Source organism: Streptomyces sp. NPDC004266 (assembly GCF_042874095.1).
Taxonomy (GTDB): domain Bacteria; phylum Actinomycetota; class Actinomycetes; order Streptomycetales; family Streptomycetaceae; genus Streptomyces.
In genome coordinates, this window is sequence record NZ_JBIAMM010000001.1 from 733,600 (window position 1) to 789,897 (window position 56,298).

The 56,298-nt window shown below is 73.4% G+C and carries 52 protein-coding genes and 1 pseudogene (1 of these 53 only partly in view); 37 read left to right on the top strand and 16 right to left on the bottom strand.

What is annotated here, in order from left to right; all coding sequences use genetic code 11:
- Positions 1-193: 193 nt before the first annotated feature.
- Complete coding sequence (dnaE, locus tag ACFYUZ_RS03275) at positions 194-3,733, top strand: DNA polymerase III subunit alpha (RefSeq protein WP_389305825.1); 3,540 nt, start codon at positions 194-196, stop codon at positions 3,731-3,733.
- Positions 3,734-3,801: 68 nt separating this feature from the next.
- Here dnaE and ACFYUZ_RS03280 read toward each other — a convergent pair whose 3' ends face one another.
- Positions 3,802-3,975, bottom strand: a complete 174-nt coding sequence (locus tag ACFYUZ_RS03280) for a hypothetical protein (protein ID WP_389305827.1) — start codon at positions 3,973-3,975, stop codon at positions 3,802-3,804.
- Between the two features lie 240 nt (positions 3,976-4,215).
- On the opposite strand from ACFYUZ_RS03280, the gene ACFYUZ_RS03285 reads away from it, so the two are divergent.
- The 4 genes from ACFYUZ_RS03285 to ACFYUZ_RS03300 are packed head-to-tail and all read left to right on the top strand — an operon-like array spanning position 4,216 to position 8,071.
- Positions 4,216-5,538 carry an NYN domain-containing protein gene (locus tag ACFYUZ_RS03285; protein ID WP_389305829.1) on the top strand — a complete coding sequence of 441 codons (1,323 nt, stop codon included), beginning with the start codon at positions 4,216-4,218 and terminating at the stop codon, positions 5,536-5,538.
- Between the two features lie 20 nt (positions 5,539-5,558).
- On the top strand, positions 5,559-6,530 hold the full coding sequence (locus tag ACFYUZ_RS03290; protein ID WP_389306261.1) for an ABC transporter ATP-binding protein: 972 nt from the start codon (positions 5,559-5,561) through the stop codon (positions 6,528-6,530).
- A 40-nt stretch (positions 6,531-6,570) separates the two neighbouring features.
- Positions 6,571-7,398 carry an ABC transporter permease gene (locus ACFYUZ_RS03295; RefSeq protein WP_389305831.1) on the top strand — a complete coding sequence of 276 codons (828 nt, stop codon included), beginning with the start codon at positions 6,571-6,573 and terminating at the stop codon, positions 7,396-7,398.
- Positions 7,399-7,432: 34 nt separating this feature from the next.
- The gene (locus tag ACFYUZ_RS03300; RefSeq protein WP_389305833.1) at positions 7,433-8,071 is read left to right on the top strand and encodes a DUF2567 domain-containing protein; all 639 of its coding nucleotides are present in this window, start codon (positions 7,433-7,435) and stop codon (positions 8,069-8,071) included.
- Positions 8,072-8,183: 112 nt separating this feature from the next.
- Here the strand turns inward: ACFYUZ_RS03300 and ybaK are convergent, their stop codons facing one another.
- The 4 genes from ybaK to ACFYUZ_RS03320 all read right to left on the bottom strand — a co-directional run bounded on the left by ybaK (position 8,184) and on the right by ACFYUZ_RS03320 (position 12,224).
- Entirely contained in the window at positions 8,184-8,681 is a 498-nt protein-coding gene (ybaK, locus tag ACFYUZ_RS03305) for a Cys-tRNA(Pro) deacylase (protein ID WP_389305835.1), read from the bottom strand.
- Between the two features lie 48 nt (positions 8,682-8,729).
- Positions 8,730-9,467, bottom strand: coding sequence for an LON peptidase substrate-binding domain-containing protein (locus ACFYUZ_RS03310; RefSeq protein ID WP_389305836.1), 738 nt, complete (start codon positions 9,465-9,467; stop codon positions 8,730-8,732).
- 11 nt (positions 9,468-9,478) lie between these two features.
- Positions 9,479-10,531 carry a hypothetical protein gene (locus ACFYUZ_RS03315; protein ID WP_389305838.1) on the bottom strand — a complete coding sequence of 351 codons (1,053 nt, stop codon included), beginning with the start codon at positions 10,529-10,531 and terminating at the stop codon, positions 9,479-9,481.
- 79 nt (positions 10,532-10,610) lie between these two features.
- Positions 10,611-12,224 (bottom strand): oxidoreductase, encoded by a 1,614-nt coding sequence (locus tag ACFYUZ_RS03320; RefSeq protein ID WP_389305840.1) that lies wholly within the window; start codon positions 12,222-12,224, stop codon positions 10,611-10,613.
- 216 nt (positions 12,225-12,440) lie between these two features.
- On the opposite strand from ACFYUZ_RS03320, the gene hisD reads away from it, so the two are divergent.
- The 10 genes from hisD to ACFYUZ_RS03370 all read left to right on the top strand — a co-directional run bounded on the left by hisD (position 12,441) and on the right by ACFYUZ_RS03370 (position 20,115).
- Positions 12,441-13,775 carry a histidinol dehydrogenase gene (gene hisD, locus ACFYUZ_RS03325; protein WP_389305842.1) on the top strand — a complete coding sequence of 445 codons (1,335 nt, stop codon included), beginning with the start codon at positions 12,441-12,443 and terminating at the stop codon, positions 13,773-13,775.
- Entirely contained in the window at positions 13,772-14,893 is a 1,122-nt protein-coding gene (locus tag ACFYUZ_RS03330) for a histidinol-phosphate transaminase (RefSeq protein WP_389305844.1), read from the top strand. The genes hisD and ACFYUZ_RS03330 overlap by 4 nt, the downstream gene beginning before the upstream one ends.
- A complete protein-coding gene (gene hisB, locus ACFYUZ_RS03335) occupies positions 14,890-15,483 on the top strand; it encodes an imidazoleglycerol-phosphate dehydratase HisB (protein WP_030492957.1) in 594 nt (197 codons plus the stop codon). The genes ACFYUZ_RS03330 and hisB overlap by 4 nt, the downstream gene beginning before the upstream one ends.
- Before the next feature lie 2 nt (positions 15,484-15,485).
- Complete coding sequence (locus ACFYUZ_RS03340) at positions 15,486-15,650, top strand: hypothetical protein (RefSeq protein ID WP_389305846.1); 165 nt, start codon at positions 15,486-15,488, stop codon at positions 15,648-15,650.
- The gene (hisH, locus tag ACFYUZ_RS03345; RefSeq protein WP_389305848.1) at positions 15,647-16,294 is read left to right on the top strand and encodes an imidazole glycerol phosphate synthase subunit HisH; all 648 of its coding nucleotides are present in this window, start codon (positions 15,647-15,649) and stop codon (positions 16,292-16,294) included. Before ACFYUZ_RS03340 ends, hisH begins: the two co-directional genes overlap by 4 nt.
- Positions 16,291-17,016 (top strand): bifunctional 1-(5-phosphoribosyl)-5-((5-phosphoribosylamino)methylideneamino)imidazole-4-carboxamide isomerase/phosphoribosylanthranilate isomerase PriA, encoded by a 726-nt coding sequence (gene priA / locus ACFYUZ_RS03350; RefSeq protein WP_356906342.1) that lies wholly within the window; start codon positions 16,291-16,293, stop codon positions 17,014-17,016. The genes hisH and priA overlap by 4 nt, the downstream gene beginning before the upstream one ends.
- The gene (locus tag ACFYUZ_RS03355) at positions 17,013-17,423 is read left to right on the top strand and encodes a RidA family protein (protein ID WP_389305849.1); all 411 of its coding nucleotides are present in this window, start codon (positions 17,013-17,015) and stop codon (positions 17,421-17,423) included. Before priA ends, ACFYUZ_RS03355 begins: the two co-directional genes overlap by 4 nt.
- Positions 17,420-18,175: an imidazole glycerol phosphate synthase subunit HisF gene (gene hisF, locus ACFYUZ_RS03360; protein WP_389305851.1), complete on the top strand. Its 756-nt coding sequence runs from the start codon at positions 17,420-17,422 to the stop codon at positions 18,173-18,175. The genes ACFYUZ_RS03355 and hisF overlap by 4 nt, the downstream gene beginning before the upstream one ends.
- Positions 18,176-18,292: 117 nt before the next feature.
- Positions 18,293-18,880 carry an ArsR/SmtB family transcription factor gene (locus ACFYUZ_RS03365; RefSeq protein WP_389305852.1) on the top strand — a complete coding sequence of 196 codons (588 nt, stop codon included), beginning with the start codon at positions 18,293-18,295 and terminating at the stop codon, positions 18,878-18,880.
- Positions 18,877-20,115, top strand: a complete 1,239-nt coding sequence (locus ACFYUZ_RS03370; protein ID WP_389305854.1) for an MFS transporter — start codon at positions 18,877-18,879, stop codon at positions 20,113-20,115. The genes ACFYUZ_RS03365 and ACFYUZ_RS03370 overlap by 4 nt, the downstream gene beginning before the upstream one ends.
- On the opposite strand, the gene ACFYUZ_RS03375 is transcribed toward ACFYUZ_RS03370, so the two are convergent.
- The gene (locus ACFYUZ_RS03375; protein WP_389305856.1) at positions 20,112-20,747 is read right to left on the bottom strand and encodes a TIGR03085 family metal-binding protein; all 636 of its coding nucleotides are present in this window, start codon (positions 20,745-20,747) and stop codon (positions 20,112-20,114) included. The genes ACFYUZ_RS03370 and ACFYUZ_RS03375 overlap by 4 nt on opposite strands.
- 84 nt (positions 20,748-20,831) lie before the next feature.
- On the opposite strand from ACFYUZ_RS03375, the gene hisI reads away from it, so the two are divergent.
- From hisI to lgt, 11 genes are all read left to right on the top strand, one after another.
- Complete coding sequence (gene hisI / locus ACFYUZ_RS03380; protein ID WP_389305858.1) at positions 20,832-21,200, top strand: phosphoribosyl-AMP cyclohydrolase; 369 nt, start codon at positions 20,832-20,834, stop codon at positions 21,198-21,200.
- 11 nt (positions 21,201-21,211) lie between these two features.
- Positions 21,212-22,702 carry an anthranilate synthase component I gene (locus tag ACFYUZ_RS03385; RefSeq protein WP_389305860.1) on the top strand — a complete coding sequence of 497 codons (1,491 nt, stop codon included), beginning with the start codon at positions 21,212-21,214 and terminating at the stop codon, positions 22,700-22,702.
- A 14-nt stretch (positions 22,703-22,716) separates the two neighbouring features.
- The gene (locus ACFYUZ_RS03390; RefSeq protein WP_389305862.1) at positions 22,717-23,367 is read left to right on the top strand and encodes a TIGR02234 family membrane protein; all 651 of its coding nucleotides are present in this window, start codon (positions 22,717-22,719) and stop codon (positions 23,365-23,367) included.
- A 151-nt stretch (positions 23,368-23,518) separates the two neighbouring features.
- Complete coding sequence (locus tag ACFYUZ_RS03395) at positions 23,519-23,773, top strand: HGxxPAAW family protein (RefSeq protein ID WP_389305864.1); 255 nt, start codon at positions 23,519-23,521, stop codon at positions 23,771-23,773.
- 200 nt (positions 23,774-23,973) lie between these two features.
- Positions 23,974-24,519, top strand: a complete 546-nt coding sequence (locus ACFYUZ_RS03400) for a DUF2752 domain-containing protein (RefSeq protein WP_389306263.1) — start codon at positions 23,974-23,976, stop codon at positions 24,517-24,519.
- 138 nt (positions 24,520-24,657) lie between these two features.
- Entirely contained in the window at positions 24,658-25,467 is an 810-nt protein-coding gene (gene trpC, locus ACFYUZ_RS03405) for an indole-3-glycerol phosphate synthase TrpC (protein WP_041128741.1), read from the top strand.
- Positions 25,468-25,474: 7 nt separating this feature from the next.
- Positions 25,475-25,756, top strand: a complete 282-nt coding sequence (gene trpM, locus ACFYUZ_RS03410; RefSeq protein WP_389305866.1) for a tryptophan biosynthesis modulator TrpM — start codon at positions 25,475-25,477, stop codon at positions 25,754-25,756.
- Positions 25,757-26,064: 308 nt separating this feature from the next.
- Positions 26,065-27,348, top strand: a complete 1,284-nt coding sequence (gene trpB / locus ACFYUZ_RS03415) for a tryptophan synthase subunit beta (protein WP_389305868.1) — start codon at positions 26,065-26,067, stop codon at positions 27,346-27,348.
- Positions 27,345-28,163, top strand: coding sequence for a tryptophan synthase subunit alpha (gene trpA / locus ACFYUZ_RS03420; protein WP_389305870.1), 819 nt, complete (start codon positions 27,345-27,347; stop codon positions 28,161-28,163). The genes trpB and trpA overlap by 4 nt, the downstream gene beginning before the upstream one ends.
- A 64-nt stretch (positions 28,164-28,227) precedes the next feature.
- Positions 28,228-29,049, top strand: a complete 822-nt coding sequence (locus ACFYUZ_RS03425) for a thioredoxin domain-containing protein (protein WP_389305872.1) — start codon at positions 28,228-28,230, stop codon at positions 29,047-29,049.
- 76 nt (positions 29,050-29,125) lie between these two features.
- Complete coding sequence (gene lgt, locus ACFYUZ_RS03430; RefSeq protein ID WP_389305874.1) at positions 29,126-30,127, top strand: prolipoprotein diacylglyceryl transferase; 1,002 nt, start codon at positions 29,126-29,128, stop codon at positions 30,125-30,127.
- Between the two features lie 68 nt (positions 30,128-30,195).
- On the opposite strand, the gene ACFYUZ_RS03435 is transcribed toward lgt, so the two are convergent.
- The 7 genes from ACFYUZ_RS03435 to ACFYUZ_RS03465 form a co-directional block, all read right to left on the bottom strand.
- On the bottom strand, positions 30,196-31,071 hold the full coding sequence (locus ACFYUZ_RS03435; RefSeq protein ID WP_389305876.1) for an HpcH/HpaI aldolase/citrate lyase family protein: 876 nt from the start codon (positions 31,069-31,071) through the stop codon (positions 30,196-30,198).
- The gene (locus tag ACFYUZ_RS03440) at positions 31,068-32,306 is read right to left on the bottom strand and encodes a CaiB/BaiF CoA transferase family protein (protein ID WP_389305878.1); all 1,239 of its coding nucleotides are present in this window, start codon (positions 32,304-32,306) and stop codon (positions 31,068-31,070) included. The genes ACFYUZ_RS03435 and ACFYUZ_RS03440 overlap by 4 nt, the downstream gene beginning before the upstream one ends.
- Positions 32,303-33,223 carry a ribokinase gene (rbsK, locus tag ACFYUZ_RS03445; protein WP_389305879.1) on the bottom strand — a complete coding sequence of 307 codons (921 nt, stop codon included), beginning with the start codon at positions 33,221-33,223 and terminating at the stop codon, positions 32,303-32,305. Before rbsK ends, ACFYUZ_RS03440 begins: the two co-directional genes overlap by 4 nt.
- Complete coding sequence (locus ACFYUZ_RS03450) at positions 33,220-34,593, bottom strand: ADP-ribosylglycohydrolase family protein (protein WP_389305880.1); 1,374 nt, start codon at positions 34,591-34,593, stop codon at positions 33,220-33,222. Before ACFYUZ_RS03450 ends, rbsK begins: the two co-directional genes overlap by 4 nt.
- Positions 34,590-35,741 (bottom strand): ADP-ribosylglycohydrolase family protein, encoded by a 1,152-nt coding sequence (locus ACFYUZ_RS03455; RefSeq protein ID WP_389305882.1) that lies wholly within the window; start codon positions 35,739-35,741, stop codon positions 34,590-34,592. The genes ACFYUZ_RS03450 and ACFYUZ_RS03455 overlap by 4 nt, the downstream gene beginning before the upstream one ends.
- On the bottom strand, positions 35,722-36,891 hold the full coding sequence (locus ACFYUZ_RS03460; RefSeq protein WP_389306265.1) for an ADP-ribosylglycohydrolase family protein: 1,170 nt from the start codon (positions 36,889-36,891) through the stop codon (positions 35,722-35,724). Before ACFYUZ_RS03460 ends, ACFYUZ_RS03455 begins: the two co-directional genes overlap by 20 nt.
- A 566-nt stretch (positions 36,892-37,457) precedes the next feature.
- On the bottom strand, positions 37,458-38,453 hold the full coding sequence (locus tag ACFYUZ_RS03465; protein ID WP_389305883.1) for an ADP-ribosylglycohydrolase family protein: 996 nt from the start codon (positions 38,451-38,453) through the stop codon (positions 37,458-37,460).
- 252 nt (positions 38,454-38,705) lie between these two features.
- Between ACFYUZ_RS03465 and ACFYUZ_RS03470 the strand changes: the two genes are divergently transcribed.
- The 3 genes from ACFYUZ_RS03470 to ACFYUZ_RS03480 all read left to right on the top strand — a co-directional run bounded on the left by ACFYUZ_RS03470 (position 38,706) and on the right by ACFYUZ_RS03480 (position 46,017).
- Positions 38,706-39,434, top strand: coding sequence for a VIT1/CCC1 transporter family protein (locus ACFYUZ_RS03470; protein ID WP_389305885.1), 729 nt, complete (start codon positions 38,706-38,708; stop codon positions 39,432-39,434).
- 564 nt (positions 39,435-39,998) lie between these two features.
- The gene (gene gltB / locus ACFYUZ_RS03475) at positions 39,999-44,564 is read left to right on the top strand and encodes a glutamate synthase large subunit (protein ID WP_389305887.1); all 4,566 of its coding nucleotides are present in this window, start codon (positions 39,999-40,001) and stop codon (positions 44,562-44,564) included.
- A complete protein-coding gene (locus ACFYUZ_RS03480) occupies positions 44,557-46,017 on the top strand; it encodes a glutamate synthase subunit beta (RefSeq protein WP_389305888.1) in 1,461 nt (486 codons plus the stop codon). The genes gltB and ACFYUZ_RS03480 overlap by 8 nt, the downstream gene beginning before the upstream one ends.
- Positions 46,018-46,117: 100 nt before the next feature.
- Here the strand turns inward: ACFYUZ_RS03480 and ACFYUZ_RS03485 are convergent, their stop codons facing one another.
- Complete coding sequence (locus ACFYUZ_RS03485) at positions 46,118-47,248, bottom strand: LLM class flavin-dependent oxidoreductase (RefSeq protein WP_389305890.1); 1,131 nt, start codon at positions 47,246-47,248, stop codon at positions 46,118-46,120.
- Between the two features lie 89 nt (positions 47,249-47,337).
- On the opposite strand from ACFYUZ_RS03485, the gene ACFYUZ_RS03490 reads away from it, so the two are divergent.
- The 6 genes and pseudogenes from ACFYUZ_RS03490 (at position 47,338) to ACFYUZ_RS03515 (ending at position 52,702) form a co-directional block, all read left to right on the top strand.
- Complete coding sequence (locus ACFYUZ_RS03490) at positions 47,338-47,922, top strand: helix-turn-helix transcriptional regulator (protein ID WP_389305891.1); 585 nt, start codon at positions 47,338-47,340, stop codon at positions 47,920-47,922.
- Positions 47,913-48,632 carry a vWA domain-containing protein gene (locus ACFYUZ_RS03495; protein WP_389305892.1) on the top strand — a complete coding sequence of 240 codons (720 nt, stop codon included), beginning with the start codon at positions 47,913-47,915 and terminating at the stop codon, positions 48,630-48,632. Before ACFYUZ_RS03490 ends, ACFYUZ_RS03495 begins: the two co-directional genes overlap by 10 nt.
- 100 nt (positions 48,633-48,732) lie before the next feature.
- On the top strand, positions 48,733-49,425 hold the full coding sequence (locus ACFYUZ_RS03500; protein WP_389305893.1) for a VOC family protein: 693 nt from the start codon (positions 48,733-48,735) through the stop codon (positions 49,423-49,425).
- Positions 49,426-49,518: 93 nt separating this feature from the next.
- A pseudogene (locus ACFYUZ_RS03505) lies at positions 49,519-50,037 on the top strand (pyridoxamine 5'-phosphate oxidase family protein); the annotation flags it as partial.
- Between the two features lie 46 nt (positions 50,038-50,083).
- The gene (locus ACFYUZ_RS03510) at positions 50,084-50,746 is read left to right on the top strand and encodes a TetR/AcrR family transcriptional regulator (protein ID WP_389305895.1); all 663 of its coding nucleotides are present in this window, start codon (positions 50,084-50,086) and stop codon (positions 50,744-50,746) included.
- A 189-nt stretch (positions 50,747-50,935) separates the two neighbouring features.
- Positions 50,936-52,702: a DEAD/DEAH box helicase gene (locus ACFYUZ_RS03515; RefSeq protein WP_389305896.1), complete on the top strand. Its 1,767-nt coding sequence runs from the start codon at positions 50,936-50,938 to the stop codon at positions 52,700-52,702.
- On the opposite strand, the gene ACFYUZ_RS03520 is transcribed toward ACFYUZ_RS03515, so the two are convergent.
- Together ACFYUZ_RS03520 and ACFYUZ_RS03525 are read right to left on the bottom strand one after the other, a co-directional pair.
- Positions 52,627-53,526 (bottom strand): tyrosine-protein phosphatase, encoded by a 900-nt coding sequence (locus ACFYUZ_RS03520; protein WP_389305898.1) that lies wholly within the window; start codon positions 53,524-53,526, stop codon positions 52,627-52,629. The genes ACFYUZ_RS03515 and ACFYUZ_RS03520 overlap by 76 nt on opposite strands.
- A gap of 215 nt (positions 53,527-53,741) precedes the next feature.
- Entirely contained in the window at positions 53,742-54,209 is a 468-nt protein-coding gene (locus ACFYUZ_RS03525; RefSeq protein ID WP_389305899.1) for a MarR family winged helix-turn-helix transcriptional regulator, read from the bottom strand.
- A 113-nt stretch (positions 54,210-54,322) separates the two neighbouring features.
- On the opposite strand from ACFYUZ_RS03525, the gene ACFYUZ_RS03530 reads away from it, so the two are divergent.
- Both ACFYUZ_RS03530 and ACFYUZ_RS03535 read left to right on the top strand, forming a co-directional pair.
- The gene (locus ACFYUZ_RS03530; protein WP_389305901.1) at positions 54,323-55,714 is read left to right on the top strand and encodes an MFS transporter; all 1,392 of its coding nucleotides are present in this window, start codon (positions 54,323-54,325) and stop codon (positions 55,712-55,714) included.
- A 208-nt stretch (positions 55,715-55,922) separates the two neighbouring features.
- Positions 55,923-56,298 carry the 5' portion of a ribonuclease gene (locus tag ACFYUZ_RS03535; protein ID WP_389305902.1) on the top strand. 50 nt of this gene lie beyond the right edge of the window, so only the first 376 of its 426 coding nucleotides appear in the window; its start codon is at positions 55,923-55,925; its stop codon lies off the right edge, out of view.

Below are 56,298 nucleotides of genomic sequence, written 5' to 3' on the forward strand. Positions count from 1 at the left end.
GGATTGCTGATGACAAATGGGACAGGTGTTCCCGGTCTCCCAACGCGTGACCGTACCCCCGAGTGCCCGCCCGGCGCCCGGCCGCCACCCCTCGTCGAGGGGCTTGGCCCCGCAGTGTTGCACTCCGGACTGTCGGTCGGCCGACGTAGACTTCCACGCTGTCCCCCCAGGAATTCACCGGAGGCCTCCCACCGTGACCAAGCCGCCCTTCACGCACCTCCACGTCCACACCCAGTACTCGCTGCTGGACGGTGCCGCGCGGCTGAAGGACATGTTCAACGCGTGCAACGAGATGGGCATGACCCACATCGCCATGTCCGACCACGGCAACCTGCACGGGGCGTACGACTTCTTCCACTCGGCGAAGAAGGCCGGGGTCACGCCGATCATCGGCATCGAGGCGTACGTCGCCCCGGAGTCCCGGCGCAACAAGCGGAAGATCCAGTGGGGCCAGCCGCACCAGAAGAAGGACGACGTCTCCGGCTCCGGCGGTTACACCCACAAGACCATCTGGGCGGCGAACGCCACCGGCCTGCACAACCTCTTCAAGCTCTCCTCCGACGCCTACGCCGAGGGCTGGCTGCAGAAGTGGCCCCGGATGGACAAGGAGACCATCTCCCAGTGGTCCGAGGGCCTGATCGCCTCCACCGGCTGCCCCTCCGGCGAGCTCCAGACCCGACTGCGCCTCGGCCAGTTCGACGAGGCCCTGAAGTCCGCCTCCGAGTACCAGGACATCTTCGGCAAGGACCGCTACTTCCTGGAGCTGATGGACCACGGCATCGAGATCGAGCGCCGGGTCCGCGACGGGCTCCTGGAGATCGGCAAGAAGCTCGGCATCCCGCCGCTGGTCACGAACGACTCGCACTACACGTACGCGCACGAGGCCGGCGCGCACGACGCCCTGCTCTGCATCCAGACCGGCAAGAACCTCTCGGACCCGGACCGCTTCAAGTTCGACGGCACCGGCTACTACCTGAAGTCCACGGACGAGATGTACGCCATCGACTCCTCGGACGCCTGGCAGGAGGGCTGCGCGAACACCCTGCTCGTCGCGGAGCAGGTCGACACCACCGGCATGTTCGAGGCCAAGAACCTCATGCCGAGGTTCGACATCCCCGAGGGCTACACCGAGGTCACCTGGTTCCGCGAGGAGACCATGCGGGGCATGCACCGCCGCTTCCCGAACGGGATCCCGGAGGACCGCATGAAGCAGGTCGAGTACGAGATGGACACCATCATCTCGATGGGCTTCCCCGGCTACTTCCTCGTCGTCGCCGACTTCATCATGTGGGCGAAGAAGCAGGGCATCGCCGTCGGCCCCGGCCGAGGCTCCGCGGCCGGTTCGATCGTCGCGTACGCCATGGGCATCACCGACCTCGACCCGATCCCGCACGGCCTGATCTTCGAGCGCTTCCTCAACCCCGAGCGCATCTCGATGCCCGATGTCGACATCGACTTCGACGAGCGTCGGCGCGTCGAGGTGATCCGGTACGTGACGGAGAAGTACGGCTCCGACAAGGTCGCCATGATCGGCACGTACGGAAAGATCAAGGCGAAGAACGCCATCAAGGACTCCGCGCGCGTCCTCGGCTACCCGTACGCCATGGGCGACCGGCTCACCAAGGCCATGCCCGCCGACGTCCTCGGCAAGGGCATCGACCTCAACGGCATCACCGACCCCTCGCACCCGCGCTACAGCGAGGCCGGCGAGATCCGCGCGATGTACGAGAACGAGCCGGACGTCAAGAAGGTCATCGACACCGCCCGGGGCGTCGAGGGCCTGGTCCGCCAGATGGGCGTGCACGCCGCCGGCGTGATCATGTCCAGCGAGCCGATCGTCGACCACGCCCCGATCTGGGTGCGGCACACCGACGGCGTCACCATCACGCAGTGGGACTACCCGCAGTGCGAGTCGCTCGGCCTGCTGAAGATGGACTTCCTCGGCCTGCGCAACCTCACGATCATGGACGACGCCGTCAAGATGGTGAAGTCCAACAAGGGGATCGACATCGATCTCCTGGCGCTGCCGCTCGACGACCAGAAGACCTTCGAACTGCTCCAGCGCGGCGACACCCTCGGTGTCTTCCAGTTCGACGGCGGCCCCATGCGCTCCCTGCTCCGGCTGATGAAGCCGGACAACTTCGAAGACATCTCCGCCGTGTCCGCGCTCTACCGCCCGGGCCCGATGGGCATGAACTCGCACACGAACTACGCGCTGCGCAAGAACGGCCAGCAGGAGATCACCCCGATCCACCCCGAGCTGGAGAAGCCGCTCGAAGAGGTGCTCGCGGTCACCTACGGCCTCATCGTGTACCAGGAGCAGGTGCAGAAGGCCGCCCAGATCATCGCCGGCTACTCGCTCGGCGAGGCCGACATCCTCCGCCGCGTCATGGGCAAGAAGAAGCCCGAGGAGCTGGCGAAGAACTTCACCATCTTCCAGGCCGGCGCCAAGAAGAACGGCTACAGCGACGAGGCCATCCAGGCCCTCTGGGACGTCCTGGTCCCCTTCGCCGGCTACGCCTTCAACAAGGCGCACTCCGCCGCGTACGGCCTGGTCTCCTACTGGACCGCCTACCTCAAGGCGAACCACCCCGCCGAGTACATGGCGGGACTACTCACCTCGGTCAAGGACGACAAGGACAAGTCCGCGGTCTACCTCAACGAGTGCCGCCGCATGGGCATCAAGGTCCTGCCGCCCAACGTGAACGAGTCCGAGTCGAACTTCGCCGCCCAGGGCGACGACGTGATCCTCTTCGGCCTCTCCGCCATCCGGAACGTCGGCACCAACGTCGTCGAGTCGATCATCAAGACGCGCAAGGCCAAGGGGAAGTACTCCTCCTTCCCCGACTTCCTCGACAAGGTCGAGGCCGTCGTCTGCAACAAGCGGACGGTCGAGTCGCTGATCAAGGCCGGCGCCTTCGACGAGATGGGCCACACCCGCAAGGGCCTGGTCGCCCACCACGAACCCATGATCGACAACGTGGTGGCGGTCAAGCGCAAGGAGGCCGAGGGACAGTTCGACCTCTTCGGCGGGATGGGCGAGGAGGCGAGCGACGAGCCCGGCTTCGGCCTCGACGTCGAGTTCTCCGACGTCGAGTGGGAGAAGTCGTACCTGCTCGCCCAGGAGCGCGAGATGCTCGGCCTGTACGTCTCCGACCACCCGCTCTTCGGCATCGAGCACGTCCTGTCCGACAAGACGGACGCGGCGATCTCCCAGCTGACCGGAGGCGAGCACGGCGACGGGGCGGTCGTCACCATCGGCGGCATCATCTCCGGCCTCCAGCGCAAGATGACCAAGCAGGGCAACGCCTGGGCGATCGCCACCGTCGAGGACCTGGCCGGCTCCATCGAGTGCATGTTCTTCCCGGCCACCTACCAGCTGGTCTCCACCCAGCTCGTCGAGGACACGGTCGTCTTCGTGAAGGGACGGCTCGACAAGCGCGAGGACGTGCCCCGGCTCGTCGCCATGGAGCTGATGGTCCCCGACCTGTCGAACGCCGGGACCAACGCCCCGGTGGTCCTCACCATCCCGACGGTGAAGGTGACCCCGCCGATGGTCAGCAGGCTCGGCGAGATCCTCAAGCACCACAAGGGCAACACCGAGGTGCGGATCAAGCTCCAGGGCCCCCGGAAGACGACGGTCCTCCGGCTCGACCGGCACCGGGTGCAGCCCGACCCGGCGCTCTTCGGAGACCTGAAGGTGCTGCTCGGCCCGTCCTGCCTGGCCGGCTGAGTCCACCCCGCACACGCGCAAGGGGCGCGCCCGTCGTCACGGGCGCGCCCCTTTGCCGTCGGACCGCGTCAGTTGTGCCCGAAGCGCTTCTGACGACCCTTGCGGGCCATGTCGCCGGGGGTGACCTGGCTCGCGCGCTGCTCGGCCTGCGATTCCATCGCGGACTGCTGCGCCTGCTGCGTGCCGCGCTCGGCGGGGGACTGCTGCTTCTGACCGCGGTTCTGGTTGCGGTTCTTGGCCATGGGGATGCCTCCTCAAAGGGTCCTAGGGGCCAGGGCCGCTGTCAGACTCACATACGGCACGAAGCGCCGCATGTTGGATCATTACGGACCGTGAGGGGCCGCCGGGGCGTGACATCCGCCACGCCGATGATCCAGTTCCGACGGTCAAGCCCCCGGCGGTCGGGCAGACTCGAAGGAAACCCGAAGCACCTTCCGATCCCGATTCCGATCCCGAGCCGACCCCGAGGCTCACGAAAGAGGGTGGAACACGTGGACCGCTGCGTCGTCCTGGTGGACGCCGGCTATCTGCTGGGCGCCGCCGCCAGTCTCCTCGCCGGGGAACCGGCCCGTTCCAGGATCACCGTCGACCACGCCGGCCTGATCCAGCAGCTGCGGCAGCGCGCCGAGGCCGAGACCGCGCTGCCCCTCCTGCGGATCTACTGGTTCGACGGCGCGCCCGACCGGGTGCCCCAGCCCGAGCACCGCAGACTGCGCGTGATGCCCCGCGTCACCGTCCGGCTCGGTGCTCTGACCAGGAGCGACGGGCGCTGGGCGCAGAAGGGCGTCGACGCGGCCATGCACACCGAGCTGACCGAGCTCGCCAGGAACAGGGCCTGCTCCGACATCGTGCTCGTCACCGGCGACGGCGATCTGCTGCCCGGCCTCATGTCGGCCAAGGAGCACGGCGTCGCCGTCCACCTGTGGGCCGTCCAGGCCGCCGACGGCGACTACAACCAGTCCGAGGACCTCGTCGCCGAGGCCGACGAGCGGCGCGTCCTCGACCGGGCCTGGATCACCCGCGCCGTCCGCGCCAAGGACCTCACCGGCCTCTGCGCGCCGCCGCCCGCCCCGCGCCCGGAGATCGCCGCCATCCTCTCCGCGCCGCTGCCCGAGGCGACCCTCGCGGCCTCCGCCGAACGGGCCGCCTCGGGCAACGGCGCGGCCGTACGGGACGGCGCTCCGGCCTCCGCCGGCGCGCGCGGCGACGGCGGCCACGAGCACCCCCGCACCGACGGCCACGTCCGCGACGACGGGCACGCCCACGGCGCGGGCGTGCCCTCCCCGGTGAACGGCAAGGGAGTCCCCACCCCCAAGGACCTCGCGGGACTGCGCGGCCCCGGCGCCCCGGTGCCGCAGGGCGCGAGCGCGCTCCGCTGGTCCTCCGACCGGGGCTGGATCGAGCGCCCCGCCCCCTCCTTCGGCGAGCCGGCCGAGACCGCCACCCTGCCCACCCTCGCCACGCTCACCAGCGCGGAGCAGCGCTGGGCCGACCGCGAGGAGGACATCACCACCGTCGGCGGCGACCCCTTCGAGGTCGGACAGGTGTTCGCCCGCCGATGGATGGAGCGGCTCCCCGAGCAGAGCCACGTCCAGAAGCTCTCCGCCCTCTACCCCCGCATCCCGCACCGCATCGACGGCGAACTCCTCCGCTACGCCGCCCGATTCGGACTTCTCGCCCACAAGGACGACCAGATCGACGAGCACGACCGCTACGCCATCCGGGCCGGGTTCTGGCGGGAGATCGACGTCCGGGCCGCCGCCGAACCCGCCCCCGCGCCCGGAGCGGGCCCGGCGACCCCGTAGGCTCTTCCCCCGTGAGTACGGTGTGCGTGGTGCGGGATCTGGTCAAGACGTACCCCGCCACGCGCGGCAGGCGCGGCGCGCCCGCGACCCCCGAGGTGCGGGCCACCGACGGGATCAGCCTCGACGTGCGCGGCGGCGAGATCTTCGGCCTGCTCGGCCCCAACGGCGCCGGCAAGACCACCCTCGTCCGCCAGCTCACCGGACTCATGCGCCCCGACTCCGGCACCGTCGAACTGCTCGGCCACGACCTCGTGCGCCACCCCGAGCGGGCGGCCCGGCTCCTCGCCCACCTCGGCCAGGAGTCCACCGCCCTCGACGAGCTGACCGTCTCCCTCGCCGCCGAGACCACCGGACGCCTGCGCGGCCTCACCGCCCACGACGCCCGCGCCGAGCGCGACGCCGTCCTGGACGAGCTCGGGCTCGGCGAGATCGCCGGCCGCCCCCTCAAGAAGCTCTCCGGCGGACAGCGGCGGCTCGCCTGCTTCGCCGCCGCGCTCGTCGGCCACCGCCCGGTGCTCGTCCTCGACGAACCCACCACGGGCATGGACCCCGTCGCCCGGCGCGCCGTCTGGGCCGCCGTCGACCGGCGCCGCGCCGAGCACGGCGCCACCGTCCTGCTCGTCACCCACAACGTCATCGAGGCCGAGACCGTCCTCGACCGGGTCGCCGTCATCGACCGCGGCCGGGTCATCGCCTGCGACACCCCCGCCGGCCTCAAGGAACGCGTCGCCGGCGAGGTCCGCGTCGAACTGGTGTGGCGCGACACGCCGCCGCTCCACCTGCCCGAGGTCGCCGCCCTGCGCGAACGCGCCCAGGAGACCGGACGCCGCTGGCACCTCCGGCTCGCCCCCGACGCCGCCCGCGCGGCCGTCGCCACCGTCACCGGCGGGGCCGCGTTCGCCGCGCTCGACGACTTCACCCTGGCCACGCCCAGCCTGGAGGACGTGTACCTCGCGCTGGGCGGCGCGACCGAGGGGCTGGTGAAGGCGTGACCCGCCACGAACCGCCCGTGACCGTCAGGAGCTGTACGCAGTGAGCACCGTGCCCGCCGAGGTCCTGCCGACCGGCGCGCTCCCCGCCACGGACCGGGACGCGCGGAACGCCGCCGCGCCCCTCGCCCCGCGCGCCCGGCTCCTCCCGGCCCTGGCCGCCGTCTACCGGGCGCAGCTCTCCCGCGCCCGCGTCGCCCGCATCCCGCTGCTCTTCGTCGCCACCTTCCAGTCGATCGGGATCATGGTCCTGATGCGCGGGGTCGTCGACGGCGGCTCCGAGGCGCGCGCCGTCGTGGCCGGCTCCACCGTCCTCGTCGTCGCCTTCGTCGCGCTCAACCTGCTCGCCCAGTACTTCGGGCAGCTGCGGGCCGGCGGCGGCCTCGACCACTACGCCACCCTGCCCGTGCCGCCCGCCGCCGTCGTGCTCGGCGCGGCCGGGGCGTACGCCTCCTTCACCGTGCCCGGAACGGTGGTCACCGCCGTCGCCGGCTCCGTCCTCTTCGGGCTGCCCCTCGGCCACCTGTGGATCCTCGGCGCCGTCGTCCCGCTCGCCGGCGCGGCGCTCGCCGGACTCGGCGCGGCCCTCGGCCTCCTCGCCCCCCGCCAGGAGCTGGCCACCCTCCTCGGCCAGCTCGGCATGTCGGCGGCCCTGCTCCTCGGGGTCCTCCCGGCCGAGCGGCTGCCCGGACCGATCGGCTGGGCGCGGGACCTGCTGCCGTCGACGTACGGCGTGGAGGCCCTCGCCCGCACCTTCGACCCGCACCCCGACTGGGCGGCCGTCGCCGTCGACCTCGCCGTCTGCGGGGCGGTCGGCCTCGGCTCGCTCGCCGTCGCCACCTGGGCCTACCGGCGGGCCGCCGTCCGCTGAGGCGGGCCACAGGGACACCTGGCACGATGGCGGGGTGACCGCACCTCTGACTCCGCCTCACCAGCCGCCGAACGACCCCGACCAGCCCCCGCCGCCTCCGCCGCCGTTCGGCCCGGCCGGGGACCCGATCACGGCGGCCGAGGTCGTGCAGGGCGCGGTGGTGACCCTCCTCTCCGCGGTCGCGGGGGTGCTGCTCGGGGTGCTGTGGCTGAACCTGGCCCCGCGCGTCCTGCTCATCTCGGACGGCAAGGGCGTCTACCTCCGGAACTCGGAGGGGGAGCAGGCGATCGGTGCCGACGGGACGTTCGTGCTCCTCGCGCTGGCCTTCGGCGCGGTCGCCGCGCTCGCCGTCTTCCTGCTGCGCCGCAGGGGAGGGGTCCCGCTCGTCCTCGGCCTGGCGCTCGGCGGCGGCCTGGGCTCGCTGATCGCGTGGGGGATCGGAACGCACTTCGGACCCACCGACGACGTGGTCGCCCACGCGAAGGCGGTCGGCCCGAACGTCACCTTCGAGGCGCCCCTCGAACTGAACCTGGGGGCCGCCGCGATGCTGGCCTGGCCGCTCGCCGCGATGATCGTCCACCTGGCGCTCACGGCGGCCTTCGGCCCCCGCGACCCGGAACCGGAGCCCTGGGACCGGCCCAAGGCGTACACGCAGGGCCCCGGCTCGCACTGACGGGCGGCCTGCGGACGGGCCCGGCGCGTACGGGCGGGGCGGCTTGCGGACGGGCCCCGGCGCGTACGGGCGCCCGGGCCCTCGCGGAAGGCCGTGCCCGCCCGTCCGTCCGTCAGGCGCGGCCGATCGGGGCCAGCACCGCCGAGGTGAGGGCGGCCAGGTCCGCGGGGGAGAGCTCCACCTCCAGGCCGCGGCGGCCCGCCGAGACGCAGACGGTCGTGTGCTCCGAGGCGGAGGCGTCGAGGACGGTACGGAGCCGCTTGCGCTGGCCCAGCGGCGAGATGCCGCCCCGGACGTACCCCGTGGTGCGCTCCGCCGCCGCCGGGTCGGCCATCACGGCCCGCTTCCCGCCGACCGCCGAGGCCAGCGCCTTCAGGTCCAGCTGGCCGGCCACCGGGACCACCGCGACCGTCAGTTCGCCGTCGACGTCCGCGACCAGCGTCTTGAAGACCCGGTCGGGGGAGACGCCGAGGGCCTCCGCCGCCTCCTCGCCGTAGGAGGGGGAGGCCGGGTCGTGCTCGTACGCGTGCAGCGTGAACGGCGTGCCGGCCGCCGTCAGGGCCACGGTCGCCGGAGTGCCTCCGCCGTTCTTCTTCTGCTTCTTCGCCACGCGCTCTTCCTCGGCTCGGTCAGCTCGGTCGGCCCGACGGGGGCCGCGTCAGTTCGGGTACGTCGGGGTCTGCGTCAGGTCCACCACCGGCAGCGACGGCAGATGCCGCAGCACCGCGGTCTCCGCCCGCAGCAGCGTCAGCTCCTCGCGCAGCCGGGTCGCCGTGTCCGGTGCCTGGAGCAGCCGCTGCTTCGACGGGATGTCGAGCACCGCCGCCGCCGCGACCAGGTACGACACCACGGAGGGCTCGTCCGGCAGCTCACTCGTCGTCAGCGAGCGCTCCCGGGCGCCCGCGAGGCGCTTCTGGTAGCTCCGGAAGGCCCGCAGCACCCCCTCGGCGAGCGTGCCCGCCTCCTCGCCCTGCTCCTCGGGGATCTCCTCGACCTCGGCCGTCAGGAACGGCCCGCTCGCGTCGACCGACAGCAGCTTCACCCGGGTCGTACCGGTGGCCATCACCTCGAAGCTGCCGTCGGCGCGCTCCCGGATCGACGCCGCGTCGGCGACGCAGCCGACCCGGTGGAAGGCCTGGACGGGATCGGAGCCGAAGCCCGCCGCCGGGCCCTTCTCCGGCAGCGCCGTCTGGTCCGGCATGCCGGGGGCCGTCGGCGCGACCTCGCGGCCGTCGCGGATGGCGACGACGGCGAAGCGACGCGGCTGGGCGTCGTCGATCGTGAGCAGCTCGCGCATCATGGCGCGATAACGCTCCTCGAAGACGTTCAGGGGCAGTACGAGGCCCGGGAACAGCACCGTGTTGAGCGGGAAGAGAGGCAGACGGGCGGTGGTCACAGCGGCCAAGCCTAATGGCCGCCGGGCCCGCCCCGTCCGGCCCGTCCACGACCGGTGCCCCGCAGCGGCGTCCGGCGGGCCAGCTCGCCCCGCACCCGGTCCCGCGCGGCCAGGAAACGGAGGAGGGGGTCCTCCGGTGCGGCACCCCGCGCCGCACCCCAGGGGAACGAGGTCGCGTACGGGCCGATCCGCCCGAACTCCTCCCACGCCTCCGTCCAGCGCGCCCGCTCGACCAGCACGTACGCCAGCAGGTTGCGGACCTCGGCCGGCCACGGGTCGCCCGCCGGGAACGCCGCCGACAGGGCCAGGGCACGGGCCACCGCCCGGTCGACCCGGTCGGCGGGCACGGACCCGTCGGGCCCCGGCGGCACCCGCAGCCCGTCGTAGGCCGCGCGGACCGGCAGCGCCCCGACGAGCGAGTCCGGCGCGGCGTCCTCGGCGGCCTGCTCGGCGAAGTCGAAGGCGGCGCGGTGCGAGCCGTACCACTGCGCGGAGAGGTACTTCAGCGCGGCGACGTGGCAGCCGTAGTGGTGCGGGGAGCGGCGCACGGCCTGCTCCCACAGCGACTCGAAGACCGCGTGCCCGGCGTGCGCCCCGCGCGCGTGGTCCAGGGCCAGCCGCCACGGCACCGGGTCGTGCCGGGCCTCCCCGGCGATCTCCCGCACCAGGGGGGCGAGCTCGCGCAGCCGCTCGGCCCGCGCCGGGGACTCCCAGGCCCTGCGGACGGCCAGCTGCGCCGTGACGAGGAGGGCGTCGGGATCGCCGGGCGCGGCGGCGAGCCAGCCGGTGAGCCAGCCGCCCCTGTGGTACGCGAAGGCGGCGAGCCGGGTGACGTACCGGTCGCGGTCCTCCCACTCGGCGGCGTCCCGGGTGGTGGCGAGCAGCTTCGCCGCGGGCTCCGGATCGCCGAGGGCGGCGGCGACCAGGGCGGGGGAGAGCCGCTCGTCGGGGGCGTCGAGCAGCACGTCGGCGTCCGGCACGAGCGCGGCGGTGAGCCGCGGCGCGTGCCGGGCCGAGCGGACGGTGCCGAGCAGGGCGCGGAGCAAGGACATGGTGCTGTGCATTCTCCCCCGCCCCCGCCCGTCACGGCAGCCGCGTCACGGGGTCGCGACAGCACCCTCACCTGGCGGTGACACCACCCCCTCACCCCCTCCGCAGCAGCCGGGTCGCGCCCGCCGCCACCGTCGTCGCGAGGATCCAGCCGAGGAGGATCAGGGCCGTCGTCACCCACTGCCAGAGGCCCTCCAGCCGCCAGTAGCCGTCCTGTCCGAGGTTGATCACGGGGAGCAGCAGGTCGAGCGCGTACAGCGTGGCGTTCCACTCGGGGGCCTCGTCCGCCTTCAGCGGTATCGGGCGGTAGTGGGAGAAGGCCACCGTGCCCGCCGCCCACAGCACGGCCATCCACAGCGCGGCCCGGCCCGGCCGGTAGCCGTACGCCACGGTCCAGTCCTGGAGGTAGCCCCACAGCTTCCCCGCGATGGGCAGGGTCTCCCGCCGGCGCCGCTGCTTGGCGAGCAGCACCTGGCGGGCGTCCGCGTCCTCGCCGCTGTTCCGCAGGACCGTCGCGAGCCGCTCGTACGGCTCGGGGGCGTACTCCGGGGTCGCCGCCGCCACCCACTCCAGGCGCCGGGCCAGCGGGAAGTGGCCGTACGGCACCAGGTTCTCGTAGGCGAAGCCGCCCATCGCGAGCCCGCCGGGCCCCGGCCAGCTGGTCGACAGGTCGATCAGGGTGACGACCTTGGCGCCGTTGAGCACCACGCGTCCCTCCTCCGGGCGCTCGCCGTTGAACCGCAGCTCCGGGGTCACGATCCGGCGCAGCGACACCTCGTCCCGCCGGGCGCCGTCCAGCAGGAAGCGGGCGTGGTGCAGGTCCACCGCGTCACCGAACCGGCCGTCGTCGAGCCGCACCCCGCCGTGGCACTCCACCGGCTTGCGCCGGGTGCCCTGGGCGGGCGTCACCCCGTACGGCGGGGTGGCCGTGGTGTTCCCCGTACGGCCCGCGCTCCCCGTCTCCTCGTACACCCAGGCCGCGTTCAGGTAGAGCGAGCGCTCCACCGTCAGCTGCGGCGCGTTCAGCGCGCGGCGGCCCTGCGCCCCGCGCAGCACGCTGCCCCGCAGGCTGAGCGAGACCCCGACGTTCGCCCCGCGCAGGCTCAGCTCCCCGTGGCTCTCGATCAGCTCGGCCTGGAGGTCCTGGGCGACCACCATCCCGTCCGCCGTGATCGCCCGCCCCCGCCGGTCCGGCCACACCTGGATCTGGTTGATCAGCAGGTCCGTGCCGATCTGCGCGTCCGTCAGCCGGATGCCGCGCCGCACCCGGCAGCGCGGCAGGTGCAGGTCCCCCTCCGTGTGCAGCCGGGCCGCCTCCAGGCGCGGCAGCGCGCACTCCACCATCCGCAGGGTGCCGAACCGGGCCTCGGGCAGCACCACCTCGTCGTCGAACCGGCAGCCGTGCAGCTCCACGTACGGCCCTATGGTCCCGCCCGCCAGGTTCAGCACGCCGGTGATCCTGACCCCGCGCAGCTTCAGCGCGGCCACCCGCCCGGACCGGGCCGACGGCCCGTCGAGCAGCAGCAGCGCCACCACGTCGGCGCGGACGCTCCGCTCCTCCCCCCACTGCCATGCCCCGAAAGGGTCGTCCCGCTCCGCGACCCCCTCCGTCAGATCGCAGGTCCTGCCGATCCGGAACGCCCGCCACATGGCCCGCTCCGGGCCCGTGAGACCGTCCGGCATCCCGTCCTCGTGCGGCTCGGTCACTGCCGCCCCCTCGCTTTCCACGATCCGCTCCCACGATTCCGCTCACCGGGATTCGTGGATTCGTACAGCCGTTCTTCCCGCTGGGTGACGGGCTGAACGCTAACGGTCAGCTGTGGCGACAAGACGCCAGTGGGGCGCGTATCAGTCACTGATTGGCATGTATCAGCTGTTGATACGGCCGACCGGCGTTCTGGAGCCGTCTGCGAGAATTGACCCGTGATCTCTCGAATCGATCTGCGCGGTGAGACCCTGCCCGAGGGTTCCGCCCTGCGCGACCTGCTGCCCCGTGCCGAGTTCGACGTGGAAGCCGCCCTGGAGAAGGTGCGGCCGATCTGCGAGGACGTCCGGCATCATGGCGCGGCCGCGGTGATCGACTACGGGGAGAAATTCGACGGCGTCCGCGTCCCGGGCCTCCGCGTCCCCGCCGGGGCGATCGCCCGCGCCCTCGACGAGCTCGACCCCGCCGTCCGCGCCGCCCTGGAGGAGTCCATCCGGCGCGCCCGGCTCGTCCACCGCGAGCAGCGCCGCACCACCCACACCACCCAGGTCGTCCCCGGCGGCACCGTCACCGAGAAGTGGATCCCGGTCGAGCGCGTCGGCCTGTACGTGCCGGGCGGCCGCTCCGTCTACCCGTCCTCCGTCGTGATGAACGTCGTCCCGGCCCAGGAGGCCGGCGTCGAGGGCGTGGCCATCGCCTCGCCCCCGCAGAAGGACTTCGACGGCCTTCCGCACCCGACGATCCTGGCCGCCTGCGCCCTGCTCGGCGTCGACGAGGTCTACGCCGCCGGCGGCGCCCAGGCCATCGCCATGTTCGCCTACGGCACGGAGGGGCCGGAGGGCTGCGCCCCCGTCAACCTGGTCACCGGCCCCGGCAACATCTACGTGGCCGCCGCCAAGCGCCTCCTCAAGGGCCGCATCGGCATCGACGCCGAGGCCGGCCCGACGGAGATCGCGATCCTCGCGGACTCCACCGCCGACCCGGTGCACGTCGCCGCCGACCTCATCAGCCAGGCCGAGCACGACCCGATGGCCGCCTCCGTCCTCGTCACCGACTCGGACGAGCTGGCCGCCGCCACCGAGGCCGAGCTGAAGACCCAGGTCGCCGCCTCCAAGCACGTCGACGACCGGATCGTCCCGGCCCTGGCCGGCCGCCAGTCCGCGATCGTCCTCGTCCGCGACCTCGCCGACGGCCTCAAGGTCGTCGACGCGTACGGCGCCGAGCACCTGGAGATCCAGACCGCCGACGCCGCCGCCGTCGCCGACCGGGTCCGCAACGCGGGCGCGATCTTCGTCGGCCCCTGGGCGCCGGTCTCGCTCGGCGACTACTGCGCCGGCTCCAACCACGTGCTGCCCACCGGCGGCTGCGCCTGCCACTCCTCGGGCCTGTCCGTACAGTCCTTCCTGCGCGGCGTGCACATCGTGGACTACACGCGCGACGCCCTCGCCGACGTCGCCCACCACGTCGTCACCCTCGCCGAGGCCGAGGACCTCCCGGCCCACGGCGCCGCGATCAAGGCCCGGTTCGGATGGAAGGTCCCCGAGAGCAAGTGACCGAGAACGACACCATCCGGATCGACGACCTCCCGATCCGCGACGAGCTGAGGGGCAAGTCCCCCTACGGCGCCCCCCAGCTCGACGTGCCCGTCCAGCTGAACACCAACGAGAACCCCTACCCGCTGCCCGAGCCCCTGGTGGCCCGGATCGCGGAGCGGGTCGCCGAGGCCGCCCGCGGCCTCAACCGCTACCCCGACCGGGACGCGATCGAGCTCCGCACCGAGCTGGCCCGCTACCTGACCCGCACCGGGAAGCACCCGGTCGCCGTCGGGAACGTCTGGGCGGCCAACGGCTCCAACGAGGTCCTCCAGCAGCTGCTGCAGACCTTCGGCGGACCCGGCCGCACCGCGATCGGCTTCGAGCCCTCGTACTCGATGCACGCCCTGATCGCCCGCGGCACCGGCACCGGCTGGATCTCCGGCCCGCGCAACGAGGACTTCACCATCGACGTCGAGGCGGCCGTCCGGGCCATCGCCGAGAGCGCGCCGGACGTCGTCTTCATCACCTCGCCCAACAACCCCACCGGCACCGCGGTCGAGGCCGACACGGTCCTCGCCCTGTACGAGGCGGCCCAGGCGGCCAAGCCCTCGGTGGTCGTCGTGGACGAGGCGTACGTGGAGTTCAGCCACCGCGACTCGCTGCTGCCGCTCCTGGAGGGCCGCCCGCACCTGGTGGTCTCCCGGACCATGTCCAAGGCCTTCGGCGCCGCCGGGCTCCGCCTCGGCTACCTCGCCGCCGCCCCGGCCGTGGTCGACGCCGTGCAGCTGGTCCGCCTGCCGTACCACCTCTCGGCCGTCACCCAGGCCACCGCGCTCGCCGCCCTGGAGCACACCGACACCCTCCTCGGGTACGTCGAGCAGCTCAAGGCCGAGCGCGACCGGCTCGTCACCGAGCTGCGCGCCCTCGGCTGCGAGGTCACCCCCTCCGACGCCAACTTCGTGCAGTTCGGGAAGTTCCCCGACGCGCACGCGGCCTGGCAGAAGATCCTCGACCGGGGCGTCCTGGTCCGGGACAACGGCGTACCGGGCCGGCTGCGGGTCACCGCAGGCACCCCCGAAGAGAACGACGCGTTCCTCGACGCGGTCCGTGAATTGATGAAGGAGCAGGAACGATGAGCCGCGTAGGCCGCGTTGAGCGCACCACCAAGGAGACCTCCGTCGTCGTCGAGATCGACCTCGACGGCACCGGGAAGGTCGACGTGTCGACCGGGGTCGGCTTCTACGACCACATGCTCGACCAGCTCGGCCGGCACGGCCTCTTCGACCTGACGGTCAAGACCGACGGCGACCTGCACATCGACTCGCACCACACCATCGAGGACACCGCCCTCGCCCTCGGCGCCGCCTTCAAGCAGGCCCTCGGCGACAAGGTCGGGATCTACCGCTTCGGCAACTGCACCGTCCCGCTGGACGAGTCGCTCGCCCAGGTCACCGTGGACCTCTCCGGCCGCCCGTACCTCGTGCACACCGAGCCCGAGAACATGGCGCCGATGATCGGCTCGTACGACACGACGATGACCCGGCACATCCTGGAGTCCTTCGTCGCCCAGGCCCAGATCGCGCTGCACGTCCACGTGCCGTACGGCCGCAACGCCCACCACATCGTGGAGTGCCAGTTCAAGGCCCTGGCCCGCGCCCTGCGCTACGCCTCCGAGCGCGACCCGCGCGCCGCAGGCATCCTCCCCTCCACGAAGGGCGCGCTCTAGTCGTGAACGGCCTCTCCAGCGTCCTCATCCTCGTCGGGCTCTTCCTGCTCGGCGGCATCTACTCCTTCGTCAAACAGCAGATGCCCAAGGGACTGATCGTGCTCCTCTCCATCGGTGCCGCGATGTGTCTCTCCGCCGGCGTGCTGCGCCTGGAGGTGTGGTCATGAGCACGACCCCCCCGAAGAAGGTCGTCGTCTTCGACTACGGCTTCGGCAACGTGCGCTCCGCCGAGCGCGCGCTCGCCCGGGTCGGCGCCGACGTCGAGATCACCCGCGACTACGACAAGGCCATGAACGCCGACGGGCTCCTCGTCCCCGGCGTCGGCGCCTTCTCCGCCTGCATGCAGGGCCTCAGGGAGGCCCGCGGCGACTGGATCATCGGCCGCCGGCTCTCCGGCGGCCGCCCGGTCATGGGCATCTGCGTCGGCATGCAGATCCTCTTCGCCCAGGGCATCGAGCACGGCGTGGAGACCGAGGGCCTCGACGAGTGGCCCGGCACGGTCGAGCCGCTGAACGCCCCCGTCGTCCCCCACATGGGCTGGAACACGGTCGACGCGCCCGCCGACACGCAGCTGTTCGCGGGGCTCGACGCCGACGCCCGGTACTACTTCGTGCACTCCTACGCGGTGCGCGAGTGGACCCTGGAGGTCGGCAACCCCAACATCCGCGCGCCCAAGGTCACCTGGGCCACCCACGGCGAGCCCTTCGTCGCGGCCGTGGAGAACGGCGCCCTGTGGGCGACCCAGTTCCACCCCGAGAAGTCCGGCGACGCCGGAGCCCAGCTCCTCACCAACTGGATCGGAACCCTGTGAGCACTCTCGAACTCCTCCCCGCCGTCGACGTCCGCGACGGCCAGGCCGTCCGGCTCGTCCACGGCGAGTCCGGCAGCGAGACCTCCTACGGCTCTCCGCTGGAGGCCGCCCTGGCCTGGCAGCGCGCCGGCGCCGAGTGGCTCCACCTGGTCGACCTGGACGCCGCCTTCGGCACGGGCGACAACCGCGACCTGGTCCGCCAGGTCACCGAGGCCATGGACATCAAGGTCGAGCTCTCCGGCGGCATCCGCGACGACGCCACGCTCGCCGCGGCCCTCGCCACCGGCTGCACCCGCGTCAACCTCGGCACCGCCGCCCTGGAGACCCCCGAGTGGGTCGCCAAGGTCATCGCCGAGTTCGGCGACAGGATCGCCGTCGGCCTCGACGTGCGCGGCACGACCCTGCGCGGCCGCGGCTGGACCCGCGACGGCGGCGACCTGTACGAGACGCTGGCCCGCCTCGACTCCGAGGGCTGCTCCCGCTACGTCGTCACCGACATCGCCAAGGACGGCACCCTCCAGGGCCCCAACCTGGAGCTCCTGAAGAACGTCTGCGCGGCCACCGACAAGCCCGTCGTCGCCTCCGGCGGCGTGTCCTCCCTGGACGACCTGCGGGCCCTGTCCGGCCTCGTCCCGCTGGGCGTCGAGGGCGCGATCGTCGGCAAGGCGCTGTACGCCAAGGCCTTCACCCTCGAAGAGGCGCTCGCGGCGGTGGCGTCGTGACCCCGGAGGGCCGGGGCGAGATCCGCAAGGTCGTCACCGGTGCTCCCTGGGAGGAGCAGTTCGGCTACTCCCGCGCGGTCGAGCTGCCGAACGGAACGGTCCTGGTCTCCGGCTGCACGTCCGTGGTCGACGGCCAGATCGCCGACGGCGGCCCGTACGAGCAGGCCCTCAACTCCTTCAACGTGGCCTTCGACGCCCTGAAGCAGCTGGACCTCGGCCCCGAGGACGTCGTGCGCACCCGGATGTACATCACGCACGCCCGGGACGTGGAGGAGGTCGGCCGCGCCCACAAGGAGCTGTTCGACGCGGTGCGCCCCGCCGCCTCGATGATCATCGTCTCGGGCTTCGTCGACCCCCGCCTGGTGGTCGAGGTCGAGGTCGAGGCGTACAGGAGTGATGCGGCATGAGCCTCGCCGTACGAGTGATCCCCTGCCTGGACGTGGACAACGGCCGGGTCGTCAAGGGCGTCAACTTCCAGAACCTGCGGGACGCGGGCGACCCCGTCGAGATGGCCAAGCTGTACGACGCCGAGGGCGCCGACGAGCTGACCTTCCTCGACATCACCGCCTCCTCCGGCAACCGGGAGACCACCTACGACGTGGTGCGCCGCACCGCCGAGCAGGTCTTCATCCCGCTCACGGTCGGCGGCGGCGTCCGCTCGGCCGAGGACGTCGACAAGCTGCTGCGGGCCGGCGCCGACAAGGTGGGCGTCAACACCGCCGCCATCGAGCGCCCCGAGCTGATCCAGGAGATCGCGGAGCGCTTCGGCCGGCAGGTGCTCGTCCTGTCCGTGGACGCGCGCCGCACCGCCTCGGGCTCCTTCGAGGTGACGACGCACGGCGGCCGCAAGGGCACCGGCATCGACGCCGTCGAGTGGGCGCACCGGGCCGCCGAGCTGGGCGCGGGCGAGATCCTGCTCAACTCGATGGACGCCGACGGCACGAAGGACGGCTACGACACCGAGATGATCGCGGCCGTGCGCAAGCACGTGACGGTGCCGGTGATCGCCTCCGGCGGCGCGGGCAAGCCGGCCGACTTCCCGCCGGCCGTGGCGGCGGGCGCGGACGCGGTGCTCGCGGCCTCCGTCTTCCACTTCGGCGACCTGCGGATCTCGCAGGTCAAGGACACGCTGCGGGAGGCGGGCCACCCGGTCCGCTGACCGGAGGTTCCGCTTGTCGAAGGGCCCCCGCGGGGGCCCTTCCCCTTTCCCGGATGTGCAGGATTATTTGTGCAATTCCCATTGCGCAAGTTTTCTTTCGTGTCTACGGTCGTGGACATGACCTCGTCGGAGAACCGCCGGATCACCGATCTCGGCACCCTCAAAGCCATCTCGCACCCGCTGCGGATGCGCCTCTACCGCGCCCTGCACGTGGCCCGCGCCGCCACCGCCTCCCAGCTCGCCGAGCAGGTCGACGAAGCCGTGTCGCTGGTCAGCTACCACCTGCGCAAACTCGCCGAGCACGGCCTCATCGAGGAGGCCGAGGCCCGGTCGGCGGACGGCCGGGAGCGCTGGTGGCAGCCCAGCTCGTACGGGTTCAGCATCCACGACGAGGACGTCCGCGACGCCCCCGAGCTCGCCGCGGCCACCACCGCCTTCGGCCGCACCGTCGACGAACAGCGCACCGAGCTCCACCGCCGCTTCCTCGACGAGCGCCTCACCTGGTCCGACGAGTGGCGCTCCGCCTCCATCAGCTCCGAATGGCTCCCGCGCCTCACCGCCGCCGAGCTCGCCGCCCTCGGAGCCGAGCTGGACGCCGTCCTCCGGAAGTACGACCAGCAGGCCCGCGCCGCCGAGGCCGCCGGCGACACCGAGGGCCGCGAGAACGTCGCCGTCCACCTCCACGGCTTCCCCTACCGCGCATGACCGCCACCGTCCTCGCCGCCGGGGAGCGCCCCGCCCACCGCAGCCCCCAGGTCCTGCGCTGGCTCGGCGCCCACACCGCCTCCACGCTCGGCGACAGCGTCTACCACCTCGCCCTCTCCTGGTCCGCCGTCAGCGGCGGCACCCCCGCCCAGGCCGGGCTCGTCATGACCGTCTCCGCCGTCCCCCGCGCCCTGCTCATGCTCGGCGGGGGAGTCATCGCCGACCGCCTCGGTCCGCGCCACGTCGTCATCGCCTCCGACACCGTCCGCGCCCTGGTCGTCCTCGGCCTCGCCGCGACCCTGCTCCTCGCCTCGCCCGGCCTGTGGGCGCTCGCCGCCGTCGCCCTCGTCTTCGGCGTCGTCGACGCCCTCTTCCTGCCCGCCGTCGGCGCCCTGCCGCCCCGGATCGCCGAACGCGACCAGCTCGCCCGCGTCCAGGGCATGCGCGGCCTCTCCTCCCGCCTCGGCGCCGTCCTCGGCGCCCCGCTCGGCGGCCTCGCCGTCGCCCTCGGCGGCACGGCCGCCGCCTTCGGCGTCGCCGGAGTGCTCTTCGCCCTCTCGATCCCCCTGCTGAGCGCGCTCCGCCTCCGGCCGCTGTCCGACGCGGACCAGGCCCGCGACGGCACCGCCCTGCGCGACCTCGCCGACGGACTGCGCTACCTGCGCGGACACCGGGTCCTCGGCCCGCTGATGATCGTCGTGCTCCTCAGCGACCTCGGCTTCGTCGGCCCCCTCAACGTCGGCCTCGCCGTCCTCTCCGAACAGCGCGGCTGGGGCGCCTCCGGCATCGGCTGGATCCTCGCCGGCTTCGGCACGGGCGCGGGCGCCGCCTCCCTGCTCCTGACCGTGCGCGGGCGGGTCCCGCACGCCGGGGCCGTCAGCGGCTGGACCATGACGGTCGGCGCCGTCTCCATCGGCGCCCTCGCCTTCACCCCGTACCTGCCCGCGGCGGCCGCCGTCGCCCTCTCCGTCGGCCTGCTCGCCGGACTCTCCGGGGCGCTGGTCAACGCCCTCGTCCAGACGGAGTGCGAGCCCGCCTACCTGGGGCGGGTGACCGCCGTGTCCGGCCTCGCCAGCCTGGGCATAGCCCCGCTGTCCTTCCCCGTCACCGGCGCGGCGATCGGCCTGTGGGGCCCCGGCCCGGTCTTCGCCGCGAGCGCCTCGATCTGCGCCCTCGCCGGCGTCTACACCCTCGCCGTCCCGGCCCTCCGCCGCGCCGAACTCCCGGAAGGCTAGATCCCCAGCTGCTTCGTCTCCCGCAGCCGCTCGATCGCCTCCGGCTCGCCCTCCAGCGCCACCTTCGCCGAGTCCTGGCGGCCGTACAGGTACATCGTCAGCTCGCCCGGCTCCCCGGAGGCCGTCACCACCGGGGTGCCGCGGTGGGCCACCACCGTCTGCCCGTTCGGACGGCGCAGCACCAGGCCCACCGGGGCCTTGCGGCCGAGGAGCCGGGCCATCCGCTCCAGACGGGACCAGAGGGCGTCCGCGAAGACCGGGTCCAGCTCGCGGGCCGACCAGTCGGGCTGGGCACGGCGCACGTCCTCCGCGTGCACGTAGAACTCGACGACGTTCGCCCCCTCGTCCACCTGCTTGATGGTGAAGGGCGAGAACCGCGGCGGGCCCGTGCGGATGAGCCGGATCAGCTCCTCGTACGGCTTGTCGGCGAACTCCGCCTGCACCCGGTCGAGCCGCTCCTTCAGCACCGGTACGACGGAACCCGCCGCCGCGTCCGGACGCCGCTCCCGCACCACCACATGGGCCGCGAGGTCCCGGGTCCGCCAGCCCTCGCAGAGCGTCGGGGCGTCCGGGCCCGCCGCCTCCAACAGATCGGAGAGCAGAAGCCGTTCACGTTTCGCATGGGTCGACATGCCCGCCAGCGTACGACCGGCGCGCGCGGTCCGCCCAGTGGACGCCCGGCCGGACACCACCCCGGAGCGCGGCACAATGACCCCATGAGCAGCACGCCCCGGACCCCCAGTGACCTCGACCAGGCCATCGCCGCCCGCCTCAAGCGCAGCCCCGACGGCCTGGTCCCCGCCATCGCCCAGCAGTACGACACGGGCGAGGTACTGATGCTGGGCTGGATGGACGACGAGGCCCTCCACCGCACCCTCACCACCGGCCGCTGCACCTACTGGTCCCGCAGCCGCAACGAGTACTGGGTCAAGGGCGACACCTCCGGACACGTCCAGCACGTCAAGTCCGTCGCCCTCGACTGCGACGCCGACACCCTCCTCGTCAAGGTCGACCAGGTCGGCGCCGCCTGCCACACCGGCACCCGCACCTGCTTCGACTCCGACGTGCTCCCCGTCTCCCAGTAAGGTCCGGTGCCATGGATCTCGAGACCTTCCGCAAGCTGGCGGCAGATCGCCGCGTCATCCCCGTCAGCCGCAGGCTCCTCGCGGACGGCGACACCCCGGTCGGGCTCTACCGCAAGCTCGCCGCCGAACGCCCCGGCACCTTCCTCCTCGAATCCGCGGAGAACGGCCGCAGCTGGTCCCGCTACTCCTTCATCGGAGTCCGCAGCGACGCCACCCTGACGGTCAAGGACGGGCAGGCCCACTGGCTGGGCACCCCGCCCGTCGGCGTCCCCACCGACGGCGACCCGCTCGCCGCCCTGCGCGCCACCGTGGAGACCCTCCACACCCCGCGCGACCTCGCCTCCGGAATGCCGCCCTTCACCGGCGGCATGGTCGGCTACCTCGGCTACGACATCGTCCGCCGCCTGGAGAAGATCGGCGAGCACGGCCGCGACGACCTGCGGCTCCCCGAGCTGACCATGCTCCTCACCAGCGACCTCGCGGTCCTCGACCACTGGGACGGCTCGGTCCTGCTGATCGCCAACGCGATCAACCACAACGACCTGGAGACCGGCGTCGACGAGGCGTACGCGCACGCCGTCGCCCGCCTCGACGCCATGCAGGCCGACCTGGCCCGCCCCGTCGCCACCGTCCCCGCCGCCCTGCCGGACTCCGCCCTGCCCGAGTTCTCGGCGCTCTGGGGCGGCCCCGCCTACCAGGACGCCGTCGAGGACATCAAGGAGCGCATCCGGGCCGGCGAGGCCTTCCAGGTCGTGCCCTCGCAGCGCTTCGAGACCCCCTGCGCCGCCTCCGCGCTCGACGTGTACCGGGTCCTGCGGGCCACCAACCCGTCCCCGTACATGTACCTCTTCCGCTTCGAGAACGGCTTCGACGTCGTCGGCTCCTCGCCCGAGGCCCTCGTCAAGGTCGAGGACGGGCGGGCCATGCTCCACCCCATCGCCGGCACCCGGCACCGCGGCGCCACCCCGCAGGAGGACCACGACCTCGCCGAGGAGCTGCTCGCCGACCCCAAGGAGCGCGCCGAGCACCTCATGCTCGTCGACCTGGGCCGCAACGACCTCGGCCGGGTCTGCACGCCCGGCTCCGTGGAGGTCGTCGACTTCATGTCGATCGAGCGCTACTCGCACGTCATGCACATCGTCTCCACCGTCACCGGCGAGGTCGCCGAGGGCCGGACCGCCTTCGACGTCCTCACCGCCTGCTTCCCCGCCGGCACCCTCTCCGGCGCGCCCAAGCCCCGCGCCATGCAGATCATCGAGGAGCTCGAACCCTCCCGGCGCGGCCTCTACGGCGGATGTGTCGGTTATCTCGATTTCGCCGGGGACGCCGACACCGCCATCGCCATCCGCACCGCCCTGCTCCGGGACGGAACGGCGTACGTGCAGGCCGGAGCGGGTGTCGTCGCCGACTCCGACCCGGTCGCCGAGGACAACGAGTGCCGCAACAAGGCCGCGGCCGTGCTCCGCGCCGTGCACACCGCCAACCGGATGAACGACAAGTGAGCACGTAAGGGATAGTGGGGTACGTGAGTGCCGTACCCGTACCCCAGCCCCGGGCCGCCCGCGCGGCCGTCCCCACCGGCGGCCGCCGCAGCCTGGCCGCGGCCCTCCTCCTCGGCGCCCTCGGCGCCACCGTCGTCCTGCTCTCCGCCGGCCAGATCTGGGCGGAGGGCACCGCGTCCGTCGGCGGCGGCAGCGTCCCCGTCGAGGCCGACGGCGGCACCGTCACCGGTGTCCCGACCGCCCTCGCGATCGTCGGCCTCGCCGCGCTCTTCGCCGTCTTCGCCGTCCGCCGCACCGGGCGCACGCTCGTCGCCGCGCTCCTCGCGCTCAGCGGCGCGGGCGCCGCGCTCGCCGCGGTCCTCGGCGCCTCCGACAGCACCGCGCTCGACGCCGAGGCCGCCCGCATCAGCGGCGACACCGCCGCCGCCGTCGCCGGCCTCACCCACACCGTCTGGCCGTACGTGACGGCCGCGGGCGCCCTCCTCATCCTGCTCGCCGGCCTCTTCGCCCTCCGCTTCGGCAAGAACTGGCCGGCGATGGGCGGCCGCTACGAGCGCTCCGGCGCCCCGCGCGCCGGCCGCAGGGCCCCCACGACCGACCCCGACCGGCCCGAGGACCTCTGGAAGGCCCTGGACCGCGGCGAGGACCCCACCCACGGCGGGTGACCGGTCACGGGCGACCGACGGGCCCCATCGCGACGCGTGATCGTCCCGGCACCCCCGATTCATCCTCGCGCGCCCACGTGCGGGACAATGAACGCCGAGTGTCCGCGCACGCGAGACCTCACCATCGAGCAACTGCAACGAGGAGCAACTCATGGCGGGCAGCGCCCACGGACACACCCCGGCCGCCTGGACCGGTGTCATCATCTCCTTCATCGGCTTCTGCATCGCCGGCGTCTTCATGGTGGCCGCCAACCTGCCCGGTTTCTGGGCCGGTGTGGGCGTCATCGTCCTCGGCGGCATCGTCGGCGGCGCGATGAAGGCGGCGGGCCTCGGCATGCCGAAGGAGTCGGCCGCCGTCGCCGCCGCCCGCGAGGCCGCGACCGAGACCGCCCGGGCCCGCGCCTGACGCGACACGACGCATCCGAGGGCGCAGTCCGGCCGTGCCGGGCTGCGCCCCCGCGCGTCAGGGGCGAGAATCACCGCGTGGACGCGCAGCCGACGACCGAGGCCGAGACCCTCCCCACCCACCCGGGTGAACCCACCCGCCCGAATCCCCCGGCACCACCGGAGCCGGACGTGACGCCACGGGAGGCCACCGCGCCGGCCGTGCCGCCGGCGGCGCCGCCCGTGCCGCCTGTGCCGTCGGCCGCGCCGCCCGGGTCACAAGGGCCCGGTACCTGGCCCGGGGCTCCCGCGCCGCAGGGGCCCGGCGCCTGGCACGGGGGCGTACCCGCCCCGCCGCCGCCCCCGTCGCGGTCGCTCCCGCGGCGGCTGCTGCCGCCCGTCGCCACCCTCGCCGGGGTCGTCGCCGCGTTCGTCTACGTGGGCGCCGTCGACCCCAACGAGCCCGGGCACTACCCCGTCTGCCCGCTCCTCCGCTTCACCGGCGTCTACTGCCCCGGCTGCGGCGGGCTCCGCAGCGCCCACGCCTTCGCCCACGGCGACCTGCCGGCCGCCCTGGGCGCCAACGCCCTCGCCGTCGTCGGCTACGGGATCTTCGCCGTCGTCATGGCCGTATGGCTGGTTCGCGCGGTCCGCGCGGTGCCCATGCGCCTCGCCGTCTCCCCCGTCCTGTGGTGGGGGGTCGGGGCCGTCCTCGCCCTCTTCACCCTGGTCAGGAACCTTCCCTTCGGCTCCGCGCTGGCCCCCTGAGAGTCCGCGGAAATCCCACGGAGAGTCCCAGCAGATGGGACGCGACTCCGGCCGATGCGAATCCCGGGCCCTCCTGCGGATAGGATCGAAGTGGCTGAACCTGGTTCATCATCACCGTCCCGGAAGGGGGCCCCTCGCGTGAGTGTGCTCGACGAGATCATCGAAGGCGTGCGCGCCGACCTCGCAGAGCGACAGGCGCGGGTCACCCTCGACGAGCTCAAGGAGCGCGCCGCAAAGGCGCCGCAGGCCAAGGACGGCGTCGCCGCACTGCGCGGGGACGGCGTCAAGGTGATCTGCGAGGTCAAGCGCTCCAGCCCGTCCAAGGGGGCGCTCGCCGCGATCGCCGACCCGGCCGGTCTCGCCGCGGACTACGAGGCGGGCGGCGCCGCCGTCATCTCCGTCCTCACCGAGCAGCGCCGCTTCGGCGGCTCGCTCGCCGACCTGGAGGCCGTCCGCGCCCGGGTCGACATCCCCGTGCTGCGCAAGGACTTCATCGTCACCGCGTACCAGCTCTGGGAGGCACGGGCGTACGGAGCGGACCTCGCGCTCCTCATCGTCGCCGCCCTGGAGCAGGAGGCGCTGGTCTCCCTCATCGAGCGTGCCGAGTCCATCGGGCTGACCCCGCTGGTCGAGGTCCACGACGAGGAGGAGGTCGAGCGCGCCGTCGACGCGGGCGCCCGCATCATCGGCGTCAACGCGCGCGACCTCAAGACCCTCAAGGTCGACCGCTCCACCTTCGAGCGCGTCGCCCCCGAGATCCCCGCGCACATCGTCAAGGTCGCCGAGTCCGGCGTCCGGGGCCCGCACGACCTCATCGCCTACGCCAACGCGGGCGCCGACGCGGTCCTCGTCGGCGAGTCCCTCGTCACCGGCCGCGACCCGAAGGCCGCCGTCGCCGACCTCGTCGCCGCCGGCGCCCACCCGGCGCTCCGCCACGGCCGGAGCTGACCGAACCGTGACCCCCGTCCGCGCCACGCCGACCGCCCCGGGCCCCGCCCCGGGCGGCGCCGTCGTGCCCGCGGACGCCTCGGGCCGTCGCGGTCGGCTCCGTACCGCCGCCGCCCCCGTCTCCAAGCACGCCCCCCTGGCCAGGGGCTGCCGCCCGCGCGGCTGCCGCGCGCCCGCCCGCCGTGTCCACGGCCGCCGGGTCCGCTACGTCATCGGCTCCGAGCCGGGCCAGGTCAACGGCATGCGATGGCGCCCGCGCCTCGCGCGCGTTCTCACGTACGACGTCTAGCCCCGTTGTGGGCATTCGTTCCGCTGGGGCGGAACGGGTGGGCACAACGGAACGGCGCCCTTTGGCGGCGCCTCGCTCCCTGTGCCCCGACCCGCACCACCGGCGCGGGCGCCAAGGGCGCGGCTCCAGGCGCGGAAGCCTGGGCCCGGTACGGGGCGCCGTCCCGTGTGCCCACCCGTCCCGCCCTGCGGGACGACTGCCCACACGGCCCCGGGGCGGCGACGTTGACCTACGTGAGTTGCTCGCGCGCATACCGTGACCACCGACCCCACGTATCCCGGGGCACCCGCCCCGCGAGGAGCATCCGCATGTCCAGCGAGTTCTTCATCCCGGACCTGGAAGGCCAGGTCCCCAGCCCGGAGGGCTACTTCGGCGCCTACGGCGGCAAGTTCATCCCGGAGGCCCTCGTCGCCGCCGTCGACGAGGTCGCCGTCGAGTACGAGAAGGCCAAGGCCGACCCCGAGTTCGCCCGCGAGCTCAACGGCCTGATGGTCGACTACACCGGCCGCCCGAGCGCCCTCACGGAGGTGCCCCGGTTCGCCGAGCACGCCGGCGGCGCCCGGATCTTCCTCAAGCGCGAGGACCTCAACCACACCGGCTCGCACAAGATCAACAACGTGCTCGGCCAGGCCCTCCTGACCAAGCGCATGGGCAAGACGCGGGTCATCGCCGAGACCGGCGCCGGCCAGCACGGCGTGGCCACGGCCACCGCCTGCGCCCTCTTCGGCCTCGACTGCACCATCTACATGGGCGAGATCGACACCCAGCGCCAGGCCCTCAACGTGGCCCGGATGCGGATGCTCGGCGCCGAGGTCGTCGCCGTGAAGTCCGGCAGCCGCACCCTCAAGGACGCCATCAACGAGGCCTTCCGCGACTGGGTCGCCAACGTGGACCGGACGCACTACCTCTTCGGCACCGTCGCCGGCCCGCACCCCTTCCCCGCCATGGTCCGCGACTTCCACCGGGTCATCGGCGTCGAGGCCCGCCGCCAGATCCTGGAGCGCGCCGGGCGCCTGCCCGACGCGGCCATCGCCTGCGTCGGCGGCGGCTCCAACGCCATCGGGCTCTTCCACGCCTTCGTCCCGGACGCGGACGTGCGCCTGATCGGCTGCGAGCCGGCCGGCCACGGCGTCGAGACCGGCGAGCACGCGGCCACCCTCACCGCCGGCGAGCCCGGCATCCTGCACGGGTCCAGGAGCTACGTCCTCCAGGACGACGAGGGCCAGATCACCGAGCCGTACTCGATCTCGGCGGGCCTGGACTACCCGGGCATCGGCCCCGAGCACGCGTACCTGAAGGACAGCGGGCGCGGCGAGTACCGGGCCGTCACCGACGACGCCGCCATGCAGGCGCTGCGGCTGCTCTCCCGCACCGAGGGCATCATCCCGGCCATCGAGTCGGCGCACGCCCTCGCCGGGGCCCTGGAGGTCGGCAAGGAGCTCGGCAGGGACGCCCTGCTCCTGGTGAACCTCTCCGGGCGCGGCGACAAGGACATGGACACGGCCGCCCGCTACTTCGGGCTGTACGACACCGACGCCGAGGTGGCCGCGAACCAGGCGGACATCGCCGAGATCCAGGGGGACGCGAAGTGACCGGCAACATCCAGCTGCTCAGCGACACCCTCGCCGCGGCGAAGGCCGAGGACCGGGCCGCGCTCATCGCGTACCTGCCGGCCGGCTTCCCCACCGTCGACGGCGGGATCGCCGCGATCAAGGCCGTCTTCGACGGCGGCGCCGACGTGGTCGAGGTCGGGCTCCCGCACAGCGACCCGGTCCTCGACGGTCCGGTCATCCAGACCGCCGACGACATCGCGCTGCGCGGCGGCGTGAAGATCGCCGACGTCATGCGGACGGTCCGCGAGGCCCACGAGGCCACCGGCAAGCCGGTCCTCGTCATGACGTACTGGAACCCGATCGACCGGTACGGCATCGAGCGCTTCACCGAGGAGCTCGCCGAGGCCGGCGGCGCGGGCTGCATCCTGCCCGACCTGCCGGTCCAGGAGTCCGCCGTCTGGCGGGAGCACGCCGACAAGCACGGTCTCGCGACCGTCTTCGTCGTCGCGCCCAGCAGCAAGGACGAGCGCCTCGCCACCATCACCGCCGCCGGCTCCGGCTTCGTCTACGCCGCCTCGCTCATGGGCGTCACCGGCACCCGCGAGTCGGTCGGCGAGCAGGCGGCCGACCTGGTCCGCCGCACCCGCGCCACCTCCGAGATCCCCGTGTGCGTCGGGCTCGGCGTCTCCAACGCCACGCAGGCGAAGGAGGTCGCCGGCTTCGCCGACGGCGTCATCGTCGGCTCCGCCTTCGTGCAGCGGATCCTCGACGCCGACGGCGACGAGGCGGCCGGGCTCGCCGCCGTAAGGGAACTGGCGGCCGAACTCGCCGAGGGCGTCCGCCGCGTTTCGTAGCCCGTTCGGGTGGACATCGGACCGGGGAGGCGCGGATGTGCCTCCCCGGTTCGTTGCCTGGGGCGTGAGCGAGAACAAGCGGAACGGTACGCAGAACGCCCGGGAGCGCCTCAAGGAGCAGCGCGAGCGCGACAAGGCCCGCGAGAAGCAGCGACGCGTCCTGATCGTGTCGGCGGCCGTGGTCGGTGTCCTCGGCCTGGCCGCCGTCGTCGGCGTGATCGCCGCGGGCGGCGACAAGAACAGCGGATCGGACAAGGCGGGGCCGGTGGTCGCGCCGACCGCGGCGACGGACGAGGACGGCAAGCCCGCCATCCCCACGGGCAAGGCGGACGCCCCGTCGACGCTCGCGGTCTGGGAGGACTTCCGCTGCCCGGCCTGTGCCCAGTTCGAGAACGTCATGCGGGACGCCATCCACGAGCTGGAGGCCTCCGGCGCGCTCAAGGTCGACTACCACCTCGCCACCCTCATCGACGGGAACATGGGCGGCAGCGGCTCGCTGCGCGCGGCGAACGCGGCGGCGTGCGCCCAGGACGCGGGGAAGTTCACCGCGTACCACGACACGCTCTACGTCAACCAGCCGCCGGAGACGGACGACGCCTACGGGAAGAACGACAAGCTGATCGAGCTGGCGGCCAAGGTGCCGGGGCTCGACACGCCGGCCTTCCGCAGCTGTGTGAACGACGGCACGCACGACGGCTGGGTGAAGAAGTCGCACGAGGCCTTCCAGAACGGCGGCTTCCGCGGCACCCCGTCCGTCCTCCTCAACGGAGAATCGATCTTCCCGACCAAGGGGAACGAGCAGATCTCCCCGGCGAACCTGAAGAAGTGGGTCGCCGAGGCCAACAAGGGCAAGAAGCCGGGTACCGCCTCCCCGTCGGCGGGCTAGCCGCCGGATTGGTTACCCAGAAGTTGCCGGGTGGGCTGCCGTCCTGCCCTCCCGGCAGGGTAGCGTCGGTCCTGTCATGGACCTTGCCTACATTCCCAGCCCGTCGACCGGCGTGATCCACCTCGGACCGATCCCGCTGCGCGGCTATGCCTTCTGCATCATCATCGGTGTCTTCGTCGCCGTCTGGCTCGGCAACAAGCGCTGGATCGCCCGGGGCGGCACCGCCGGCACCGTGGCCGACATCGCCGTCTGGGCGGTGCCCTTCGGCCTCGTCGGCGGACGCCTCTACCACGTGATCACCGACTACCAGCTGTACTTCAGCGAGGGTGAGAACTGGGTCGACGCCTTCAAGATCTGGGAGGGCGGCCTCGGCATCTGGGGCGCCATCGCGCTCGGCGCGGTGGGCGCCTGGATCGGCTGCCGTCGGCGCGGGATCTCCCTGCCCGTGTACGCGGACGTCATCGCCCCCGGCATCGCCTTCGCCCAGGCCATCGGCCGCTGGGGCAACTGGTTCAACCAGGAGCTGTACGGCAAGCCGACCGACGTGCCGTGGGCGCTGAAGATCACCGAGGGGACGAACCGCGAGGCCGGGCTCTACCACCCGACCTTCCTGTACGAGTCGCTCTGGTGCGTCGCCGTCGGCTTCCTGGTCATCTGGGCCGACCGCCGCTTCAAGCTCGGCCACGGGCGGGCCTTCGCCCTGTACGTCGCCGCGTACTGCTCGGGCCGCGTGTGGACGGAGTACCTGCGCGTCGACGAGGCCCACCACGTTCTCGGCCTGCGGCTCAACGTGTGGACCGCGATCGTCGTCGGCCTGCTGGCCGTCGTCTACCTGGTGGTCTCGGCCCGCCTCCGGCCGGGCCGCGAGGAGATCGTGGAACCGAGGGCCGCGGAGAAGGCCGCCGAGAAGACGGACGCCGTCGAGGGCGCCGGGACCACCGAGGTCACCGACGCGGCCGGGACCGCCGAGGACCGGACCGCCGGGCCCGGGGACGAGACCGACGGGCCCGGGGACGAGGACGGGAAGACCGAGGACGACGGCGCCGACCACGGCGCCGGGTCGGCCGCCAAGAGCTGACCGGCCGTACGCCGGGGGCCGCCGGGACCGAGAGGTCCCGGCGGCCCTTCCGCATGCGGGGGTACGGATCAGCCGGCGCGGGCCGCGAGGGAGAGGACCCGGTGGGCGCCCTCCACCACCGCCGCGTCGACGAAGCGGCCGTTCGGCAGGGCGAGGGCGCCCTGCCCGGTCGCGGCCGCCTCGACGACCTCGCGGGCCGCCTCCACCTCCTCCGGGGTGGGGAAGTAGGCGCGTTCGATGACCGGGAGCTGACGGGGATGGATGGCCGCCCGGCCGAAGAAGCCCATGGCCCGGCCCCGGGCGCAGCCGGCCGCCAGCGCCTCCAGGTCGCGGACGTCCGGGTGGACGGACTGGGCCGGCGGGGGGAGGGCGGCCGCGCGGGCCGCGACCACCACCCGCCCGCGCGGCCAGTCGAGGCCGCTGTCCTCCCGCACCCCCAGGTCGGCGCGGAGGTCGGCCTCGCCGAGGGCGATGCCGCGGACGGAGGGGTGGGCGGTGGCGATGGCGTGGGCGTGCTCCACGGCGAGGGCGTTCTCCAGGAGCGGATAGAGGGGCAGGCCCGGGGCGAGGCGGGCGATCCGGTGGATGTCGGTGGCGTGTGTCACCTTGGGGACACGGAGACCGCAGAGGCCGGGGAGGGGGGCCAGGGTGGGGATGTCGCGCGGGGTGTGGACGCGGACGTGGACCGGGACGGGGTGGACGTCCGCGAGGAGGTCGGCCGTGGCGTCGAGGGCGTACGCCTTGCGCTGCGGGGCGACCGCGTCCTCCAGATCGACGATCACGACGTCGGCGCCGGAGACCAGGGCCTTGCGGACGACCTCGGGACGGTCGCCGGGGGCGTACAGCCAGGTGAGGGGGGCGAGGGGGTGTGCCGTGGAGGGCGCGGCGGCGGGTTCGCCGGCGCGCGTCCGTTCGTCCTCCGCGGGGCCGCTGAGGGGGCTCATACCGCTCCTTGCTCGCGAAGGGCGTCGATCTCGGCGGGGGTGAGGCCGAGTTCGGAGAGGACGGCGACGGTGTCCGCGCCGTGTGGCCGGCCGGCCCAGCGGATGGCGCCGGGGGTCTCGGAGAGGCGGAAGAGGACGTTCTGCATCTTGATCGGGCCGAGCTCGGGATCCTCCACCTCGGTCACGGTGCGGAGCGCCCGGTACTGGGGATCCTCCACGACGTCCCGGACGTCGTAGACGGGGGCGATGGCCGCCTCCGCCTTCTCGAAGGCCGCCATCGCCTCGTCGCGGGTGCGGCGGGCGATCCACGAGCCGACCGCCTCGTCGAGGACGTCCGCGTGCTGGGCGCGGCCCGTGCCGTCGGCGAACCACGGCTCGTCGATCAGCTCCGGACGTCCGACGAGCCGCAGCACCCGCTCGGCGATCGACTGGGCGGAGGTGGAGACGGCGACCCAGGAGCCGTCGGCGGTCCGGTAGGTGTTGCGCGGGGCGTTGTTGCGGGAGCGGTTGCCGGTCCGGGGCTGGACGTAACCGAGCTGGTCGTACCAGAGGGGGTGGGGCCCGATGACGGAGAGCATCGGCTCGATGATCGCCATGTCGACGACCTGGCCGCGTCCGGTCGTCGTCCTGGCGGTGAGCGCGGTCATCACCGCGTACGCCGTGGCGAGGGCGGCGATCGAGTCGGCGAGGCCGAAGGGCGGCAGCGTCGGCGGGCCGTCCGGCTCGCCGGTGAGGGCGGCGAAGCCGCTCATCGCCTCGGCGAGGGTGCCGAAGCCGGGACGGTGGGCGTACGGCCCGAACTGGCCGAAGCCGGTGACCCGGGTCAGGACCAGACGCGGGTTGACGGCGGACAGCTCCTCCCAGCCCAGGCCCCAGCGCTCCAGGGTGCCCGGCCGGAAGTTCTCCACGATCACGTCCGCGTCGGCGGCGAGGGCGAGGAGGGTGTCGCGGCCGCCCGGCGAGGACAGATCGAGGGTGATCGCCCGCTTGTTGCGGCCGAGGACCTTCCACCACAGGCCGATGCCGTCCTTGGCGGGGCCGTGGCCACGGGACGGATCCGGTGTGCGGGGATGCTCGACCTTGACGACGTCGGCCCCGAAGTCGCCCAGCATCATGGCCGCGAGGGGGCCGGCGAAGAGGGTCGCGAGATCCAGGACGCGCAGTCCGCGCAGGGGCGCCGTGGAGCTCTCGACGGCCGTGGGGTCCGGCGGGGTGGCCGGGGCGTGGACGGTCATACGGCGTCGGCCTCCAGGATGCCGGGGGAGCGGAAGGCGTCGTCGATCTCGACGCGGTACGGCATCGAGGTCGACGCGCCCTCGCGCAGGACGGAGAGCGCGGCGGCCGTCTGTGCCCAGGCCAGGGCCTCCGGGGCGGGACGGCCCTCGCCCAGGGCCACCGCCAGGGCGCCGACGAAGGTGTCGCCCGCTCCCGTGGTGTCCACGGCCCGGACCCGGGGCGCGGGCACGGCGACCGGCTCGGCGCCGCGCGCCGCGTACAGGCTGCCGGCCGCGCCCAGCGTGACGACCACCTCGGGGACGTCCCGCAGCAGGGCCTGGGCGGCCTCGCGCGGGTCGGTGAGCCCGGTGAGCGCGGCGGCCTCGTGCTCGTTCGGCACCAACAGGTCGGTGGCGGCGAGGAGTTCCGGCGGGAGCGGCTGCGCGGGAGCGGGGGTGAGGACGGTGCGGACGCCGAGCCGACGGGCGGTGACGGCGCCCTCGACGACGACGGAGAGGGGGAGTTCGAGCTGGAGGAGCAGGGCGTCGGCGGTCCCGATGAGGGCCTCGTCGCCGTGGGTGAGGGAGGTGACGGTGCCGTTGGCGCCGGGGACGACGACGATCGCGTTGCCGCCCTCGTCGTCGACGACGACATGGGCGGTGCCGGAGGGGCCCTCGGAGGTGCGCAGGAGGTCGGTGTCCACCGCGCAGTGCTCCAGGGTGGCGCGGAGCCGTGGCCCGAACTCGTCCGCGCCGACCGCGCCGATCATCGCCACCTCGGCGCCCGCACGGGCGGCGGCGACGGCCTGGTTGGCGCCCTTGCCGCCGGGGATCGTACGGAAGGAGCGGCCGGTGACCGTCTCACCGAGGGCGGGGGCCCGCGGCACGTAGACGACGAGATCCATGTTCGTGCTGCCGAGCACGACGATGCTGGTCATGGGCGTACTGCCTCCAGGTGTGTCAGTTCGGCCAGGGTGTCGAAGCCGATGCCGTCGAAGGACGGCACCGAGGTCGCGAGCCGGTTCTTGAGGGGGGAGGTCCAGCGCTCCGGCAGCCGGTCCGGATGCCCGGCGAGCAGCCCGGCGAGCGAGCCGGCGGTGGCGCCGTTGGAGTCGGTGTCCCAGCCGCCCGAGACCGCCGCGCAGACGGAGCGGGAGAAGTCGCCGTCGGCGTGGGTGAGGGCGGCGGCGAGCAGTGCGGCGTTGGGGACGGCATGCACCCAGTGGTACCCGCCGAGTTCGGCGTGCAGCCGGTCGACGACGGTGTCGAACTCCTCGGCGCGCGGATGGGCGCGGGCGGTCTCGATGCCGAGGCGGACCGCCCCGGCGAGCCGCGAGCGCGGGGGGATCACCCCGAGGCCGGCGGCGAGCGCCTGGTGGACGTCGGCGGTGCCGGTCGCCGCGGTGGCGAGGGCGGCGGCGACGAACATGGCGCCGTAGACGCCGTTCGCGGTGTGCGTGAGCACCGCGTCCCGGTGCGCCTGCGCGGCGGCGGCCACCGGGTCGCCCGGGTGGGTCCAGCCGTGGACGTCGGCCCGGATCTGGGCGCCGATCCACTCGCGGAAGGGATTGCGGCGGGCGGCGGTCAGCGGGGGTTCCACGCCGTCCAGGAGGTTGCGGTAGGCGACGCGCTCGGCCGTGAAGGTGCGGCCGGCGGGGAGTTCGTCGAGCCAGAGGCGGGCGACGTCGGCGGTGGTGAAGTCGCGGCCGTACCGCTGGAGGAGCAGCAGGTCGAGGAGGGGGTAGTTGAGGTCGTCGTCCTCGGGCATGCCGTCGATGTTCTCGGCGAGGGAGGTGGCGGCGGAGCGGCGGTTCCAGGGATGCGCGGCGAGCAGCTCCGGAGGGACGCCGCGGGCGGTGAACCAGGTGGTGAGGGGCCAGTTGCCGGCGGCGCGGGCGAGGGCGCGGAGGGCGGGGAGGGGGAGCTTCTCGACGGGCTTGCCGAGCAGGCACCCGACGGCCCGGCCGAGCCAGGCGGCGTGGAGGCGGTCGCGGAGGGCGGCGCCCCGCACCGTGGTGGCCGGGGGTTCGGAGGCCGTCGTCAGGGCCCGGATCGCGGCGAGGGAGGTCGGCTCCCGGGCCGACAGGGGGTTCGGGAGGGACGCCAGGGCGTCCAGGAGTTCTTCCGCCAGGGGACGGAGGTCCGGGCGGGGGACCGGGGACGCGCCGGCCGTCTCCGGGGCGGGTGGGCCGCCCGCCGCCCTCCAGCGGGCCGCCAGGGCGTCCGCGTCGCGCCCGTCCTCCGCCGCCTGGCGGAGTTCGTGGCCCACCAGGTCCTCCGGCTGGACCCAGGTCAGGCGGAGGGTCATCGGTCCGCGCTCGTCAGGGTCGCGAAGGCCGACTCGTGGGACCGGCGGGCGGCGGTGTCCGCGGCGAAGATCTCGCGGGCCACCGCGGCCAGCGCCCTCGCCGGGGCGTGCAGGTCCAGGCGGCTCGCCTCCGCCACCCGCTTCGCCCAGTCGGAGGGGACGGCCGGCTCGCCGTGCAGCGCGCCCACGAGCGCGCCCGCCATCGTGGCGATCGAGTCGCAGTCGCGGCCGTAGTTGACCGCGCCCAGGACCGTGCGCCGGAAGTCGCCCTCGCCGACGAGCAGCATGCCGAGGGCGATCGGGAGTTCCTCGATCGCGTGCAGCCGGGAGGGGCGGCGGGCACCGAGGGAGGGGGCGCGGTAGTCGGGCCCGACCGTGTCGAAGGGGGCGACCGCCCTGCGGAGGGGCGCGAGGGCGGACTCGAAGTCCGTGTGGCCGGAGGCGACTTCGGCGACCGCCTCGATCGCCGCGCGCGTTCCGTCCTTCGCCAGGGCCAGGGCCGTCGCGACCACGGACGCCGGCGTGGCGTCCGGCGCGCAGGCCGCCGCGACCGCCGCCGCGAAGACACCCGCCGCCTCCCGGCCGTAGGAGGACTGGTGCGCGCCCGTCAGGTCGATCGCCTCGGCGTAGGCGGCCGTCGGGTGGGCGGCGTTGACCAGGCCGACGGGCGCCATGTACATCGCCGCCCCGCAGTTGACGACGTTGCCGTTGCCGGCCTCGCGCGGGTCCACGTGGCCGTAGTGGAGCCGGGTCACGATCCACTTCTCGGCGAGGAAGATCCGCTGGAGGGGAAGCGCCTCGGCCTCCAGCTCCGGGATCCAGACGGGGGAGCCCATGAGTTCGGGGACGAGGTGGTCCGCGACCGCGTACGCGTCGAGGTGGCCGCGGACCTTCTCGTACACCCGGATCAGCGCGTGGGTCATCAAGGTGTCGTCGGTGACGTGCCCGTCGCCCTTGTGGTACGGCGCGATGGGGCGGGCGGTGCGCCAGTCGCCGCCGTTCCAGGGGCCGACGATCCCGGTGACGCGGCCGCCGTGGCGCTCCAGGATCTGCTCGGGGGTGTAGCCCTCGACGGGGCCGCCGAGCGCGTCGCCGACGGCGGCCCCGAGGAGGCTGCCGGTGATCCGGTCATCCAGTGTGGGTGTCATGTCGGAATTGTCCACCTGGGGTGGCCGGTTCCGTGGCTCCGAGCGACCCGGCGAGTTCCACCAGATCCGTACCCGCGAGCCGGGGCAGCGCGCAGCCCGCGAGCGTCCTGCACGCCTCCCGCCAGCTCGCCGGGACCGAACGGCCGCCGCCCAGCGCGCCGGTGAGCGCGCCCGAGAGCGCCGGGGCCGAGTCGGCGACCCGGGAGAGGCAGGCGGCGGCCGGCACCGCCGCCGTCATCTCGCCCCGGGCGGCGGTGGCGAGGGCCAGGGCGACCGGGACGGTCTCGGCGGCGGCGATGCCGTAGCTGTAGACGTGGTCCACGATCTGGTGCTCCAGGAGCGGGACGAGCGCGAAGGCCGAATCGGCGGCCCGGGCCAGCTCCACGGCGTGCCGCGCGTTGCGGCCGATCTCGGTGGCGGGCGGGAGTTCGGCGAGCGCCGCCTCCACGGCCTCGTCGACCGTCGCCCCGCCGAGGGCCGCGGCGACGGCCGCCGCCGTCGCCCGGGCGCCGTGCACGCCGTCGCCGTCCTGCGTGTACCGGGCGTCGAACTCGGCGAGTTCGGCGGCGGCGCGCGGGTCGCCCGGGTGGACCAGGGCCAGCACGGCGGCCCGGACGCAGGCCGCGTCGTCGAAGTAGTGCGGGTTGTCGTGGCCCGTGGCGGGCGGGCGCAGGCCGGTGGCGAGATTGCCGAGGCCCGCGCGCACCGAGATCCGGGCGCGGAGGGGGAGCACGGCCGACTCGACCTCGGGGGCGCGGTCGGCCGCGGCGGCGACCTGGCCGGCGAGGGCGTTCCAGGCGAGGTCGACGGCGGCGCGGAGCCGGCGGTCGGGCGGGAGGCCGTCGAAGACCGGGCCGGAGGCGGCGAGGACGGCCTCGGCGGTGAAGACCGCCCACTCGGCGTCGTCGGAGGGGCCGAGCCGGAGGGGCTCGGGGGGCTGGTTGAGGGCGATGGGGACGGGGAGGGTGGTCGTCGCGTTCTGCTCGGCGAAGGTGTCGAGTTCGCGGGTGAGGCGGCGGGTCCATTCGGGCATGCGGGCGGCGCGGTGCCTCGCGGCGGGCCAGCCGGCGGCGTCGCCCGCGGCGATGCCGAGGAGCAGGCCCTCGACCGCGTCGCGGCTGGGACGGGTCTCCGTCTGCGCGCTCGGCACCGGGGCCTCGGGGGAGCTCCCGCACCAGGAGCCGATGCCGCGGACCGGGGCCGTGCCGTGGTCCGGAGCGGTGCCGGGATCCGGGGCGAGGGCCTGGAGGGCGTCGACCGCCAGGGCGCTGACCTGCACCGGCGCCGGGTCCAGCGGGGCGTCGACCACCAGGGCGCTGACCGGCACCGGGGCCGGGTCCAGCGGGGCGTCGGTCGCCGTGGCGGTGCCCGGCCCCGGGGGCCGTGCCCGCCCTCCCCCGAGCTCTCGGCTCCGCTCGAGCAGGGAGGAGCCCCCTCGCCCTGCGGGACGACCGCCCACAGCAGGGGTGGCGACGGCGTGCGCCGCCGGGGCCGCGCCCGTAGTGGGGGTGGCGACTGCGTTCCCCGCCGGGGCCGCGCCCCTCGCGGCAGCCGTGCCGGTGCCCGCGGCGGGCGTGGCGACGCCGTTCTCCTCCGGGGTCGCGCCCGCCGCGCCCGCCGCGCCCGCCGCGTCCGCCGCGTCCGCCGCGCCCGCCGCGCCCGCCGCGCCCGCCGCGGGCGCGCCGGTGTCGCCCGTCGTGGTCGTCAGGTCCGCGTTCATGCCGCCTCCTCCGGGGTGAGGAGGTCCGCGACGTCCAGGACGTGGTAGCCGCGCATCGACGGGAGGCAGCTGCCCGTCACCGGGGCGATGGCCGAGGCCCAGTCCTCCGGGATCGCGGCCACCCCGCCCGCCGCGCCGGCCAGGGCGCCCGCCACCGCCGCCGTCGTGTCGGCGTCGCGGCCCATGTTGACGGCGGTGAGGACGGCCGTGCGGAAGTCCCCCCGGGCCGCCGCGAACGCGCCGAACGCCAGGCCCACCGCCTCCGGGGCCAGGTCCGTCCACGGGTAGCCGCCGATGACGACCGCCGAGCGGACCTGGCGCTCGCGGGTGAGGGGGTCCGGCTGGACCCGCTGGGCCGCCACGACCGCGCGGCGCAGCGAGCGGGCCGTCCAGGAGTCCATGGGGACCACGGACAGGGCCGCGGCGATCACCGACGTGACCGTCGCCCCCGTCATCGCCGCCGCCACGCCCGCCGCCACCGCCTGGCCGCCGTAGATGCCCTCCCCCTCGTGGCTGACGCTGCCGTCGATCGCGACCAGGCGGGCCGCCTCCGCCGGGCGCCCCGCCGCGAACACCCCGAAGGGCGCCGCGCGCATCGCGAGGCCGTCGCTCCACGCGTGGCGGTGCTGGGCCGAGATGGGGGCGGCGAGGCCGCGGCGGAGGTTCTCCAGGGTGCCGCGCTCGGAGAAGCCCGCCCCGCGGAAGGGGCCTTCGTCGAGGTCGGCGATCCAGTGGTGCCAGGCCCGTTCGACGTGGTGGACGGTGAGGGCGGAGCCGTGCCGGGCGAGGAGCAGGCCCGAGAAGACGGCGTACTCCGTGTCGTCGGTGCCCGCCGGGCTGTCCGTCACGAATCCTTCGATGCGGCCCCAGCGGCGGCGGATCTCGGAGGGCCGCATGTTCTCGGCGGGCGCGCCGAGCGCGTCGCCGACGGCGAGGCCGAGGAGCGCTCCTCTCGCCCGTTCACGCGTGTCGCAGGCCGTACTGGTCACCATCTCGCGCCCCTTCCTCGACAGGGGTGCCGACACCGGCGCCCCGATGCCTGGATCTGTGCCACCCCGGGCCGCGAACTCGCCGAAGAAACGTCTCTGTCACCCGGCTGACACCCCGCCAGGTTGGGTTGCCCTCACTGAGGCGGGCCTTAGTAAGTACGGCCTGCCTTGCTGGCGCACCCCTTACATCAGGCGTATTTTCGACGTGTTGGGGGCGGCGGGTGCATCCCGGCCCGCCGGAACGAGGGGAGAGTCATGTCCATCATCGAAGCCCAGGCACCACTGCACGAGGCCCACCGCGACAACCACACGCACCGCGACGTGAACGGCGGTTGGCTGCGCCCGGCGGTGTTCGGCGCCATGGACGGTCTCGTCTCGAACCTCGCGCTGATGACCGGTGTCGCCGGTGGTGCGGTCTCCTCCCAGACCGTCGTCATCACCGGCCTCGCGGGCCTCGCGGCCGGCGCCTTCTCCATGGCGGCCGGCGAGTACACCTCCGTCGCCTCGCAGCGCGAGCTCGTCCAGGCGGAACTGGACGTCGAGCGACGTCAGTTGCGCAAGCACCCGGTCGACGAGATGGAGGAGCTCGCCGCGCTCTACGTCTCCCGCGGCGTCGAGCCCGCGCTCGCCCGCGAGGTCGCGATGCAGCTGTCGAAGGATCCCGAGCAGGCGCTGGAGATCCACGCCCGCGAGGAGCTCGGCATCGACCCGGACGACCTGCCGTCGCCGATGGTCGCCGCCGTCTCGTCCTTCGGCTCCTTCGCGCTCGGCGCGCTCCTCCCCGTCCTGCCGTACCTGCTCGGGGCGACCGCGCTCTGGCCGGCCGTGCTGCTCGCGCTCGTCGGCCTCTTCGCCTGCGGCGCCCTGGTGGCCCGCGTGACCGCCCGCGGCTGGCTCTTCAGCGGCATGCGCCAGCTCGTCCTGGGCGGGGCGGCCGCGGCCGTCACGTACGGGCTCGGCATGCTCTTCGGGGCCGCGTTGTAGCCCTGCGGGGGCGACGCCGTATCCGCGCCCACCTGGTGCCGCATCCGCGCCCGCCCGATGCCGAAGCCGCGTCGGGCCGGTGCGGATTCCGTGTTCCGGCAGAAGACCGAGAGGCTCCCCAAAGGGACCTCTCGGTCTTTTCGTGGCACCCTTTCGGGACATAGGCCCCGAAAGGGCTGTGACGTATATCCCTGGTCCGATCCGTCGAGGCGATGAGACACTATGCGGGACGCCACATAAGTAGCCGGTTACTCGGCGGTTTCGAACCCGTGACCAACGGGAAAGAGGCCTGAGCGCCACAGGGCAACGAAGCCCACTCTCAGCGACGGGCCGCCGGAGTCCCGAAGTGCCTCCGGACCCTCGGTCCGTCCCCGCGGGGCAGTCCCTGCCGCCGCACCCCACAGATGACCTCACACCATCGCTGCGTATCGGTGATGTCCGCATGTTGGAATGAGCTATCCACTTCGCGAGAAGCCAGCCATCATGTAACCTGCACGAAATTTCGCGGAGGGCCAACGTCGTCCCTCGGCAGCTCCATATGCCACGACGACGACGGGAGAGCCGATGCGTTCCGACGCCTGGTCGCCCATGGACGGTCGCCCCGCTGCTCAGGGGATGTACGACCCCCGTAACGAACACGACGCCTGCGGTGTCGGGTTCGTGGCCACCCTCACCGGTGTAGCCAGCCACGCGCTGGTCGAGCAGGCGCTGACCGTACTGCGCAACCTCGAGCACCGCGGCGCCACCGGCTCCGAGCCCGACTCCGGCGACGGCGCCGGCATCCTGCTCCAGGTCCCGGACGCCTTCCTCCGCGAGGTCGCCGGATTCGAGCTCCCCGAGGCCGGCGCGTACGCCGTCGGCATCGCCTTCCTCCCCGAGGACGGCACCGCCGAGACCGTCGCCGCGATCGAGACCGTCGCCGCCGAAGAGGGCCTGGACGTCCTCGGCTGGCGCGAGGTCCCCGTCGCCCCCGAGCTGCTCGGCGCCTCCGCCCGCGCCACCATGCCGGTCTTCCGCCAGCTCTTCGTGAAGGACGCCGCCGGCGCGGCCACGGGCATCGCGCTCGACCGCAAGGCCTTCGTCCTCCGCAAGCGCGCCGAGCGCGAGGCCGCGACGTACTTCCCGTCGCTCTCCGCCCGCACCATCGTCTACAAGGGCATGCTGACCACCGGCCAGCTGGAGCCCTTCTTCCCGGACCTGTCGGACCGCCGCTGCGCCACCGCCGTGGCCCTGGTCCACTCCCGGTTCTCCACCAACACCTTCCCGAGCTGGCCGCTGGCCCACCCGTACCGCTTCGTCGCCCACAACGGTGAGATCAACACCGTCAAGGGCAACCGGAACTGGATGACCGCCCGCGAGGCGCAGCTCGACTCCACGGCCTTCGGCGAGGGCTCGCTGGAGCGGATCTTCCCGATCTGCACCCCGGACGCCTCCGACTCGGCCTCCTTCGACGAGGTCCTGGAGCTCCTCCACCTCGGCGGCCGCTCCCTGCCGCACGCGGTCCTGATGATGGTCCCGGAGGCGTGGGAGAACCACGAGACCATGGACCCGGACCGCCGCGCCTTCTACCAGTACCACTCCACGCTGATGGAGCCCTGGGACGGCCCGGCCTGCGTCACCTTCACCGACGGCGTCCAGGTCGGCGCGGTCCTCGACCGCAACGGTCTGCGCCCCGGCCGCTACTGGGTCACCGACGAGGGCCTCGTCGTCCTCTCCTCCGAGGTCGGCGTCCTCGACATCGACCCCGCCAAGGTCGTCCGCAAGGGCCGCCTCCAGCCCGGCAAGATGTTCCTCGTCGACACCGCCGAGCACCGCATCGTCGAGGACGACGAGATCAAGGCCGCCCTCGCCGCCGAGCACCCCTACGCGGAGTGGCTGGAGACCGGCGAGATCGAGCTCTCCGACCTCCCCGAGCGCGAGCACATCGTGCACACCCACGCCTCGGTCACCCGCCGCCAGCAGACCTTCGGCTACACCGAGGAGGAGCTCCGCGTCCTCCTCGCGCCGATGGCCCGCACCGGCGCCGAGCCGATCGGCTCCATGGGCACGGACTCGCCCATCGCGGCCCTGTCGGCCCGCCCGCGGCTGCTCTTCGACTACTTCACGCAGCTCTTCGCGCAGGTCACGAACCCGCCGCTGGACGCCATCCGCGAAGAGCTGGTGACGAGCCTGCGCTCCTCGCTCGGCCCCGGCAGCAACCTGCTCGAACCCACCGCCTCGTCGTGTCGCAGCGTCACCCTGCCCTTCCCGGTGATCGACAACGACGAGCTGGCCAAGCTCATCCACATCAACCACGACGGTGACATGCCCGGCATGAAGGCCGTCACCCTCTCCGGCCTCTACCGGGTCTCCGGCGGCGGCGAGGCCCTCGCCGCCCGCATCGAGGCCATCTGCGCCGAGGCCGACGCGGCGATCGAGGGCGGCGCCCGTCTGATCGTCCTCTCCGACCGGCACTCCGACGCCGAGCACGCGCCGATCCCGTCGCTGCTGCTCACCGCGGCCGTCCACCACCACCTCATCCGCACCAAGCAGCGCACCAAGGTGGGCCTGCTCGTCGAGGCCGGTGACGTCCGCGAGGTCCACCACGTCGCCCTGCTCATCGGCTACGGCGCCGCGGCGGTCAACCCGTACCTCGCCATGGAGTCCGTCGAGGACCTGGTCCGCGCCGGCACCTTCATCGAGGGCCTGGAGCCCGAGCAGGCCATCCGGAACCTCATCTACGCCCTCGGCAAGGGCGTCCTCAAGGTCATGTCCAAGATGGGCATCTCCACCGTCGCCTCCTACCGCGGCGCCCAGGTCTTCGAGGCCGTCGGCCTCGACGAGGCCTTCGTCGCCACGTACTTCAACGGCACGGCCACCAAGATCGGCGGCGCCGGCCTCGACGTCGTCGCCAAGGAGGTCGCCGCCCGCCACGCCAAGGCGTACCCCGTCTCCGGCGTCCCCTCGGCGCACCGCGCCCTGGAGATCGGCGGCGAGTACCAGTGGCGCCGCGAGGGCGAGCCGCACCTGTTCGACCCGGAGACCGTCTTCCGCCTGCAGCACGCCACGCGCACCAAGCGGTACGACATCTTCAAGAAGTACACGGAGCGGGTGAACGAGCAGTCCGAGCGCCTCATGACGCTCCGCGGCCTCTTCGGCTTCTCCTCGGACCGCCCCTCGATCTCCATCGACGAGGTCGAGCCGGTCTCCGAGATCGTCAAGCGCTTCTCCACCGGCGCCATGTCGTACGGCTCCATCTCCCGCGAGGCGCACGAGACGCTCGCCGTCGCCATGAACCGGCTGGGCGCCAAGTCCAACACCGGTGAGGGCGGCGAGGACCCGGACCGCCTGTACGACCCGGTGCGCCGCTCCGCGATCAAGCAGGTCGCCTCCGGCCGCTTCGGCGTCACCAGCGAGTACCTGGTCAACGCGGACGACATCCAGATCAAGATGGCCCAGGGCGCCAAGCCCGGCGAGGGCGGCCAGCTGCCCGGCCACAAGGTCTACCCGTGGGTCGCCAAGACGCGTCACTCGACGCCCGGCGTCGGCCTCATCTCGCCGCCGCCGCACCACGACATCTACTCCATCGAGGACCTGGCCCAGCTGATCCACGACCTCAAGAACGCCAACCCGGTCGCCCGCATCCACGTGAAGCTGGTCTCCGAGGTCGGCGTCGGCACGGTCGCCGCCGGTGTCTCCAAGGCCCACGCGGACGTCGTCCTCATCTCCGGCCACGACGGCGGAACGGGCGCCTCCCCGCTGACCTCCCTGAAGCACGCGGGCGGTCCCTGGGAGCTCGGCCTCGCCGAGACCCAGCAGACGCTGCTGCTCAACGGCCTGCGCGACCGGATCGTCGTCCAGACCGACGGCCAGCTGAAGACCGGCCGCGACGTCGTCATCGCCGCGCTGCTCGGCGCCGAGGAGTTCGGTTTCGCGACCGCGCCGCTCGTCGTCTCCGGCTGCGTCATGATGCGCGTCTGCCACCTGGACACCTGCCCGGTCGGCATCGCCACCCAGAACCCGGTCCTGCGCGACCGCTTCTCCGGCAAGGCCGAGTTCGTCGTCAACTTCTTCGAGTTCATCGCCGAGGAGGTCCGCGAGCTCCTCGCCGAGCTGGGCTTCCGCACCCTCGAAGAGGCCGTCGGCCACGCCGAGCTGCTCGACACCAGCCGCGCGGTCACGCACTGGAAGGCGCAGGGCCTCGACCTGGAGCCGCTCTTCTACGTGCCCGAGCTGCCGGAGGGCGCGGTCCGCCACGCCCGGGTCGAGCAGGACCACGGTCTGGAGAAGGCCCTCGACAACGAGCTGATCCAGCTCGCCGCCGAGGCCCTGAACGCGCCCTCCGCCGAGGAGGCGCAGCCGGTCCGCGCCCAGGTCGCGATCCGCAACATCAACCGCACGGTCGGCACCATGCTCGGCCACGAGGTGACGAAGAAGTTCGGCGGCGCCGGCCTCCCGGCCGACACCATCGACATCACCTTCACCGGCTCCGCCGGCCAGTCCTTCGGCGCCTTCCTGCCGGCCGGTGTCACCCTCCGCCTGGAGGGCGACGCCAACGACTACGTCGGCAAGGGCCTCTCCGGCGGCCGTGTGATCGTCCGCCCGGACCGGGGCGCCGACCACCTCGCCGAGTACTCGACCATCGCGGGCAACACCATCGGCTACGGCGCCACCGGCGGCGAGCTGTTCCTCCGCGGCCGCACCGGCGAGCGCTTCTGCGTCCGCAACTCCGGCGCCCTGGTCGTCTCGGAGGGCGTGGGCGACCACGGCTGCGAGTACATGACCGGTGGCACGGCGGTCGTCCTCGGCGAGACCGGCCGCAACTTCGCGGCCGGCATGTCGGGCGGTGTCGCCTACGTGATCGACCTCGACCGGGACAACGTCAACTCCGGGAACCTGGAGGCGATCGAGGCCCTGTCGGACACCGACAGGACCTGGCTGCACGACGTCGTGCGCCGCCACTTCGAGGAGACCGGCTCGACGGTCGCCGAGAAGCTCCTCGCCGACTGGGACGCCGCGGCGGCCCGGTTCAGCAAGATCATCCCCACCACGTACAAGGCCGTGCTCGCCGCCAAGGACGCCGCTGAGCTCGCCGGTCTCTCCGAGGCCGAGACCACCGAGAAGATGATGGAGGCTGCGTCCCATGGCTGACCCCAAGGGCTTCCTGACCACCGGGCGCGAAGTCGCCCAGACCCGACCGGTGGGCGAGCGCGTCAGGGACTGGAACGAGGTCTACGTCCCCGGCTCCCTGCTGCCGATCATCAGCAAGCAGGCCGGCCGCTGCATGGACTGCGGCATCCCGTTCTGCCACAACGGCTGCCCCCTCGGGAACCTGATCCCCGAGTGGAACGACTACGCCTACCGCGAGGACTGGTCGGCGGCGCAGGAGCGCCTGCACGCCACCAACAACTTCCCGGAGTTCACCGGCCGCCTGTGCCCGGCTCCCTGCGAGTCCGCGTGCGTGCTCGGCATCAACCAGCCGGCCGTCACCATCAAGAACGTCGAAGTCTCCATCATCGACAAGGCCTGGGACGCGAACGACGTCAAGCCGCAGGTGCCCGAGCGCCTGTCCGGCAAGACCGCCGCCGTCATCGGCTCGGGTCCGGCGGGCCTCGCCGCGGCCCAGCAGCTGACCCGGGCCGGCCACACCGTGGTCGTGTACGAGCGTGCCGACCGCATCGGCGGTCTGCTGCGCTACGGCATCCCCGAGTTCAAGATGGAGAAGCGGCACATCAACCGCCGCATCGAGCAGATGCGCGCGGAGGGCACCAAATTCCGCACCGGCATCGAGATCGGCCGCGACCTGACGGCGACGGACCTGCGCAAGCGGTTCGACGCCGTGGTCGTCGCCGCGGGCGCCACCACCGCCCGCGACCTGCCCGTCCCGGGCCGGGAGCTGAACGGCATCCACCAGGCGATGGAGTACCTGCCGCTCGCCAACAAGGTCGTCGAGGGCGACTTCGTGGCCCCGCCGATCACCGCCGAGGGCAAGCACGTCGTCGTCATCGGCGGCGGCGACACCGGCGCGGACTGCGTCGGTACGGCGCACCGCCAGGGCGCGGCCTCGGTCACGCAGCTGGAGATCATGCCGAAGCCGGGCGAGGAGCGCAGCGCCGGCCAGCCCTGGCCGACCTTCCCCATGCTCTACAAGGTGACCTCGGCGCACGAGGAGGGCGGCGAGCGGGTCTACTCCGTCTCCACCACCCACTTCGAGGGCGACGAGGACGGCAACGTCCAGTTCCTCCACCTCGTCGAGGTCGAGTTCGTCGAGGGCAAGCTGACGCAGAAGCCGGGCACGGAGCGGAAGATCCCCGCCCAGCTGGTCACGCTCGCGATGGGCTTCACCGGCACCGACGTGGAGAACGGCCTGGTCGCGCAGTTCGGCCTGGAGCTGGACGAGCGGGGCAACGTCGCCCGCGACGCGGACTTCGCCACCAACGTCGACGGCGTGTTCGTCGCCGGTGACGCCGGCCGCGGCCAGTCCCTCATCGTCTGGGCCATCGCCGAGGGCCGCTCCGCCGCCCGTGGCGTGGACCGCTACCTGACCGGCGCCAGCTCCCTGCCGGCCCCGATCCGCCCGACGGACCGTGCCCTGATGGTCTGATCCGGCCCCTTGGAACGTCCCGTACAACGACGTGCGGAACTGAGCGCAGCGCCCCCTCGATGTCCCCGACCGGACGACCTGGGGGCGCTGCGGCGCGTTCTCAACGTTCCGCGGTCCGTGCTCCGCGGAAGTGCGGGATCACGTGCTCCCCCCACTGCCGGATCGTCTCCAGGCAGACCTCCTGCGGGACCGTGCCCATCTGGATCAGGCACATCACCTCGTCCACGCCGATCCGGCGGAGCCGTTCGACGTAGGCGATCGCCGTGGCCGCGTCCCCGTAGGCGTGGTCGGTGTTGTACGTGCCCGTGTCGACCGGGCGGGCGGGGACGTCCGCCTCGTGCAGCCGGGCGACCAGCTTCTGCCGCTGCTCGTCGAGCGCCGCCGTGTGGTCCTCGTCCTCCGCGTGGCCCGTCGGGGCGGGCGCGCCCCCGTACCAGTGCGCGATCGACTCGGCGAAGAAGCGCTGGCCCCGGGTGCCGAGCCGGAGGGCGCGGGCGGCGTCGTCGAGGACGACCGTCGGGCAGAGGGCGGAGAAGTGGTCGTTGACCTCCGTGGAGACGAACCGCGAACCGTCCCTGGCGGCGATGGCCTCGTCGTACACCGCGCGCATCGCGCGGACGTCGTCGGCGCCCGCGAAGCCCATCACCAGGGCGCCGATGCCGAGTTCGGCGGCCTGCCGCAGGGAGTCGTGCCGGGAGCAGGCCATGAAGAGCGGCGGATGCGGTGTCTGCACGGGACGGGGCAGGACCGCGCCGGGGCCGATGTCGAGGGTGCCGTGCCACTCGAACTCCGGCTCCCGCCAGGCCGCGGCGAAGATCCGCAGGGCCTCCTCGGTCTGCGGGCGGGTGTCCTCCGGGCGCACCCCGAACATCCGGGTCTCCTGGCGGGTCGCGCCCCGGCCGGCGCCGACGTCGACCCGGCCGCCGGAGAGCACGTCGAGCATCGCGGCCCGTTCGGCGACCCGGACCGGGTGCTGGTAGCCGAAGGGCATGGTGACCACGCCGTGGCCGACGCGGATGGTCCGGGTGCGGGCGGCGACCCAGGCCAGGAAGATCTCGGACGCGGTCATGTGGGCGTACTGGACGAGGGAGTGGTGCTCGACCGCCCAGATCCGGTCGAAGCCCATCTCCTCGGCGAGGACGGCCTGTTCGACGCAGTCGTGGAGGACCTGGCGTTCGCGGTCGGGGGTCGGGTCGACGAGCTGTGCTTCGAAGATCATGGAGAACTTCACGGGCCGCTCCTCCCGGGGAAGGCTTATGCCTGATCGAAATACTTCTAGCAGGCATAGGGAGGGGAGGGAAGGGTCGTAGACTGCCGTCCGTGGTGGACCGAGAGAGCGTGCCAGAGCTTCCCGCGACCAGCTGGGCCGTGCTCGGACTGCTGTCCCACGAAAGGGAGTTGTCCGGCTACGACGTCAAGAAGTGGGCCGACCGGTCCCTCGGCCTCTTCTACTGGAGCCCGTCCTTCAGCCAGGTCTACAGCGAGCTCAAGCGCCTGGAGAACAGCGGCTACGCCACCTCGCGGCTCGTCGCCCCCGAGGCCGGCGCACGCGACAAACGCGTCTACCGGATCACCGACGAGGGCCTCGCCGCCGTCCGCGCCTGGGCCCGCGCCGCCCCCCTCGACCCGCCCGTCCTGAAGCACGGGCCGATGCTGCGGCTCTGGCTCGGCCACCTCCTCGAACCCGAGCGGATGCGGGAGATCCTGGCCGCGCACCGGGAGTACGCCGAGCGCATGCGGCGGCGCGCCGAGGCGGACGTGGCGGACGCGGCGGCGGACGAGGCGTGGGCGTACCCGCGGCTGACCCTCGCGTGGGCCGAGCGGTACTACGCGGCCGAGCGCGACCTGGCCGACGCCATGCTCGCGGACATCGAGGAGTCGGAGGGGGAACGGCCATGGCACTGAGCCTGCGGAAGGTCGAGGAGACCGCGCCCGCGCTGGTGAGTCTCTACAAGGAGGCCGGGGCGTCACTGGCGCGGCACGGGATCGGCGGACAGCGGATCGCCGTCTACCTCGTCATCGACTACTCGGGCTCCATGAAGCCGTACTACGCGAACGGCACCGTGCAGGCCCTCGCCGACCGGGTCCTCGGGCTCTCCGCGCACCTCGACGACGACGGACGGGTGCCGGTGGTCTTCTTCTCCACCGACATCGACGCGGAGACCGAGATCCGGCTCGACGACCACGCCGGCCGGATCGACCGGATCGTCGCCGGCCTCGGCCACATGGGGAAGACGAGCTACCACCTCGCCATGGACGCCGTCATCGACCACTACCTGGACAGCGGCTCCACCGCGCCCGCGCTCGTCGTCTTCCAGACCGACGGAGGGCCGATCAACAAGCTCGCCGCCGAGAGGTACGTCTGCAAGGCGGCCCGGCTGCCGATCTTCTGGCAGTTCATCGGCTTCGGCGACCCCGGCAGCCGGCAGTTCGAGTTCCTGCGCAGGCTCGACGAGCTGGCCGTGCCGGCGAAGCGGCCCCTCGACAACGCCGGCTTCTTCCACGCCGGCCAGGATCCGAACCGGGTCCCGGACGCCGAGCTGTACGACCGGCTCGTCTCCGAGTTCCCGGCCTGGCTCGCCGCCGCCCGGGCCCAGGGCGTCGTCCGGTCATGAGGCCGCCGCGCCGATGCGGGCGAACTGCTCCTCGGTGAGGTGACGTCGAGCGCGCCCAGGTTCTCCACGAGGTGGGCCGCCGAGGACGTACCGGGGAGTCGTGCGCCGCGTCCGGGCCCTCCTCGGCGCCGGACTGCCGACCCGGGGCATCGCCGAGGTCCTCGACTGCGTCTGCGGCAGCGAGGCGGAGATCGAGCCCTGCCTCGGCCCGCTGCTCGTCGCACGGCTCGACGCCGTCGACGAGAAGATCCAGGACCTCCAGGGCACCCGCTCCTCGCTCGCCGCGCTCGTGGCGGCGACCGAGGGAAGGCGACCCGCCACCACGGACCGAGAGCCGAGAGCCGAGAGCCGGGACCCGAGAGCGGGGAAATCGGGTGGCTCCCGGTCGTGTGCGCGGGCCAACATGGCGCCCATGACCTCTCTCGTGCGACACATGACCATCGACTGTGCCGACGCCTACGCCCTGGCGACCTTCTGGGCGAAGGCCCTCGACTCCCGGGTCTCCGACGACGACAGGCCCGGTGACCCGGAGGCGCTCGTCGAGTCGGCCGGCGCGGGCCTCCTCTTCATCCAGGTCCCCGAGGGGAAGACGGTGAAGAACCGCGTCCACCTCGACCTCCAGCCGCAGGACCGCACCCGCGACGAGGAGGTCGAGCGGCTGCTCGGCCTCGGCGCCACGCTCTTCGAGGACCACCGGAACCCGGACGGCACCGGCTGGGCGACCCTGAAGGACCCGGAGGGCAACGAGTTCTGCGTGGAGCGCAGCAAGGCGGAGCGCGCGGCGACCGCCTGAACCCACGGGTGGGTCCGGAGCAAGCCTGAACCCACGGGTGGGTCCGGAGCAATCCGGACAGTGGCTGTCGGGTATCCGGTGTCTCCTGGAGTCATGGAAGACACACCCGTGGAAGACACCGGAACCACCTGGCCGGCCTTCGAGGCCGCCGAGCCCGAGCTCGCCGCGACCGTGCGGGAGCGCTTCGGGCGGTACACCCACCACGCCCTCGCCACCGTCCGGAAGGACGGCTCGCCGCGCCTCAGCGGCATCGAGGCCGACTTCCGCGACGGGGAGCTCTGGCTCGGCATGATGCCGAACTCCCGCAAGGCGCTCGACCTGCGCCGGGACCCCCGCTTCGCGCTGCTCGCCAACCTGGGCTCCGGCACCGGCATGGGCGGCGGGGACGTCCGGATCTCCGGCCGCGCGGTCGAGGTCACCGACCGGGAGACCCTGGACCGGTACGCGGCGGAGGCGGGCGCGCCGCAGCCCTTCCACCTCTTCCGGGTGGAGCCGACCGAGGTCGTACGGACCTGGGTGGACGGCGAGGAGATCTGCTTCCGCAGCTGGGCCCCGGGACGCCCGGCGCGGACGCTCCGGCGCGGCAACGACGACAGCCCGCCGCGGCAGGACGCCCGACCCCTGGGTGGGCCGGTGCGCGGGGTACCAGAATGGGCACGTGCCGAACACTGCAAGCAAGAAGAAGACCCAGGTGAGCGGGGGGCCCGAGCGGCGCCGTGAACTCCTCGACACGGCGGCCGAGGTGTTCGCCGCCCAGGGGTACAACGCCACCACCGTCCGCAAGATCGCGGACGCCGCCGGGATGCTCGCGGGCAGCCTCTACTACCACTTCGACTCCAAGGAGTCGATGCTCGACGAGATCCTCTCCTCCTTCCTGGACGAGCTGTGGGAGGGGTACGACGCCGTCCTCGGCGCCGGGCTCGGTCCCCGCGAGACCATCGAGGCCCTCGTCACCGAGTCCTTCCGGGAGATCGACCGGCACCGCGCCGCCGTCGCCATCTACCAGAAGGAGTCCCTGCACCTCGTCGACCAGCCCCGCTTCGGCTACCTCGTCGACTCGCAGCGCAGATTCGAGAAGGCCTGGCTGGGAACCCTGGAGCGCGGCGTCGCGGAAGGGGTCTTCCGCGACGACCTCGACGTCCGCCTGACCTACCGCTTCGTGCGCGACACCGTCTGGGTCGCGGCGTCCTGGTACCGGCCGGGCGGACAGCACAGCCCGGAGGAGATCGCCCGCCAGTACCTGTCCATGGTCCTGGACGGAATCGCCGTGCGCGGCCCCGAGACGTCCGGGGAGCGGGGGGCCGGGACGGGAAGGTCCTGAGGCGCACTATTGTTCCGGTAGACATCCGGGACCTGTATCGCGAGTCCCGGGAGAGACAGCCGGAGCCGTGTCGCGTGCTCCGGGAGAGACAGCCGGGGCCCGTATCTCGTGTTCCGGGCGGTACAGCCGGGGCCCGCACCTCGCAGGTGCGGGCCCCGGCTGCGCCGCGCACCGGCCAGGAAGGCACGAATGACCCGCTCCGAACGCTCCCACAAGCGCGGCCCCCGCACCGCCCAGGCGAAGTCCACGTCCCAGCCGAAGGGCCCCCGCGGCGGCCGTCGTCCCGCCGCGCCCCCGCCGCCGCAGGAGTTCACTCCGCCGGAGACGGTGACGCCCGCGCTGCCGCCCGTGGCCTCCTTCGAGGACCTGGACATGCCGGCCGCGCTGCTGCGGACGCTCACCGAGCAGGGCGTCACCGAGCCCTTCCCGATCCAGGCCGCGACCCTGCCGAACTCGATCGCCGGGCGCGACGTCCTCGGCCGGGGGCGCACCGGCTCCGGCAAGACCCTCGCCTTCGGGCTCGCGCTCCTCGCCCGCACCGCCGGCCGCCGCGCCGAGCCGACCGCGCCCCTCGCGCTGGTCCTGGTGCCGACCCGTGAGCTCGCCCAGCAGGTGACCGACGCCCTCACGCCGTACGCCTCCGCGCTGCGGCTGCGGATCACCACGGTGGTCGGCGGCATGTCGATCTCCCGGCAGTCCTCGTCCCTCCGGCGCGGCGCCGAGGTCCTCATCGCCACGCCCGGCCGGCTCCACGACCTCATCGAGCGGGGCGACTGCCGCCTGGACCAGGTCGCCGTCACCGTCCTCGACGAGGCCGACCAGATGGCCGACATGGGCTTCCTGCCGCAGGTCACGAAGCTGCTGAAGCAGGTCGAGCCGGGCGGGCAGCGGCTGCTGTTCTCCGCGACCCTCGACCGGAACATCGACAAGCTCGTCAAGATGTTCCTCGACGACCCGGTCGTGCACTCCGTCGACCCCTCGGCCGGCGCGGTGACCACGATGGAGCACCACCTGCTCTACGTGCAGGACGAGACCGACAAGAAGGCCGTCACGCTGCGGATCGCGGCCCGCGACGGCCGGACGATCCTCTTCATGGACACCAAGCGGTCCGTGGACCGGCTGGTCAAGCGGCTCCTGGCCAACGGCGTCCGGGCCTCCGGGCTGCACGGCGGCCGCTCGCAGCCGCAGCGCAACCGGACCCTGGACCAGTTCAAGACCGGCCAGGTCACCACGCTGGTGGCGACGAACGTGGCGGCCCGCGGCATCCACGTGGACGACCTCGACATGGTCGTGAACGTCGACCCGCCGATGGACCACAAGGACTACCTGCACCGGGGCGGCCGCACCGCCCGCGCCGGCGAGTCCGGCAGCGTCTTCACGCTGGTCCTGCCCGAGCAGAAGCGGGACATGGGCCGGCTGATGTCGAACGCGGGGATCAGCCCCCGCACGGCGCAGGTCAAGTCCAGCGACGAGGAGCTCGCCGAGCTCACCGGAGCCCGGGAGCCCTCGGGCGTCCCCGTCGTCATCGAGGTCCCGCAGCCGACCCCGCCGCGCAAGGCGGCGGCCTCCGGCGGCGGCACGGGCGGCGGCCGCCGCCGTCGCCGTCCGGCCTCCGGCGGTTCGACCGGTGGTACGGGGACGGGCGCGACGGGCTCGGGCCGCGCTTCCGGCCCGTCCACCGGACGGGCGTCCGGTTCGGGCACCACGGGCCGGGGCTCCGCCTCCGGGACGCCGACGGGCCGGGGTTCCGGCGCGGCGGGCGGCTCCGGGCGAGCCGCGGCCGGTGCGGGGCGCGGCTCGGGCGCGGGCCGGGGCGCGGGCTCCGGTGCCGGGGCGGGCGCCGGGCGCGGTGCGGCGGCCGGCGCGGGCCGGGGCGGGCGTCAGGCGCCGGGCACCAGCCGCTCGCGGAGCGCCGCGAGCTCGCGCAGCTCCAGGCCGAGGCCGACCGACACGTAACGGAAGAGGCTGCCGTACGAGGTGCGGACCTGGTCCAGGGCGGTGTCCAGGTACTCGGCCCGCACCTCCTGCAGCGGCACGATGAGGTCCGGGTTCTGCATGAGCCCGCCCTGCTTCAGCCCCTCCCGCACCCGTGCGTCGTACGCGGCGCGGAAGGTGTTGGAGGCCAGGTAGTCCGCGCGGGCGGAGGACTCGGGCACCCCGAGCAGGGTGAGCAGGAGCCAGCTCGTCCAGCCGGTGCGGTCCTTGCCGGAGGTGCAGTGCAGGAGCAGCGGCCCCCGGCGGGGATCGGCCAGGTCCCGCAGGGTGGCCGCGAGGGCGGCCCGGTTCGCGGCGTCGGTGACGAAGGTGCGGTACACCTCGCGCATGAAGCCGGCGGCCCGGCCGCCGCCGAGCATCTCCTCCTGCCGCACCGGGTCGCGGGAGCCGATCGCGGCCGTCAGCTGCCCGAAGAGGCCGTGGTCGGTGACGGGCCGGGCCACCGGGACCGCGCCGGCGGGCAGCCGGTCGGCGCCGTCGTGGCCCACCTCCAGCGGGATCCGCAGGTCGACCACGGTGCCGAGGCCGAGCCCGGCGAGGGTGGTGAGGTCGGCGTCGGTGAGTCTGGCGAGGTGGTCGCCTCGGTAGGCGAGGCCGTGCCGGACGCGGGCGCCGTCGTAGGTGACGTACCCGCCGAGGTCGCGGACGTTGACCGCGCCCTGGAGCGGGATCTGCCGGATCGCGGTGGCGGCCGTGGGGCGGGGGCGGGCGAGCGCGGGCGGCGCGGCGCCGAGGATCAGCGCGGCGCCGGTGGTGGTGAGCAGGGCGCGTCGGGACAGGGGCATGGCTGGGCTCCCTTGCGGACTGACGGACGGACGGCCGGTGGCCGTACGGCAGACGGACTCGGTGGGACAGCCGTGGGCGGACGGGCCCGCGGAACCACTCCTCCACCTAACGTTAGTTAGGTGATGTGCTGGCGAGGAAGGTAGCAGCCGGACGGGCCGAACGGGAGGGGTGTGTCGTCGCTCTGTCGTGAGGGCGTCCGCGAGGGCGCGGACCGCTACTGCGTGAGGCGCTTGGTCGCGGCCCGCTGGCGTTCGGTGGCGCCCGTCAGGAAGCGGGTGATCGTCGCCAGCTCCTCGGTCGTGAACTCCTCGTAGAGCTCGTGCACCTCGCGCGCCCAGTCGTCGAAGAGGGGGGCGAGCTCGGCCAGCTTCTCGGGGCGGGGCTCGACGAGTACCCGGCGCTTGTCCGTCGGGTGCTTCACCCTGCGCACGAAGCCCTTGCGCTCCAGGCGGTCGACGAGTCCGGTGACGGAGGCGGGGGCCAGGCCCGAGTGCTCGGCCAGCTCCTTGGCGGTGAGGGGTCCGTGCCGTTCGAGCAGGTCGAGCGTCTTGGTCTCGGTGGCGCCGAGGTCCTGCTGGGCCGCGATCGCCGAGTGGAAGGCGACGGAGGCGGCGCTGGAGTCCCGGCCGGCGGCGGTGAGGGCGGCGATGACCGCGCCCCGTTCCTGGTCCTGCTCGCTCATGGCGGCAGCCTAGCAAAATTCATTTCGTTCGTCCGAACGAAATACTTGCGACCGTGGGGGAGTGCGTGTCACTTTTATTTCGTTCGGCCGAACGAAATAACTGGAGGGTGGAGATGTCCACGACCGTCACGACCGCCGCCACCGGCGACCCGTTCACCGTCCACCCGCGCCGCTGGGCCGCCGCCGCCGTCATGACGGTCGCCGCCCTGATGGACCTCGTGGACGTCACCATCGTCAACGTCGCCCTGCCCTCGCTCGGGCGCGGGCTCGGCGCCTCCGAGAGCGCCCTCCAGTGGACCGTCTCCGCCTACCTCCTGGGCTTCGCCGCGACCCTCGTCGTCGCCGGACGGCTCGGCGACCGGTACGGCCGCAAGGCGCTCTTCCTCGCCGGCACCGCCGGCTTCGGCCTCGCGAGCCTGGCCTGCGGCGTCGCCCAGGGGCCCGGCCAGCTGATCGCGGCCCGCGCCGTGCAGGGCGTCACCGCCGCCGTGCTCATGCCGCAGGTCCTCGGCTCCTTCCAGAGCCTCTTCCGGGGCAAGGACCGCGGCAAGGTCTTCGGGATGTACGGGGCGGTGGCCGGCTTCGCCTCCGCCATCGGACTGCTGCTCGGCGGGGTCCTCACCGACGCCGACCTCTTCGGGCTCGGCTGGCGCAGCGTCTTCCTGGTCAACGTGCCCGTCGCCGCCCTCACCCTCGCCGCCGCCGTCCTCGTCCCCGCCACCCGGGAGCGCGCCGCCACCCGGCCCCCGGCGCTCGGCAGCCTCGTCCTCGCCGCCGGACTCGTCGCCGTCGTCCTGCCGCTCGTCCAGGGCCGCGGCTGGGGCTGGCCGCTCTGGGGCTGGGGCCTCCTCGCGGTCGGCGTCCTCACGGTGGCCGCGGTCGCCGCGCGCGGCTCGGTGCTGCCCCCGCGCGTCCTCGCCGTCCCGGCCTTCTCGTACGGCCTGGCCGTCCAGCTCCTCTTCGCCTTCGGCATGCAGGGCTTCTTCCTGGTCCTCGCGATCTGGCTCCAGGGCGGCCAGGGCTACACCCCGACCCAGGCGGGCGTCCTGATGGCCGCCTTCTCGGCGGGCGGCTTTCTCACGGCCCCGGCCGCCGAACCGCTCGCGGTCAGGTTCGGCCGGTACGTCCCCGTCGCGGGCGCGCTCCTGATGGCGGGGGGCTACGGCTGGGTCTGGTACGCCATGGAGGGTGCCGCCCCCGTCCACACCGGCGCCTGGCCCCTGGCCCCCGGCCTCGCCCTCGCGGGCGCCGGCCTCGGCCTCCTCGTCGTCCCCCTCGTCGGCATCGTCCTCTCGGCCGCCCCGGCCGAACTCGCCGGCGGGGCCTCCGGGGTCTTCTCCACCGCCCAGCAGTTCGGCGGCGCCCTCGGCGCGGCCGCCATCGGCACCGCGTACTTCGCGGACCTCTCCCTCGCCGCCGCGATGCCCTGGGTCCTCGCGGCCTACGCGGGCACGGCCCTGCTGAGCCTGCGGCTCCCCCGTGCGGCGGTCACCGGGGCGCGGTGACCCACGGGGGGCGGGGCCGCCCGGCGGTGACGCCCCCTCACCCACGGCGCGTGCCGGGACCCGTCCGGGTCCCGGCACGCGCCGTCCGGCGGTCGCGCCGACGGCGGCGTCCACGGGATCCGCACGTTCGGGCGGGCGCGGTTAACATCCGGGGAATTGAAGGGAGTCGGGGTTCCGGCGGCCGCTCTACGCGCGTCATCATCCAGCCATGCGAATCCCCCCTCGAACCACCCTCGCCGGCGGTGTCGCCACCGCCCTCCTGTCCGTCCTCCTCCTCGGCGCCCCGGCCGGCGCCGCGCCGGCCCCGGCCCCCGTCGCCGTCGCGTCCTCGGTCACGGCCGCCGCGTCCGTCGGGGACATCTGCTACTCGGACCTGCCCAGCCAGGCCCACGACACCCTGCGGCTGATCGACGCGGGCGGCCCCTTCCCGTACAGCCAGGACGGCGCCGTCTTCCAGAACCGCGAAGGCGTCCTGCCGGCGCACGCCTACGGCTACTACCACGAGTACACGGTGAAGACCCCGGGCGTCTCCACCCGCGGGGCCCGCCGGATCGTGACCGGCAGCACGGTGGACGAGGACTACT

What these genes read in the sequence shown, in the direction of transcription:
- ACFYUZ_RS03280 (WP_389305827.1), bottom strand. Translation starts at nt 3,975, where the DNA reads ATGGCCAAGAACCGCAACCAGAACCGCGGTCAGAAGCAGCAGTCCCCC.
- ACFYUZ_RS03315 (WP_389305838.1), bottom strand. Translation starts at nt 10,531, where the DNA reads ATGCACAGCACCATGTCCTTGCTCCGCGCCCTGCTCGGCACCGTCCGC.
- hisB (WP_030492957.1), top strand. Translation starts at nt 14,890, where the DNA reads ATGAGCCGCGTAGGCCGCGTTGAGCGCACCACCAAGGAGACCTCCGTC.
- hisH (WP_389305848.1), top strand. Translation starts at nt 15,647, where the DNA reads ATGAGCACGACCCCCCCGAAGAAGGTCGTCGTCTTCGACTACGGCTTC.
- hisF (WP_389305851.1), top strand. Translation starts at nt 17,420, where the DNA reads ATGAGCCTCGCCGTACGAGTGATCCCCTGCCTGGACGTGGACAACGGC.
- ACFYUZ_RS03365 (WP_389305852.1), top strand. Translation starts at nt 18,293, where the DNA reads ATGACCTCGTCGGAGAACCGCCGGATCACCGATCTCGGCACCCTCAAA.
- ACFYUZ_RS03370 (WP_389305854.1), top strand. Translation starts at nt 18,877, where the DNA reads ATGACCGCCACCGTCCTCGCCGCCGGGGAGCGCCCCGCCCACCGCAGC.
- ACFYUZ_RS03375 (WP_389305856.1), bottom strand. Translation starts at nt 20,747, where the DNA reads ATGTCGACCCATGCGAAACGTGAACGGCTTCTGCTCTCCGATCTGTTG.
- hisI (WP_389305858.1), top strand. Translation starts at nt 20,832, where the DNA reads ATGAGCAGCACGCCCCGGACCCCCAGTGACCTCGACCAGGCCATCGCC.
- ACFYUZ_RS03385 (WP_389305860.1), top strand. Translation starts at nt 21,212, where the DNA reads ATGGATCTCGAGACCTTCCGCAAGCTGGCGGCAGATCGCCGCGTCATC.
- ACFYUZ_RS03395 (WP_389305864.1), top strand. Translation starts at nt 23,519, where the DNA reads ATGGCGGGCAGCGCCCACGGACACACCCCGGCCGCCTGGACCGGTGTC.
- trpB (WP_389305868.1), top strand. Translation starts at nt 26,065, where the DNA reads ATGTCCAGCGAGTTCTTCATCCCGGACCTGGAAGGCCAGGTCCCCAGC.
- lgt (WP_389305874.1), top strand. Translation starts at nt 29,126, where the DNA reads ATGGACCTTGCCTACATTCCCAGCCCGTCGACCGGCGTGATCCACCTC.
- ACFYUZ_RS03435 (WP_389305876.1), bottom strand. Translation starts at nt 31,071, where the DNA reads ATGAGCCCCCTCAGCGGCCCCGCGGAGGACGAACGGACGCGCGCCGGC.
- ACFYUZ_RS03440 (WP_389305878.1), bottom strand. Translation starts at nt 32,306, where the DNA reads ATGACCGTCCACGCCCCGGCCACCCCGCCGGACCCCACGGCCGTCGAG.
- rbsK (WP_389305879.1), bottom strand. Translation starts at nt 33,223, where the DNA reads ATGACCAGCATCGTCGTGCTCGGCAGCACGAACATGGATCTCGTCGTC.
- ACFYUZ_RS03450 (WP_389305880.1), bottom strand. Translation starts at nt 34,593, where the DNA reads ATGACCCTCCGCCTGACCTGGGTCCAGCCGGAGGACCTGGTGGGCCAC.
- ACFYUZ_RS03455 (WP_389305882.1), bottom strand. Translation starts at nt 35,741, where the DNA reads ATGACACCCACACTGGATGACCGGATCACCGGCAGCCTCCTCGGGGCC.
- ACFYUZ_RS03465 (WP_389305883.1), bottom strand. Translation starts at nt 38,453, where the DNA reads ATGGTGACCAGTACGGCCTGCGACACGCGTGAACGGGCGAGAGGAGCG.
- ACFYUZ_RS03470 (WP_389305885.1), top strand. Translation starts at nt 38,706, where the DNA reads ATGTCCATCATCGAAGCCCAGGCACCACTGCACGAGGCCCACCGCGAC.
- gltB (WP_389305887.1), top strand. Translation starts at nt 39,999, where the DNA reads ATGCGTTCCGACGCCTGGTCGCCCATGGACGGTCGCCCCGCTGCTCAG.
- ACFYUZ_RS03480 (WP_389305888.1), top strand. Translation starts at nt 44,557, where the DNA reads ATGGCTGACCCCAAGGGCTTCCTGACCACCGGGCGCGAAGTCGCCCAG.
- ACFYUZ_RS03495 (WP_389305892.1), top strand. Translation starts at nt 47,913, where the DNA reads ATGGCACTGAGCCTGCGGAAGGTCGAGGAGACCGCGCCCGCGCTGGTG.
- ACFYUZ_RS03515 (WP_389305896.1), top strand. Translation starts at nt 50,936, where the DNA reads ATGACCCGCTCCGAACGCTCCCACAAGCGCGGCCCCCGCACCGCCCAG.
- ACFYUZ_RS03520 (WP_389305898.1), bottom strand. Translation starts at nt 53,526, where the DNA reads ATGCCCCTGTCCCGACGCGCCCTGCTCACCACCACCGGCGCCGCGCTG.
- ACFYUZ_RS03525 (WP_389305899.1), bottom strand. Translation starts at nt 54,209, where the DNA reads ATGAGCGAGCAGGACCAGGAACGGGGCGCGGTCATCGCCGCCCTCACC.
- ACFYUZ_RS03530 (WP_389305901.1), top strand. Translation starts at nt 54,323, where the DNA reads ATGTCCACGACCGTCACGACCGCCGCCACCGGCGACCCGTTCACCGTC.